This window comes from Nioella ostreopsis, from assembly GCF_004000255.1.
GTDB lineage: Bacteria > Pseudomonadota > Alphaproteobacteria > Rhodobacterales > Rhodobacteraceae > Nioella > Nioella ostreopsis.
In genome coordinates this window covers 54,619-110,685 of record NZ_RCIQ01000005.1, presented here as the reverse complement: position 1 = coordinate 110,685, position 56,067 = coordinate 54,619, and the positions used below count along the sequence as shown (strand labels likewise).

Genomic DNA, 56,067 nt, shown 5'->3' with positions numbered 1-56,067 from the left:
CGCCTCGGTTGCGGCCTTGGCGAAAGCTGCCCCTGATGTGCCGCGCGGGATGACCAGCGGCAGCTATGACGATCCGGAATGGGCGCCACTGGGCAGGGAAAGACTGGACCGGTTTCGCGCCCTGGACGGGTTTGACGAGAGCGGTTGCTGTTTCATCAGCCATTATCACAAGGATCTTTCCGACCCGGCGGTCACAGCGCTGAAGGCGCGTGGCGTCCCGGTTCTGTGCTGGACGATCCGCTCGCCAGAGGCCGAGGCGGAGGCACGACGGATCGCGGATAATGTGACATTTGAGGGGTATCTTCCATGACCATCCTGCGCACGACCCACAGCCTTGTTGCGGTGCTGACCTTTGTGTTGCTGCTGTCGGCGTTCCGGGGGGAGTTGCGGGTGGCTCTGAATGCCGTGGATGGACCCTCCCTCGCGCTTGTGATCCCGGTGCTGGCCTTCGCGGCGCTTGTCACGGCGCTGACGTCTGCGGCGACCGCCCTGACGCTGGATATGGCGGCGCTGATCCTGCTTGGCCTTTACATGGCGGAGGACGGTATCAGCGCCTTGCCATTGGCCGGGGCCATTGGTCTGCTGATCATGGCAGGGCTGTGCCTTGGCCTGATCCGGCTGTCCCCCGATCCGGATGATTGATCTTCGCGCGCCCAGGCCCATCTTCTGAAGGGACATATGACAGGGCAATCATGGACGGCCACACTGCAATCGAGATCACGGCCTTTGCCAGCCTGTCGGATATTCCGGCAGAGGAGTGGGATGCCTGTGCCTGCCCGGAAGCTGCCGATGGTGGCTTTCCAGTGGACCCGTTCACGACGCACCGGTTCCTGAAGGCACTGGAAGACAGTGGCTCGGTCGGGCCGGGAACTGGCTGGCAGCCGCGCTATTTGCTGGCGCGGGCAGCGGGGCAGGTGATCGCCGCCGCGCCGCTTTATGCCAAGGGGCACAGCCAGGGTGAATACATCTTCGATCACAACTGGGCCCATGCCTATGAACGGGCTGGCGGGCGCTATTACCCCAAGCTGCAGATGGCGGTGCCCTTCACCCCCGCCACCGGGCGGCGCTTTCTGACCCGGCCGGGGTGGGAGGATATGGGCCGTGCTGCCTTGGTGCAGGGGGCGGTGCAGGTGGCCGAGGATAACGGGCTGTCCTCGCTGCACATCACCTTTTGTACGGAGGAGGAGGCAGAGGCGGGTGCGCGGATCGGCCTTCTTCGGCGGACCACACAGCAGTTCCACTGGGAAAACGCGGGCTATGGCAGCTTCGATGATTTCCTGGCCAGCCTGTCCTCTCGCAAGCGCAAGACGATCCGCAAGGAACGCGCGCAGGCGCAGGGGTTCGGGGGGGATATCGTCTCTCTGACCGGGGATGATCTGCGGCCGGAGCATTGGGATGCGTTCTGGCGCTTCTATCAGGACACCGGCGCGCGTAAATGGGGCAGCCCTTATCTGACGCGCAGCTTCTTCGACCTCGTGCAGGAAACCATGCGCGACGACATTCTGTTGGTGCTGGCGGTTCGGGAGGGCGTGCCCGTGGCGGGCGCGCTGAACTTCATCGGGCGCGACGTGCTGTTCGGGCGCTACTGGGGCTGCACCGAACACCACCCCTGCCTGCATTTCGAACTGTGCTATTATCAAGCCATAGACGCCGCCATCGCGCGGGGTCTTGCCCGTGTCGAGGCCGGCGCGCAGGGCGAACACAAACTGGCGCGTGGCTATCTGCCGGTGCCCACCCATTCCCTGCATTGGATCGCCGATCCCGGCTTTTCCGAGGCGGTGGAGAATTATCTGGAGGCGGAACGCGCCGCGGTGGAGGAGGATATCGAGATCCTCACCGCCTATGGGCCGTTCCGCAAAGCGCAGGTGGAGGAACAAGAATGACCGACAAGCTGACCGAAGAGGACCGGGAGGCAGCCCTTGCGCCGCTGCTGGACAGCGGCTGGCACATGGTCGATGGCCGGGATGCCATCGCCAAGACCTATGTCTTTCGCAATTTCATCGAGGCCTTCGGCTTCATGACACGCGCCGCCCTTTGGGCCGAGAAATGGAATCACCACCCGGAATGGTCCAACGTCTACAAGACGGTCGATGTCACCCTGACCAGCCATGACGTGGATGGGCTGAGCGACCGGGATGTAAAGCTGGCAAAGAAGATGGATGCTTTGGCGGGGTAGGGAAACTGCGGCGGCACCGATCAAGACTTCGGCGCGCCGCGGATTTCAGGACATCGGGGCATGATTTCCGCCCCTCATGTCTGGTCATCAGGCCATGTCGGCGGCCTGTTGTGCAATGTGCGGGATCTCGCTGCGGTGAAAGCCGAGATCCGCCAGATCGCGATCGTTGAGGACCTGAAGTTCGGCCATCGTTCTGTTGTAGACAGCGCGGCGCGCGGCGCGTTTCGCCAGCGTGTCACGAAGATCCTGAATGCGCGCTGTCAGGCCGATACGGTCAAGAAGCGTGGAGTTGCTGAGTGCATAGGCCATGAAAAGCCTCCTTTCATATGTCGACACCGGATTGCGTCGACACAGTGAAAGATAGGCCAATGCTGCACGTGCACAATCAACAAGCTTGAATTGCCGCTATGCAGCAATGTCAACGCTAACAGGTGGAAGAGGCGCCATGCCGAGCAGGGTTAGTCCGGCCTGTGGCAGGTCGGCCGGACGCGGGTCTGGAACACCGGGGCGCCATAAGGCAACCCCGATGCAATCAGATCTTTTCCAGCAGTTCCTCGCCCACGGTCAGCTTGCAGGCGCCCGCTTCCTCTTCGAGGTTCAACACCTTGACCACCCCATCCTCGGCCATCAAGGCGAAGCGCTGGCAGCGGTTGTAGAGCCCCACGACAGGGGCCGAGAACTCCAGCCCGATGGCGCGGGTGAAGTCGGCTGCGGAATCGGCCAGCATGGTGATCCCTGCCTCGGTCGCGCCGGTATGCTGGCCCCAGGCGGTCATGGCGAAGGGGTCGTTGACGGCGATGCAGATGACTTCGTCCACGCCTTTTTCCGCGAACGCTTCGCGAGTGCGCATAAAGCTGGGCAGGTGCGTCGCGGAACAGCCACGGGTAAATGCGCCCGGCAGACCGAAGATCACCACCTTGCGGCCCTGGAGCTTGGGGGCCAGAGGCACCTCTTGCGGGCCGTTCTCGTCAAAGATCAGAAAGGTGGTTTCCGGCAGTTTGTCACCGACACTAATCGCCATGGTTTTCCTCGTGGGCTGATTGGTTTACGCAAGCGATATAGATCAATGGCTGGCTGCTGCCAGAGTGCGGGAGGAAATTCATGTCACATGTCGTCGTGATCGGGGCCGGTCAGGCCGGATCGTCGCTGGTGGCGAAACTGCGGTCCTCGGGGTTCGAGGGTCAAATCACCCTGATCGGCGAGGAAAACGCCCCACCCTATCAGCGCCCGCCGCTGTCCAAGGCCTACCTTCTGGGCGAGATGGAGAAAGAGCGCCTGTTCCTGCGGCCCGAGGCCTTTTACGCCGACAATGGCATTGCGCTGAAGCTCGGCCAGCCGGTGACGGCAATCGATGCGGCGGCCAAAACCGTGACCGTGGGGGGCGAAACGATCGGCTATGATCAGCTGGCGCTGACCACCGGCTCGATCCCGCGCCGCCTGCCCGCCAGCATTGGCGGCGATCTGGGGGGCGTCTTTACCGTGCGCGATCTGAAGGACGTGGACGCCATGGCCCCCGAAGTGACCGAAGGCCGACGGGTTCTGATCGTGGGCGGCGGCTATATCGGGCTGGAGGCGGCCGCGGTCTGTTCCAAGAAGGGGATGCAGGTGACGCTGGTCGAAATGGCTGACCGCATCCTGCAGCGCGTGGCCTCGCCTCAGACCTCCAACTATTTCCGCGACCTTCACAAATCCCATGGCGTCGACATCCGCGAGGGCGTGGGGCTTTCGCACCTGACCGGCGAGGGTCGTGTCTCTGGTGCTGTGCTGTCCGATGGCTCCGACCTGGCGCTCGATATGGTGATCGTCGGCGTCGGCATCCTGCCCGCGACCGGCCCCGCCGAAATGGCGGGAGTGGAGCTGGAAAACGGCATCAGGACCGATGCCCATGGCCGCACCTCCAACCCGTCGATCTGGGCGGCGGGCGATTGCGCGTCTTTCCCCTACAAGGGCGGCCGCATCCGGCTGGAAAGCGTGCAGAATGCCATCGACCAGGCCGAATGCGTGGCGCTGAACATCATGGGCGAAGGCAAGCACTACGTGCCAGAGCCGTGGTTCTGGTCCGACCAGTATGACACCAAGCTGCAGATCGCGGGGCTGAACATCGGCTACGACGAGATCGTGACGCGAGAGGCCGAGGGCACCCTGTCTTTCTGGTACTACAAGGGCGACCAGTTCCTCGCCGTCGATGCCATCAACGACCCGCGCGGCTACATGGTGGGCAAGCGGCTGCTGTCCATGGGCAAGTCCCCCGACAAGGCTGCAGTGGCCGACCCCGCCACCGAACTGAAGGCCTTGCTGAAAGCGTGAGGATCATCGCAGGGAACCATAGGGGTAAGCGGCTTGCCTCGGTCGGCAAGGGCGATGCGGGCGCGCATCTGCGGCCCACGTCCGACCGGGTGCGCGAGAGCCTCTTCAACCTGCTGGTCAATGGCGGCTATGGCGAACCGCTGACCGGCGCCCGCGTGCTGGACCTTTTCGCAGGGACCGGCGCGCTCGGGCTGGAGGCGCTGTCGCGCGGCGCGGCCTTCTGCTGTTTCGTCGATGACGGCACCACGGCGCGGGCATTGCTGCGCGAGAATATCGGGCTGTGTTCGGCGCAGGGCACGTCCAAGGTCTTCCGCCGCGATGCGACGAAACTGGGCGAGGCGCAGCAACCGCCCTTTGACCTGATCTTCCTCGATCCGCCCTATGGCAAGGGCCTTGGCGAAAAAGCGCTGGCTGCGGCGATCGCGGGCGGCTGGCTGGCCCCCGACGCGTTGATCGTGTGGGAGGAAAACACCGCCCCTACCCCGCCAAAAGGCTGCGACCAACTGGATCAGCGACGCTATGGCGACACGCTGATCACCATTCTGCGGTATGAAGGAGCCCCCGAATGACCCGACCCGACCTGGTGATCTTCGACTGCGACGGGGTGCTGGTGGACAGCGAGACCGTGTCGAACCGGGTGCTGGCCGAGAACCTGACCCGGCACGGGCTGCCGATGACGCTGGAACGCAGCATGCAGCTCTTCGTCGGCGGCACCATGCGCGGGGTGGGGGAACAGGCGCGCCGGATGGGGGCGGATCTGCCCGCCGACTGGGTCGATGAAATCTATGCCGAAACCTATGAGGCCTTGCGTGCAGGGGTTGACGTGATCGCGGGCATTCCAGAGCTGCTGGACCGGCTCGACGCCGAGCGTATTCCCTATGCTGTCGGATCGAACGGCAGTGAGGACAAGATGCAGATCACGCTTGGCCAGAACGGTCTGCTCGACCGCTTCAAGGGGGCGATCTTCTCTGCGCACACGCTGAAAACCGCCAAGCCGGACCCCGACCTTTATCTCGCCGCTGCCGCGCATTTTGGCGTGGATCCCTCCCGCGCCGTGGTGATCGAGGACAGCGCCACCGGGGCGACGGCAGCGGCCCGCGCCGGGATGCGCTGTCTGGGCTATGCCGCCCATGACGATGGCGCGCGGCTGGCCTCTGCGGGGGCGGAAATCTTCGACAGCATGTTCGCGGTGCCCTTGCTGATTGGCCTCGCAGAGGCGGCCGAATGATCCTGCCAGACCACCACTGTCCCGGCTGCGGTGCAGCGCAAAAGGCCTTTCCCCGATACCCATGGCATTTCTGTCAGGGCTGCCTGCGACTGGCCCGGACCGGCAAGGGGCAGGCGCTGGACTTCGCCAATGCCTCGCTTGGCGGCGGGCTGATCTGGCGCATCAGCGGGCAGGAGGATTGGCAAGACGCAACCCGCGTTCTGTGCCTGATCCATGACCGCCCCGTTCTGGTGCATGAGGCACGGTTTGGCGGTTTGGTGGCCGAACCCGTGCCAGAACTGCCACTGACCCACCTGCATGGCCTCGTCGATCTGCGCAAAGCTTAGGAATCTACCCCTAGCGGTGCTTGTCCCCGTGACCACAATATGCGACCGTCCCAGCCAATCAGAACACAACAGAGCAGCCCGACCGTCCCCCATGCCGGCCCCTTCCGATTTGCTATCTTCCGTCTTCGGTTTCTCCGCGTTCCGTCCGGGACAGGAGGAGATCGTGGATGCCGTCACCGCGGGCCGCGACGTGCTGGCGATCATGCCGACGGGCGGCGGCAAGTCGCTCTGTTTCCAGCTGCCCGCCTTGTGCCGCGAAGGGCTGACGGTGGTCATTTCCCCCCTTATCGCTCTGATGCGCGACCAGGTGCGGGGGCTGAAAGAGGCGGGGGTCGAGGCGGGGGCGCTGACCTCTGGCAATACCGAGGAGGAAACCGATGCGGTCTGGCGCGGGTTGGAGGATGGCTCGCTCAAGCTGCTTTATATCGCGCCGGAACGGCTGGCCTCTGGCGGCACCGAACGGATGCTGGCGCGTGCGGGCGTCAGCCTGATTGCGGTGGACGAGGCGCATTGCGTCAGCCAGTGGGGGCATGATTTCCGTCCCGACTACCTGCGCATCGGCGATCTGCGCCGGTCGCTCGACGTGCCGCTGGCCGCCTTCACCGCCACGGCGGATACCGAAACGCGGGCCGAGATCGTCACGCGGCTATTCAGCGAAGCCAACCCGCCTGAGACCTTCCTGCGCGGCTTTGATCGGCCCAACCTCAGCCTTGCCTTCGACGTCAAGAACCAGCCACGCCAGCAGATCCTTGCCTTCGCCGCCGCCCGCAAGGGGCAATCCGGCATCGTCTATTGCGGCACGCGGGCCAAGACCGAGACGCTGGCGCAGGCGCTGCGCGAGGCCGGGCACACGGCCTGCCACTACCATGGCGGCATGGAGGCCGGGGACCGTCGCCACGTCGAAACCCGCTTCGCGCAGGAGGACGGGCTGATCGTGGTGGCCACCATCGCCTTCGGCATGGGCGTGGACAAACCCGATATCCGATGGGTGGCCCATGCGGACCTGCCCAAATCCATCGAAGCCTATTATCAGGAAATCGGCCGCGCGGGCCGTGACGGCGCGCCCGCCGACACGCTGACGCTCTTCGGCCCCGACGACATCCGCTTTCGCCGCCAGCAGATCGACGAAGGGCTCGCGCCGCCAGATCGAAAATCCGCCGATCATGCCCGGCTCAATGCGCTGCTTGGATTGGCCGAGGCCACGGGTTGCCGCCGTCAGGTGCTGCTCGGTTATTTCGGCGAAGACCCGGAGCCCTGCGGCAATTGCGATATGTGCAATGATCCGCCCGACCTGTTTGAGGGCGGTGTTGCCGTACAAAAGGCGCTCTCGGCGATGCTGCGCACTGGCGAAAGCTTCGGTGCGGGGCATCTGATCGACATCCTGATCGGTGCAGATACGGACAAGGTCCGCCAGAGGGGCCATGACGCCTTGCCCACCTACGGTGTCGGTACCGAGTTCGACCGGCGCGGCTGGCAGGCGGTGTTCCGGCAGATGGCGGCCCATGACCTGGTGCGCCCTGACCCCGACCGCCACGGCGCGCTGTTCATGACCGACAAGGCGCGGCCCATCCTGCGCGGCGAGGAAGGCATCACGCTGCGTCGCGACACGATCCGCAAGGCCGCGCGCCGCCCGGCGGTGAAGATGCTGGTCAGCGAGGAGGACGCACCCCTGCTGTCGGCCCTCAAGGCCAAGCGTCGGGCGCTGGCGGAGGAGGCCGGGGTTCCGGCTTACGTGATCTTCACCGACAAGACGCTGATCGAGATGGCTGAAACCCGGCCCGCGACACTCGACCAGATGGCAAAGGTTGGCGGCGTCGGGGCCACCAAGCTGGATCGCTACGGCGCGACCTTTCTGGAAGTGATCACCGGCGAAACGCCGCAGGCGGCCCATCCGCAGCGCCGCAAACTGGCCGGGCGCGACGCGGGCGCTATATTCGACCAATTGATGCAGGCGCAGGTGGGTCTGGCACGGGGTGAGATGGGGACGGAGAAATACCTCTCCTGCACCCATTCCACGATCCGCCAGATCGCCGAGCGCCGCCCGGATACGCTGGAAGACCTCGCGCGGATCCAGGGCATGGGGGATTTGAAGGTGGAACGCTTCGGACCGGCGTTCCTCGACGTGATAAGGGGAAGCGAATGCTGATCGTGATTTCACCGGCGAAGAAGCTGGACTGGACCGCGCGGGAGATCGAGATGACCGCGCCCATGTTTCAGGAGGATGCCGACAGGCTGGCCGAGGTCGCACAGGGCCTGTCCGTGGCCGAGTTGCAAAAGCTCATGCATATCAGCGAAAGCCTTGGCAAACTGAACCGCGACCGCTTTGCCCGGTTCCACGATCACGCTGAAAAGCGACCCGCCGTTCTGGCCTTCGCGGGCGATACCTATACGGGGCTGGAGGCAGGTAGCCTCGACGCCGAGGAACTGGCGTTTGCTCAGGATCATCTACGGATTCTGTCCGGCCTGTATGGCCTGTTGCGCCCTCTCGACGCCATGCAGGAATACCGGCTGGAAATGGGCAGCCGACTGAAGACGGAACGTGGCAAGTCCCTGTATGATTACTGGGGTGGTCAAATCGCCGAGGCGCTGAATGCTGAGGCGGACCGCCTGAACACCGAGACGCTGATCAACTGCGCCTCGGTGGAATACTTCACCGCCGTGCAGCCGGATGTTCTGCGCCCCCGCGTGATCACGCCCCAGTTCCTGGAGGAAAAGCCCGGCGGCCCCAAGGTGGTCAGCTTCTTTGCCAAGAAAGCGCGCGGCGCAATGGCCCGCTTCATCATCCAGAACCGCCTGCGAGACCCCGAGGCGATCCTCGACTTCGACACTGGTGGGTACCGGTACGCACCGGATCTGAGCGCGCCCGACAAGCCTGCCTTCTACCGCCCCGCGATGGCGGAAGTGTAGGGCGACAAAGCGGTTTGCAAACCGCTTGCAAGGGCCTTGCAAGGCCCTTTAGCGCGCTTCAAGCGCGTTGGCGCGCTCAACAGACGGTACAGCCCATATCACGGGTCGGGGCCACGGGGCTGTAGCCCTCTGCCAGCACCCGCACCATGCCGCCCGCCACGTCGATCACCGGCATGTCCAGCTGCCCGGCGATCTGCCGCGTGGCGCGAGAGGTGCGGTTCCCCGTCCGGCAGATGAGCGCCAGGCTCTGCCCGTCCTGCAGATGCGGACGCACGGCGGCGAGGAAACTGTCGCGATCTGCATAGGTGACCAGCAGCGCGCCGTCGATCACGCCGGTCTGCTGCCATTCCTCGGGGCGGCGGATATCGACCAGCAGCAGCGACGGATTATCCGCCAACGCCTCGCCCGACAGGGCCGCCAAGGTCAGATTTCCCGGCTCTCCTCCGCGGCCGAAGAGAAAGCCCGCGGCAGCAATGGCCAAGGCGGCGGCGGAACCGAATGAAAGAAAAAGGCGTCTGTCCATGGCGGGTCTCATGCAATGAGGTCTGACAATGCGGCGCATGTAGTCCTGAAGGACCATGCCTTCAACCGCACGGATCAGGTGGCATTGTCGCAGCGCCTGTGATCTGCTCCGCTCAAGTGAGGTTCGCGAGAGAAACGCAATGATATTGCTCCCATTTGGCCCGGGCCTCTGGCTGGCTGACGGACCGGACATCCGGGCAGCTGCAGGGTTTCACTATCCCACGCGCATGGCCGTCGCACGGCTTGCGGATGGCGGGCTGTTGCTCTGGTCACCCGTGCGCCTGACACCTGCGCTGCTGGAGGAACTGGAGGCGCTCGGGCCCGTCCGCCACATCGTCGCGCCGAACCGGCTGCATCACATGGCGCTGGCGGATTGGGTGCATTTCTGTCCCGGGGTCCGGCTGCACGCCGCGCCGGGGTTGCGGGCGAAGAGGGGTGATCTGCACTTCTCCAGCGATCTCGGAGATCATTCGCATCCCGACTGGTCAGGCCAGATTGATCAGGTGATCTTTCCCAATGCCATCACCGATGAGGTCGTGTTCTTCCACCGCGACAGCGCCACGGTCCTCTTTACCGATCTTCTTCAGCAGATGCCGAAGGGCTGGTATCGCGGCTGGCGGCGGCTTGTGGCGTGGCTGGACCTTATGACCGGGGCAGAGCCGCAGGTGCCACGCAAGTTCCGCATGGCCACGCGCGACAAACCCGCCGCGCGTGCTGCGGTAGCCACCATCAAGGCGTGGCAGCCGACACAGGTGGTTGTGGCCCATGGCACGCCCGTCACGGACAAGGCCGATGCGTTCCTGACCCGCGCCTTTTCGTGGCTTGGCTAACGGTCAGTCCTTTTTGCCTACGTTCTCGGCAAAGGCCTTTTCGAAGGCCGCCTGCTTTTCGGGGTTGGCCTCGGTCTGGTTCTGCGCCTTCCAGTCGTCATAGGGCATGCCGTAATAGGCCTCGCGCCCCTCGTCCTTGGTCATCTCGATGCCACGCTCGTTGGCGGCTTCCTGATACCAGCGAGACAGGCAGTTGCGGCAGAACCCGGCCAGGTTCATCAGGTCGATATTCTGCACATCGGGCCGGTCATTCATCAGGTGCTGGCGCAGGCGGCGGAAGGCGGCGGCCTCGATCTCGATACGGGTCTGGTCGTCCATCTCTGGTCTCCTTCTCACAAGACGCGCTTGGTATAGGCGGCGCTCAGGTCCTTCACGTCGACCGACAGCGAACCGACCTTGGGCAGGTGCGACTCCAGCACGGCCAGCACACATTGCGCAAGGGCGGCCTTGGTCGGATCATCCCGGCCCGGCAGCAGCGACAGCTCGGCATGGGCAAAGCTCTGTGGCTCGGTCCCGATGCGCCAATGGGGGCAGGGCAGGGTGCGGATTTTCAGGCTGTCGGGATGCGGAATTGCGGCATGGGCGGCCAGCGCATCAAAGAGCGCGGCGCACAGCGCGTCACCCGCATCGACATTCGTCGAGTGTTGAAGGGTCAGATGGGGCATGGCGTGGTCCTTTCAGCAACCGGCGTCAGACAGGGCACCTTCAAGAATGGGGGCAAGGCGTAGCCCCCAATGAGCCTGCTGTTCGGGCGTTTCGATCAGGTCATTGCGCAGTTCGATCAGCACATGCGGACGGCCGGGCACGGTCCCGTGTCGGTCCATGCTGTCGCCGGGCAGATGGCCGGAATAGGGCTCGTTGTCGCCCACATAGATATCGGCCTCGGCGCGCAGGCGCGCCAGCAGCGGCGCGGCCAGCCGGTCATCCTCAGCATAGAGCACACCTACATGCCAGGGCCGCATCTCGCGCCCTTTGAACTGGGGGGTGAAGCTGTGCACGGCACAGACAACCGTATCGTCGCGCCGCGCCGCCAGCCCGGCCAGCGCATCGTGATAAGGCCGGTGAAAGGCATCGAGCCGCCGTTCCCGTTCCGTTGCATCGGCCCCCCGGTTCGCGGGGATGATCGAGCCGTCATAGAGCTTCATCAGCACCGTCGGGTCATGTTCCCCCCGATTGGGGTCGATCACCAGCCGCGAAAAATCTGACAGGATCACCGGCGCACCCATCTCGCGCGCCAGAACACGGGCGAGCCCTGCCGCGCCAATGTCATAGGCGATATGGCGGTTCATATCCGCATCAGGCAGGCCAAGGTCGCCGCCATTCACGCAGTCCGGCACCCGGTTCGAGGCATGATCGCAAGTGATCAGCCAGCGGGAGTCGCGATCCTGCCCTTCGATGTGGAAAGGGGCTGTCATTTCCGTGTTATCCTTCATAGACAAAAGGGACATATGACAGGTCAGACGCGAGTGCCAGTTGTCTTGTTCCGCGATTTGGGACATAAGGGCGGCAACTGGAGTGCTAGCGCTAACATAAGCCGTAGAGAAACGAGAGTCAGACCATGAAAAGCCAGCGTAACGTCAAGATCGTGGCGACCCTCGGGCCCGCATCGAATGACTATCAGATGATCCGCGCCCTGTTCGAGGCCGGGGCCAATGTGTTCCGCCTGAACATGAGCCATGGCGACCATGAGGAAATCCGGGCACGCCATGCAATCATCCGGCAGGTTGAGAAAGACACAGGCCGCCCGATCTCGATCCTTGCTGATCTTCAGGGTCCGAAACTGCGCTGCGGTGTCTTTGCCAATGGCCCGTATGAGCTGGAAGACGGCGCTGCATTCCGCTTTGATCTGGACGATGCCGAGGGCGACCATACCCGCGTGCAACTGCCTCATCCCGAGATTTTTGCGGCGCTGGAGCCGGGTTCGACCCTTCTGGTCAATGACGGAAAGATCAAGCTTCAGGTGGAAGATTGCGGCACGGATTACGCCAATTGCACCGTGATCGCGGGCGGGTCCATTTCCAACCGCAAGGGCGTGAACGTGCCTGACGTGGTGCTGCCGCTCGCTGCGCTGTCGGAAAAGGACCGCAAGGATCTGGAATTCGTCTGCCAGCTTGGCGTCGACTGGCTGGCGCTGTCCTTCGTGCAGCGCGCCGATGACGTGGAAGAGGCGAGGGGGCTGGCCAAGGGGCGCGCGGCGATCCTGTCCAAGATCGAAAAGCCCGCCGCCGTGAAGGCCTTCGACGAAATTCTTGCGGCCTCCGACGGAATCATGGTGGCGCGCGGCGATCTCGGGGTGGAACTGCCGGTTCATGCAGTGCCGCCGATCCAGAAACGCCTGGTGCGCAAATGCCGTGCCGCCGCCAAGCCGGTGATCGTGGCGACCCAGATGCTCGAATCGATGATCGAAAGCCCGGTACCCACCCGTGCCGAGGTGTCGGACGTGGCCACTGCCATCTATGAAGGTGCGGATGCCGTGATGCTGAGCGCCGAGAGCGCCGCCGGCGGCTATCCGATCGAGGCCGTGACGACCATGCACAACGTCGCGCTGGAGGTCGAATCGGACAGTACCTATCGGGATATCATGGACTCCACCCGGAGCGTGAAACGGTCCACTGTCGCGGACGGCATCGTGTCTTCGGCCCGCGAGATCGCGGAAACCACCGACATCAAGGCGATCTGCTGCTTTACTCAATCCGGCAGCACCGCCGCGCTTGTCGCCCGCGAACGGCCGCGCGTTCCGATTATCGCGATGACGCCGCTGGTCGACGTGGCGCGCCGCATGTGCCTGACCTGGGGGATGAACTGCTATCTGACCGGCGAGCTGACGCGCTTCAAGATGGCGGTCGTGTCGGCGGCGCGGGCGGCACGGGATGCAGGCTTTGCCACCGAGACCGATTTTATCGTCGTCACTGCCGGTGTCCCCTTCAATGTTCAGGGCACAACGAATATCATCCGCGTCGCCCCCTGTGACGAGCGTCTGATTATGTCGACCGATATGGAATGATCCTGAGCCCCGATATCCTTCTTGCCCTGTCCACTCTGGTGGTTCTCTTTTCCATCGCCTCGGCGCTGTCGGTCTGGGCGGATGGAGACTTTCCGACCGTAGCCCTAGGGGCACTGGCTGCGGGGGTGGGCGTGTTCGTCTATGCCTACTGGTCGCTCGATGACCCGCAAGGCTGGCGCGAGGTGCCCGATGCCTTCATCTCGGTCCTGTCACGGGTGATGAACTGACCCCCTTGCCTTGCCCCCGGATTGCCGGTAACAGACGCGCTCCAACCGGTGCGACCGGCCCGAGTGGCATGCCGAGTCGCGCCAGAACGTAGCCAATGAACTGGAGACGAAAATGCCCAAGATGAAGACCAAGTCGAGCGCCAAGAAGCGCTTCAAGGTCACGGCTTCCGGCCGTGTCAAAGCAGGCCAGGCGGGTAAGCGCCACGGTATGATCAAACGGACCACCAAGTTCATCCGCACCGCGCGGGGAACCACGATCCTGTCCGCCCCTGACGAGAAGATCGTCAAGGGTTACATGCCCTACGCTCGCTAAGGAGGCCTTGAAAGATGTCCCGAGTCAAAGGTGGTGTCAAAACCCACGCCCGTCACCGCAAGATCGTCAAGGCCGCCAAGGGCTACTACGGTGCCCGCAGCCGCAACTTCCGCACCGCGACGCAGGCCGTCGACAAGGCGAACCAGTACGCGACCCGCGACCGCAAGGCTCGCAAGCGTCAGTTCCGCGCCCTGTGGATCCAGCGGATCAACGCCGCCGTCCGCGCCCATGACGAATCGCTGACCTATTCGCGCTTCATCAACGGCCTGTCGCTGGCCGGTATCGAAGTGGACCGCAAGGTTCTGGCCGATCTCGCCGTGCACGAGCCCGAAGCCTTCGGCGCAATCGTCGATCAGGCGAAAGGCGCGCTGGCCTAAGCGTCGGCCCGCAACCGAGATACAGAAAACCCCGGCAGGTTCGATCCCGCCGGGGTTTTTCTTTGCCATGCACTCTGTCCCACGCCTAGACTTGCCACCCAAGGTTGAACGGGAAGGGGCGTATCATGGGCAAGATTCTGGTGACGGGGGCGAATGGCCATGTCGGCTACAATCTGACGGCAGAGCTTGTGCGGCGCGGGGCGGACCTGCGGGTCTCGGTGCGCGATGCGAATGACCCCGCCAAGACAGGCCCGCTCCGGGCGCTTGGGGTGGAGGATATCGTGTCGCTCGACGTGCAGGACGCCGATGCGTTCCGCGCAGCGACCGAAGGGATCGACCTGCTCTACCATGTCGCTGCGACCTATCGCTATGTCACCTCCGGCGCAGATGCGGATGAGCAGATGGTGCGCGACGCGGTCGAGGGCGCAACAGCCGCGATCCGGGCTGCTGCTGCCAGCGGCGTGCGCAAGGTTGTGCTGACCTCATCCACCGTCACCCTGCCGCTCGGCACCACGCCCGACGACAAGAAGACCGAAGCCGACTGGACCGAGGATCTGAGCGTTTCCTATATCCGCGCCAAAACCCTGGCCGAGAAACGCGCCTGGGATTTGGCGGCGGAGCTTGGCGTGAACATGGTCGCCGTCCTGCCTGCGGGCATCTTCGGGGGCACTTTCCACAAACCCACGCAATCCACCGATTTCATCGAGGCCATCGCAAAGGGGGCGCTGCGCATGGGGTCGTTCAAGGGCGTCATGCCCTTTGTCGATGTGCGTGACGTGGTGGACGGGCATATCCGGGCGGCGGAACAGGATGTGTCGGGCCGGTTCATCCTCTGCAATGACCGGTTCCCGAGCTTCGACGAAATCATCGACATCCTGCGGGCCCAGGGGATGCGCGTTGGCCGCCCGTTGATGATGGTGCCCCTGTTCATGTACCCGGTCGCCCCGCTGATGAACCGCATGACCAGCCGCCTGATCGGGGCGCCGCCATTGATCACGACGGATTTTGCGGCGCTGAACCGTGGACGCTATTTTGCCTCGTCCAACCAGCGGGCGAAGGATGTGCTCGGCTGGCAGCCGAGCGTCAGCACCGAGACCAGCATCCGTGACACGGTCGAGGAACTCCGGCGCATCGGGCGGCTCTGAAACCTGTCACCAGACCCCCGATCAGCGCGCCTTCCTCCGCCCCTTCCGAGGCGGCAAAGCTGTCCGTGAACAGCGCCACAATGGTGTCCGCGCTGAACGCACTTCCGTCCGACAGGTTCATGTCAGCCCACTTTCCTGATGCTAGTCATGGCGCATGTATTTGCGCCGCGCTTCCTGTTCGATGTCGAGCCTCAGTTGAACGTCGGCCAATTCCCGCACGATCGCTTCGCGCTCCGCGCCCTCCGGTGTTTCCCTCAGCTTCGCTGTCAGCGCCTCCACCTGCTTGCGCAGTTCGATCTCTCGCGGGACAACACCGGCCTCATGCATGATCCGAAAGCCCGCCGCATCGGCGCTCTCGCCTGTCTCCGCCTTCAACGGCTTGCCCGCGCCCTTGAGGTTGTCGAGCTGCCCTTCGGCCTCGGCCTTGCGGATCTGCTGTTCGGCCAGCTTGTCCCATCTCATGACGGGCTGTCTTTCGGGGTCGCCGCTTCAGCGGTAATCAGCGTCGGGTTGCATTCCTGCGCATGGGCGGCGCGCAGCCGGTCGCGATCGACGCCGTAACGTCGTTCCAGCTCCGCGCCGAGCACCCGGTCGAAATAGTCCACATCCTTGGCAAAGCGCGGGAAGGAGAGCGTCACAACCGGCACCTCTGCGGCAACCAGCGGTTCCAGCGTGCGATAGAATTGCTCGGCCAGAACCCAATGCTGGTTCTCGGCCTGATCGGTCTTCCAGAGGCCGCCCGGTGCCATGTCCGGGTTTTCGCCCGCCGCGATTGCCCGCTCGCGCACCTGTCGGCGGCTGTTGGCGGCAGAGCCAAGCTCTCGCATCGGGATGATGGCCAGTCCGATCGGAAACCAGCTTTCGGCCAGAAGCTGCGGCAGGACATCCACGATCTGCGGCGATTTCACCACCAGCGGCAGCTTGTCCACGTTGTGCCGCCGCACCGGCTTTTCAAGCCCGGCGCGGCCGAGATTCTCTTCCACGCCCTTGAATCGGCGGGGTTTGAATCCGGTATCCAGCCCCGCCACGGTCAGGATGCGCACCAGCAGGGTCGTGCCCGCGCGGCCAGTGCCACAGATGATGATCTTGGGGTCCATACCATGCCCTTCTGCCTGTCGGGGCCAATGGTGCGAAATTCCGTGCGCCCCTGCAATCGCCAAACCTGTCGCAACGCCGGGGATTTGCGCAATGGGCACAGCCGGGCGCACCATCATGGCTTGCAGCCAGAGCGCGGACCACAGTCATCGTCACCCCCGATGCAGCCTTCCCCTCAGAAAGCTGAGCTGATTGTTGACAAATTGCATTCGGTATTCCTATGAAAATCCCGCAAACATACGTAAAATGACTTGATCATGACGGCGTCGTTTGCAATCCGCTGTCGCCAGATACAGGACCCAAGACATGAACCTGCGCCAACTGGAGGCATTTCGGGCCACCATCCGTTGCGGATCCATCACCGGAGCCGCCGAGATGATGCATGTCTCGCAACCAAGCGTCAGCCGGCTGATCGCTGATCTGGAACGGTCCGTCGGCTTTGCCCTCTTCCAGAGAAACGGACGAGGGCTGATCCCGACGGTAGAGGCACGGACGTTCTATCAGGCCGTGGAAGGCATGTTCGTGGGCGTCGACCGGCTTCAGGATCTGGCCGACAGCATCCGCACGACAAGCGGGGGCGTCGTTTCGGTTGGCACGATTCAATCGATTTCTACAATCGAACTGCCGCGCGCCGTCAACAGCCTGATCCAGAGATATCCAGACATCCGTGTGATGATCCACGCCCGCAATACCCCGGCCATTCTGGACGCGGTGCAGCTGCATCAGTTCGATCTGGGCGTGGTCGGTCGGCAACCGCCCTATGACGGTGTGGAAACCCTTTTCCAGACGGCCGCACCATATGTTTGCCTCATGCCCGAAGATCACCCATTGGTGGGTCTGGCTGGTCCTGTCGACCTGGAAATCCTGGCCGAGCAGGAAGATTTCGTAACCTTCGGCGGCGCCTTTCCCGATGCCATGATGTCGATGGACAGCACCCTGTCGCAGAAGCTGCAATCCCGATCCCGACTGTCTTCGACCAACATGCCCGTAGCGGCGGCGCTGGTGCGCGAAACCGGCGTTCTTGCGATTGCCGATCCCTTTTCGGCGGAACAGGCGGTGCGGATGGGCGGGGTGGCCTTCCGCCCGATCCTGCAGAACCTGACCTATTACGTCTCGATCGTCTGCGGCGGCCGCGCAAGGCTGTCCCGTCAGGCCGCCGAGTTCTCCGAGATCCTGGCCGAGCAACTGGATCAGCGCGTCAAGCTGGCCAACAGCTTTTCAAGCTGATCCTAGATCATCGGCAGCGGAACGATCTCGCCTTCCCGTTCCACACCGTCAGATGTGTGCACGCGCACCGGCTGGCCGATGTCCCAAAAGCCTCTGTCAATCAGGGACAGGCCCACGTTCTGGCAAAAGCGCGGCGACCAGATGCCCGACGTGATCTGCCCGACCTGCCTGTCGCCCACCATCACCGGCCACGGGGTGGAACAGGTGGGAACCGGCCCGCCATCAAAGCGCAGCCCGCGGATTTCCCGTGAAACGCCCTTGTGCGCAAGGTCTTGCAATGCCGCCAAGCCGAGGCAATTCACGGACCCGTCCAGCTTGCAGAACTTGGCCAGCCCCAGTTCCAGCGGAGAATTTTCGCGCGTCATCTCGTTGCCGTAGGAAAACAGCCCGCCCTCGATCCGCTCGATCAGATTGGGGCAGCCGGGGGTGATGTTGAACGCCTGACCCGCCTGCCAGATCCGATCCCACAGGGCCGGGCCAAGATGACCACCTTCAAGGTAGATCTCGAAGCCGCCCTGCCGGGAATAACCGGACCGGGCAATGATCTGTGCGGTGCCGTCAACGTCGAACCGGGCGAATTTGAAGAACCCGACCTCGCGGATGCTGTCCCCGAAAATACGTGCCATCAGGTCTTCGGCCTTGGGTCCCTGAACGGCCAACGGCGATACGTCGGGTTCCTCGATCTCCACCTGCATCCCTGCACCTAACGCCAGCCCGAGCGCGTAAAGCAGCACATCGCTGTCGGCGATGGACAGCCAGAACCGGTCCTCAGCCAGTTTCAGAAGCACTGGGTCATTGACCAGCCCGCCCTTGTGATCGACCAGCGGCACATAGAGGCAATCTCCGACCTTCGCCTGCGAGATATCGCGCGGGGTCATCCACTGCACCAGCCGTGCGGCATCCGGGCCGGTGATCTGCACCTGCCGCTGGCAGGACACATCCCAGATCTGCACGTGCTCTCGCAGGTGCCAGTAATCTTCCTCGACGCTCGGTTGGAACGCCTTGGGCAACAGCATGTGGTTGACCACGGAAAAGCCGCGAACCCCGGCGGCTTCTACGCGATCCGTATAGGGGGTGCGCCGGATGCGGCGCGACATGTTCAGACCGTCGGACATGGCATTGGCCTTGTTGATCAGCGCGACCACCAGTGGGCGCTGCTGTTGGGGGACAGGATGACCGGAAGGTGATAGCGCCCGTCCGGGTCGGGCATATGAAGGCGCAGGGCAATCTGTTGTACAAGCGGCGATGCGCCTTTCCTGGCCCAGTAGGGGCCGGTTGCGAAGCTGAGTTCATAGAGGTCGCCGGGATCGGCACCGGTCAGATCAACCTGCTGGCTCAGCCGCCCGCCCTCGTCGGTATCGACGCTGAACAGCTGTTTGGGCGTGCCGGTGATCCGGGTCAGTGTGACTAGCACGCCACCGGCATGGGTGCCGTCCAGACCGCTGAGCGTATGGGTGGACACCGTCGCGCTCATTCGATCGACGCCTTGTCGCGCTTGTCGGATGTGGCGGCCACAATCGGGCTGATCACGCCCCTGCATTTCACGTTTATGCAGGCCGTCTTGCCGCTGGCGATGGCGCGTCTCAGGGCCGGGGCCAGCTCTTCGCGCCGCGTGACCAGTTCGCCATGCCCGCCCAACCCTTCGAACATCGCATGGAACGGAATATCGCGGAAATCGGTGGCGAAATGGCGGCCTTTCGCGAAAAGACGCTCCTGCTGCTGCGAAATGCAGTCCAGCCCGCCATTGTTGTCGATCACCACCACGATGGGGCGGTTCTCCTGAAAACAGGCCTCGATGGACAGGCCGCCCGACAGAAACGCACCATCGCCAGAGACCAGAACCACCGTCTTGTCGGGATGCACGCTCTTGGCCGACATCGCGAAGGACACGCCGACCCCGAGCAGGCTGTAATTGCCCGGATGCAGGATGCCACCCAGTTTCCGGCCACGCTTGGCGGCGATGTTGGTCGCGATCTCGTTCCAGAAATGCGTGTTGCCGCCATCGAAGACCAACCAGTCGCCATCCTCCATTTCGGCCTGAACATCGACGGCCAGTTGCAGAGGGTGCATCTTGCGGCCCTCGGCGATGTCGCGGGCGTGTTCTTCGTCCAGATGGTCGGTCCATTCCTGCACCCATTCGGCGCGGCGCCGCTGTTGCAGGTCAAACCAGCTGTCCCAGCTGTGATCAATCCCAGCCAAAGCGTCGAGAAACGCGCCGGGATCGGAGAGCAGCGGCATGTCGGCGCCGTGGTTGTAATCCAGTTCCTCATGGCTGCCATTCACGCAGATCAGCGTGGTTCCCGCCGGAATGAACGGTGGATTGCCGAAATTCATCTGGTTGTCCAACCGGCAGCCGACCATGACCACCACATCCGCCTCATGGATCGCGGGTTTTGACGGGTGAAACTGGTGGAAATCGGCCAACCCGATATAGCACTCGGTTTCCTCACCCAGGTTCTTGGTGTGATAAGGCACGTTGTAGACCGGAATGCGCAGCTTGTTGCCCGCTGCGGCCAGGTTGGGCTCTGATTTCGACCACCAGACGCCATGGCCCGCGATGATCACCGGGCGTTCGGCGCGCCTGATCGTGTCCAGCACCGGCGCAAGCGCCTCGGGGTCGGGCCAGGCACGTGGCACCGGCTGTGCGGTGCGATTGAAAGGGCGTTCGGCGCGGCCCGCGTCCTCGTCGAAGGACGAGAACATGATATCGACCGGTAGGCTCAGATGCACCGGGCCGGGATAGCCTGTGGTTGCGGCCTTCCAGGCCCGGTCGACGAATTCACTGATGCGGTTGCCGTCGACGATCTGTTCGGAATACTTGGTCAGCGGCGCGGCAATCGCCACATCGTCGATCTCCTTGAACCCGCCGGCGCCCTGCCGCTTCAGCGTCGAGGACCCGGTGACGAAGATGACCGGGGATCGCTCGCCCCATGCCTCCAACATCGCCGGAACCGCGTTGGCAAAGCCTTCCGGCCCCACAAGGCAGAGCGTCGGCTTGCGAGTGATCCGCGCGTGCCCGTCCGCCAGATGACCGGCGATCTGTTCATGCGGGCAGTTGATCACCGGCATCTGGCATTCCATGAAGCCTTCCAGCGCCGGGTTGCAGAACCCGCCCGCAAGGGTAAAGGCATGCTCCACCCCCTTTTCCTTGAATGCCCGGGCCAGCAACGCGCCGCCCCTGATCTGATGCTTGGCTGTCATGTTCTGTTCCATGTCTTTCAATAGGCTTTCAGGGCGGTCCGCGTCGCCGGTTCTGGCTTGGGCATGTCCGAAGCGTCGGCAAGGATCTCGGCACCGACCGCACTGATATCGGTCAGTCCCACTTGCGCCAGCGTCAGGCTGGTTTCCTCGGCCAGTATGCGGATCAGGGCATTGAGGCCGCGCGCGCCCTCAGCCCCGAGCGCGTAGAGCAGCGGGCGACCCAGCATCACGAAATCCGCCCCACGCGCCAAAGCCTTGACGATGTCTTCGCCGTGGCGCAGGCCGCTGTCGAAGATCAGCGGATAATCGGGGCCGACTGCGGCGCGAATGTGGGGCAGAAGGTCGATGGCGGCAGGCACGCTGTCCAATTGCCGCCCGCCATGGTTCGAGACCTGGATCGCATCAACCCCCGCCGCCTGTATGCGCCGCGCATCCGGGGGAGAACTGACGCCCTTGACGATCAGCCGTCCCGGCCAGAGATCGCGCAAACGGTCCAGAAACGCCCAATCCGCCCCGGCGCGGCTGGCGCTGCGGTCAAACCTGGTGGCCGTCGCGCTTGTCGAGAAATTGCGCGGCTCTGGCGCGCCGTTCCACAGCATCGAGAGGGACCAACTCGGATGGCTGGCAAAATCCCACAAGAGCCGGGGCGTCATGCGAAACGGCATCTGGAACCCGTTGCGCAGGTCGCGGGTGCGGCGTGCCACCTGCGGGACATCCACGGTCAGGATCAGCGTGTCATAGCCCGCGGCCTTCGCACGATGGACCATATCAAGCGATTGCTCCATCGACGCGCCGACATAAAGCTGAAACCACGCATGATCCTCGGCCCAGTCCCGCATCTCCTCGATAGAGCTTGATGCCGCAGAAGACAGGCAGAGCGGAATGTCGAAGCGGCTTGCCGCGCGGGCCAGTGCCCGGTCGGCGTCGGGATGGGTCAGGTTGCACATGCCCATGGGCGCGATCCCAAAGGGCAGACCATGCGTCCGCCCCAGAAAACGGGTTTCCAGACGACGCGCGCCGACGTTTTCAAGGACACGCGGTTGCAGGGTGATCTCGTCAAACCGGGTCTGGTTGCGGGCGGTCGCCACCTCGCGCCCCGCCGCGCCTTCGATGAAATCGAAGATGACGCGCGGCAGGCGTTTTTGCGCGATCCTGCGGGCATCTTCGGTGCAGAAGATGCGAGATCGGTCGGTGTCGGTCGGACGGGCGATGGTGGCCCCCTGTCAGCTCTGCGGTTTCATGCCAACACCTTAGACCGGCTGCAAAAATCCGGGCCAATCGAAATTGATCCGGCACCTATGCAGGCAGGCTATGAATCGGCCTGTTGCTGCCGGTGCAAGTCGTCCAGCGGGATGTGGCAGCGGATTGCGTGGCCGTCGTCGCGGGTCTGCCACGGGGGTGTGTCGGTGTCGCATTTTGCGCCGATCTTGCGCGGGCAGCGGCGCTGGAAGGGGCAGCCTTTCGCGGGCGGCGACAGCTCGATCACGTCATCGGCGGTCAGCTTGGGCGCGGTGTCCGGGTCAGGCTCCAGCACGGCGCCAAGCAGCACCTCGGTATAGGGATGCGAGGGCAGCGCGTAGACCTCGGCTGATGGCCCGATCTCGCACAGCCGTCCCTGGTAGAGCACGGCAACCCGGTCCGACAGCGCCCGCACCACCGCCAGATCATGAGACACGAACACATAAGTCGTGCCCTGCGCGGCCTTGAGGTCGTTCAGAAGCTCCAGCACCGCCGCCTGAACCGACACGTCGAGCGCCGATGTCACCTCGTCGCACAGCACCAGATCGGGGTTGGCCGCAAAGGCGCGGGCGACAGCGACCCGCTGCTTCTCGCCTCCGGACAGCTGGCTCGGCAGCCGGTCAAGGTAATGGCCGCCAAGGCGGACCCGTTCGAGGATCTCGACGCAACGATCCTGCAAGGCGGTACCAGACAGGCCGAAATAGAGCTTCAGCGGCTGTTCGAGGATTTCCGCGATGGTGTGGCGTGGGTTGAGGCTGTCGTCAGGGTTCTGGAAGATCAGCTGGATGCGGCGCAGGTGATCGGGGCCGCGCTGTTCGACGGATCGCGGCAACGGCGCGTCGCCGTCGAAGCGGATCTCGCCACCCGCAGGCGGCAGCAGACCGGCGATGGTCTTCAGGATCGTCGACTTGCCACTGCCAGATTCCCCCACCAGCCCAAGTGTCTCGCCCTTTGCAATGGTGATCGTGATGTCATCGACGGTGGCAGGCCGTGTGTCTTGCAGGCCCCGCAAGCGGTCCAGAATGCCCGGCTTGGAATAGCGGATTTCCAGATCCTGAAGGGACAGCACAGGGGCAGTACCCACCTCGGCCCGCGCGGCATGATCGCCCGTTGATGTCATCGGCAGGGTGTCTGCCCGGTCGGCGTGGTGGCAGCGCACCGGCGCGCCTCCCGGTCCGGGGGCAAGCATCGGTCGGGAGGTGCGGCAGAGGTCGCTGGCCAGCGCGCAACGGTCGACGAAAGCGCAGCCATCGCCCGCGCCGCCCGGGGCCGGGGGACGGCCGCCAAGCGCCATGGGCAGGTGCGGGTCGCTGAGTTTCGGGATCGAGGCCAGAAGGCCGCGGGCATAGGGATGCGTGGGCGCGGTAAGCACCTGCCGGGCGCTGCCCTCCATCACCACCTCGCCCGCATACATGACCACCACCCGGTCACAGACCCGCGCAATCGCGCCAAGGTCGTGGCTGACATAGACCATCGCCATGCCGGTTTCACGCGCCAGATCGCGCAGAAGTTCGAGGATATGGGCCTGCGTGGTGACGTCCAATCCCGTGGTCGGCTCATCGAGCAGAAGGGCGCGCGGCTCGCCCGCCAGGGCCATGGCGATGGCGACGCGCTGCTGTTGCCCGCCTGACAGCTCATGCGGATAGCGGCGGGTGATCGCCTGCGGATCGGGCAGGCGCACCTGGCCCAACAGTTCCAGCACACGGGCGGAAAACTGCGACGGGTCAAGGCGGCTGTGCAGGCGCAACGCCTCGGTCAGCTGTGCGCCGATGCGCAGGGTGGGCGTCAGCGACTGGCCCGAATTCTGCGGGATCAGCGCCAGATGCCCGCCGCGCAGGCTTTCCAGCTCTTTACGATTCAGGGCGAACATGTCGTGGCCTTCGAACGTGGCCCTGCCGTTCAGCACCCGAAGCCCGCGCTTGAGATAGCCCATGGCCGCCAGTGCCACGGTGCTTTTGCCTGACCCGCTTTCACCGACGAGGCCGATGCTTTCGCCGGGGCGCACCGTCAGGTCGATGTTGCGCAGCACCGGCAACGTGTACCCGGCGCGGCCGGTGAAGCCGATGGACAGGTCGGACAATTGAATGACGGGAGTATCGGTCATGTCACACCGGGGCCTTCTGTGCGCGGTCGATGCCAAGCGCCTTGGCCAGCGCGTCAGCCGTCAGGTTGATGCCGATGATCAGCGTCGACAGCGCGATAACTGGCCCCAGCACGCCCCAGGGCGCGAAGGACATGAAGCCGCGCGCATCGGCGATCATCAGTCCCCAGTCGGGTGTCGGCGGCGAAACCCCGAAACCCAGGAAGGACAGCGACGAAAAGGCCAGCAGCATCCACGACCAGCGCATTGCGCCTTCCACCATCAGCGCATCCAGCACATTGGGCAGCAGTTCCTTGCGCATGATCGTCATGCGGCTGTGACCGCGCGCGCGGGCGGCGGCGACGAAATCGCGCGCCACCACGTCATGGGTCGCGGCGCGGGCAATGCGGATCACGGGGATGCCGTAGAAGAAGGCAAGCGTCGGGATCAGCACCTCGATGCCAGTACCGAAGGTCACGATCAGGACCAGCATCTTCAGGATCCAAGGCAGCGACAGGAAGGCATCGACGAAGCGCATCATCACCTCGTCCACCCGGCCACCGATGAGGCCGAAAAAAATGCCCACCAAGCCGCCCCAGGCCACGGCAATCGGGGTGGCAATGCCGGTGACCAGAATGGCCTCACGCCCGCCTTGAATGGTGCGGCTGAACACGTCGCGGCCCAGGTGGTCGGTGCCCAGAAAATGCACACCGTCCGGCCCGGTCAGCATCATCGCAGCATTCATCGTGCGATAGTCGAAGGGTGCGATATAGGGGCTGATCACCGCCAGGATCAGGTGAAACACCACGAGGCAAAGACCGACTGCGCCAGAGGGGCGGGACATGACATCGCGCAGCACCGACAGGGTGCGGCCAAGGCGCGAATTCTGCGGGATTGAGGCAAGGCTCATGTCCGTCATTTCCTCGTGTAAAGGGTGCGCAGGCGCGGGTTGGCGACCATGGTCAGCAAGTCGGCGGTCAGGTTCACGCCCACATAGACCGTGGCCACGATCAGCGCGATGGCCTGCACCACCGGCAGGTCACGGTCGGAAATCGCGTCGATCATCATCCGGCCAAGGCCCGGATAGTTGAACACCACCTCGATCACCACGACACCGCCCAGAAGCCAGGCGATGGTCAGCGCCACAACGTTGATCGCGGGCAGCAGCGCATTGGGCAGCGCGTGGCGGAACACGATGCGCCAGTAGGGCACGCCCTTCAGCGTCGCCATCTGCACGTAATCGCTGTTCATCACCTCGATGACCGAGGAGCGGACGGTGCGCAGGATATGCGCGGTCATCACCATGGCCAGCACCACCACGGGCAGTATGATCTCGGGGAAAAACTCGGATGCGGGCGCATTGGCCGAGGTCAGCACGATGCCCGGCAGCCAGCCAAGCCAGACCGAGAAGACGAGGATCAGCACCGTGGCAGAGACGAATTCGGGGATGGTCATGGCGAAGATCGCGCCGGTCGACAGGATCAGGTCGACGGGCCGGTCGCGCCAGAGGCCCGACACGACGCCAAGGAAGATGGCGGTCGGCACGCCCACGATCAGCGCACAGGCAGCCAGCAGCAGCGAATTCTGCAACCGCGCGCCAACCATCTCGGCGATGGATCGCTGGCCATTGGCGGACACGCCCAGATCGCCGCGCAACGCATCGGACGCCCAATCGAGGTAGCGCACGACAGCGGGACGGTTGAGGTCCAGTTCTTCGCGGCAGTTTTCCAGCACCCGCCCCTGCGCTTCGCGTTCCAGGAAAGCGGTGCAGGCGTCGCCGGGCAGAATCTCTACGCCTGCGAAGATGATCATGGACACGATGGCCACTGTGATCGCACCCAGAAACAGGCGCCGAAGAAACATCTGCAGCATCGTTGTGCCACCCGCCCTTTAAAGAAAGAAGCTCCTCCGCCCCGGTCTTGCGGGGCGGAGGGCATGGTTTCAGCCGATCACTCGTCGACGGTGATCAGGTGCCAGCGCACGGCGTCGTTCTTGACCGCATCGAGGTTGTGCACGCGCGAGGACACGCCGACCAGGCGGGTCACGTGATAGGGGATCAGCGTGCCGGCGGTTTCCTGAAGATGCTCCTGTGCCTGCACATAGAGCGCGCGGCGGGCTTCGAAATCCAGCTCGCGGCGGGCAGCGGCCAGCAAGGCGTCGAAAGCTTCATCCTGATAGAAGGACTCGTTCCAGCGCGCCGTAGACAGGTAGATTTCATGCAGGGCCTGATCCGCGGGGCGTTCGTTCCAGCGGGTGGCCGACACATCTTCATGCATCCAGACCTCGGACCAGTAGCCATCGGTCGGGGCCTGAACCACGTTCACGCGGATACCGGCAGCGGCAGCCTGTTGCTGATAGGCGACGGCCAATGTCGGCCATGTCGGCTCCAGCGTGGCCACATGCACGTCGATGTCGATGCCGTCGGGATAGCCCGCCTCGGCCAGCAACGCGCGCGCGCCCTCGATGTCCTGCGGGCAGGACAGGTCGGCACGATACTGGTCGTTGGGTTCCACCGGCGTGTCACAGGCGACGATGCCGCCCCCGCCAAGCACCAGATCCACCAGTTCCTGACGATCCGCAACCATCCGCACCGCCTGACGCACGCGCAGGTCGTTGAAGGGTTCCACATCGGTGCGGAACACCAGACCGCGCCAGTTGCCGGTCGGGATTTCCTGAATGGTAAACCGGTCCGAGCCCTGGAACATCACGCTTTGCTGCGCGGTGATCCCGCGTTCCATGTCGATCTGGCCGCCAAGCAGCGCCTGCAGGCGGGCCTGACCGTCGGGAATGCCGATGATCTCCATCCGGGCAACGCCGGGCGCACCTTCCCAGTAGTCGGGGTTGGCAACAAGAACGGTTGTGCCTTCCGCGTCGAAGGTTTCGACCATGAAGGGGCCGGTGCCGATGCCGGTGGTGGCGATCGTATCGCCCGAATCTTCGGGGATCATCCGCAGCCGGTAATCCATCAGCTGCAAGGGCAGGTCCGCGAAGGGCGTGTCCAGCGTGATCTGAACGGTCATGTCGTCCAGCGCCTCGACCGCTTCGATCATCGCGATGGCGGACCGGGCGGGGCTGTCCATCTCGGGGTCCAGCACGCGGTTCAGCGAATAGAGAACATCGGCGGCTTCAAAGGTGGTGCCGTCATGGAACGTCACGCCTTCACGCAGGCTGAGCGTCCAGACCGTGGCGTCCTCGTTCGCGGACCATTCGGTCGCGAGGTCCGGGCTTGGACGGCCATCAAGGCCGGGGCGCACCAGACGGCTCATGATCTTTTCGGTGATCTGGAAAATCCGCCCGTTCGAGATCGGGTCGAGGCTGGATTGTGCGCCGAAGCCATATTCATGCGCCTGACGGAAGGTTCCGCTTTGCGCCATGGCCATGGGGCTGGCCAGCAGCACGGCCGCCGTCGCTAGTGCAATTATTCGTTTCATGTCTTCCTCCCTTGTGCGGCATTTGATCGGGTCCGGCGCCGCCAGGCCGAATAAGCGATTGTTCTTGTCAGTGCCGTTTTCCGTCAAACCGAAAGAAAGGCGGTCATGGATACAGAAAACTTCATCTATCGTCGAAGCCATCGCCGGTGGTCCCGACCGAAAGTGTCAAAGGCCGCGCGGGATCAGACAAATTCGTTTTTCTCGGGAACGTATGTGTCAAACGAATACATGCGTTGACCAAGCCGTGCTAAACCGACGCTGGCAACCGAAAAGGGGCAACATGCACGGCGGCTATCATGTCATAGCAATAGGCGGTGGAGGCTTCACCCATGGCGAGGATCCAGAGCTCGATCTGTTCTGCCTGAAGGGTCTGCCGGACCGGCCACGGCTCGGCTTCATCGGGGCCGCATCACTGGACGACCCGGGCAAGATTGCCCGGTTCCACGCGCGGTTTGCGGATCTGGCGGGGTCTCTGTCGCATCTGCCCCTTGGCGCCGGCTCCGACGAGGCTGCGGAATGGGCCGCTTCTCTGGACCTGATCTATGTCGGCGGAGGAAACACCGCCCGTCTTGTCAGCCATCTTCGGGAAACGGGTATTGCTGATGTGCTGGCGGAGGCCACGGCGACGGGCACGGTGCTGGCCGGGGTCAGCGCAGGGGCGGCCTGCTGGTTCGACAAGGTGCTGACGGACTCGCTTGGAAACGGATTGCGCCCAATGGACGGTTTGGGGATCGTGCCGGGCTCCTGCTGTCCGCACTATTCCACGGAACCCCTTCGACAAACCGCGTTTCCCGAGGCAATAGCGCGGGGCGAATTGCCCGCGGGATATGCCATTGACGACGGTGCAGCCATCCGCCTGACCTCGACAGGGGAAGCGGAGGTCTTCTCCGCACGCATGAATGCCAGCGCAAGGCAGCTGACCCCGTAGGCACCAATGGAGTGCCGCCTTGGGGGATGCCCCTGCACTCCCACAGAAACGGCGTCGTGCTCAGCGACAAAAGCCAGGCAATCATTGCACTGGGTCAACCAGATGTTAGCCGCCGTAAATTGGCTGAACCGCAACGCCGTCCCGCGCCGATTGCGCACAGGCCAGCGCGATGGCAAGCGCGGCGCGCCCGTCCTCGGCAGTGCTGGAGGGTTCGCGCCCCTCGGTTACTGCTGCATGGAACTCGTCCAGCGCGTTGTAGAAGGACTGATCGTAGCGTTCGAGAAAGAAGTGCTTCAGCGGCTTCCTCGCTTCGGTCGCGGTGCCGTCCCACCGGACAAGCGTGTCGTCGCGGTGATTGCGGGTCTGCACCATGCCCTTTTCGCCGAACGCCTCCAGCCGCTGATCGAACCCGTAGGAACAGGCGCGCGAGTTGTTGATATGGACCAATGCGCCGGAGGGCATGGTCATGGTCGTCATGGTCAGGTCGAAATCGCCTTCCGCCCCGATCTGGGGGTCGAATTTGCAGCTACCGGCGGCATAGACCTGAACGGGCCTCTCGCCCGCGATCCAGCACAGCAAGTCGATGTCGTGGATCGTGGCATCGACGAAGTAGCCGCCCGAGGCACGGACATAGTCGATCGGCGGGGGGCTTGGCTCGCGGCTCCAGCTCATCAGCATGTTGAGCGGGCCGACCTCACCCGAGCGCACGGCCTGTTGCAGCATCGCGTTGTCGGGGTCGAACCGGCGGTTGAAGCCGAGCATGAAGGGCACGGGATGCGTTTGCAGTGCCTGCATGGCACGGTCCACCCGTTCCAGCGACTGGTCGAGAGGCTTTTCGCAATAGATCGGTTTGCCCGCCGCCGCCGCCTGCTCGATATAGTCCACATGAGTATCGGTGGGGGTGGCGATCACCACCGCATCGACGCCCGGATCGGCCAGAACGGCATCCAGATCGTCCATCGGACGCCCGCCATAAAGCGCGGCGGCCTTTTGGGCGGATGACATGCGCGGGTTATAGATCACCTCCAGCCGCAGGCCGGGATGGGCATTGATCTTGGGGCCATAGACATGCGCCATCCGGCCCGTGCCCATCAGGGCAATCCCAAGCGTCTGTGTCATGCGCGCCCCCTGAGGTCTTCCAGAATGATCGCCGCGGCCTTTTCCCCGATCATGATCGCGGCCGCGTTGGTGTTGCCGGTCACGATACGCGGCATGATCGAGGCATCGGCCACGCGCAGCCCCTCGATCCCATGCACTTTCAAGCGTGGATCAACCACGGCCGTGTCGTCCACCCCCATCTTGCAGGTGCCCACGGGGTGCAGCAGGGACAGGCCGTTCTGACGGCAATAGGCCAGCAGATCCTCGTCCGACTGCACATCCTTGCCGGGTGACAGTTCGTATTCGACACAGTCCGACATCGGCGCGGTCTGCGCAATCTTGCGCCCGAACTTGAGCCCCGCCAGCGCGGCGCGGTGGTCGGCCTCGTCCGCGAAGAAGTTGAACTGGATTTCCGGCGCTTTCGCGGGGTCCGGCGCGGTCAGCCGCACATGCCCGCGTGAATTGGGGCGCATATGTTCGGCCAGGATCGTGAAGCCGGGAAACGGGTGGGGCTTCAACTGCTCATCCGTGCACCAGGCCATGAAGGTCACCATCATGTCGGGGCGGTCGATCTCTGGCCCTGAGCAAATGAAGGTATTGGAATAATTGCCATTATCGGCGAAGGGCCCGGAGCGGAAAAGCAGCCAGCGCAGCAGTTGCAGCCCGCCTTTCAGCTTGTTGTTGTACAGATCGTTCACCGTCATCCGCACGGTAGACCGATACTCAGCCCCGATCCCGAAATGGTCCTGCAAGTTTTCGCCCACGCCTTGCAGGTCGTGCTGCGTCTCAACGCCATGCGCCTGCAACAGCGCCCCGGGTCCAATGCCCGAGAGTTGCAGGAGTTGCGGGGAATTGAAGGTTCCGCCCGACAGGATGATCTCGTGCCGGGCCTTGGCTGTATGTGTCCCCGACTTGTCCGTCCACGTCACGCCGGTCGCGCGCTTGCCGTCCAAGTCCACCCGCTGCACCAGCGCATGCAGGCGCAGGTCGATATTGCGTTTGGCCTGCCCGCGCAGATAGCCCGCCGCCGTGCTCCACCGCTTGCCGTTCCTTGTCGTGGTCTGGACGTAGCCGGTGCCTTCCTGCTGCGCGCCGTTGAAATCATCGTTGCGGGGTACGCCCAAAGCCTCTGACGCCGCGTGGAACGCTTCGCCAAGCGCATGTTCGGTACGGATATCTGAGACGGATACGGGCCCGCCAGCGCCGTGGAAATCGTCCGCGCCGCGTTCCTGGTCCTCGCAGGATTTGAAATAGGGCAACACCCCGTCCCAGCCCCAACCGGTGCAGCCCGCCTCTTCCCATCCGTCGAAATCCTGTGGCTGTCCGCGCATGTAGATCATGCCGTTGATCGCACCGGTTCCGCCCAGGACCTTGCCGCGCGGCTGAAATAGCTGCCGCCCGTTCAAATGCGGCTCCGGCGCGCTGGTGTAGCACCAGTTCACGGACGGGTTCGCATAAAGCAAAGAATAGCCAAGCGGGATGTGAATGAAGGGATTGCGATCCTTGCCGCCAGCTTCCAGCAGCAACACGCTATGCCCCGCCTCTGCCAGTCGCCCGGCCACGGCACACCCGGCAGAGCCAGCGCCCACAATAATGAAATCATAGCTCTCAGCGGTCATTCGGTCCTCCCCGACCGCGCATTTGACGGCCCTTGGTCCAACTGTGTCACAGGGGCCGGTCGGGCCGGAACGTCGCAAATGTCAGGATTGGACAAAACTCCTGTGCCGCGAGAGGGCGGAGTGTGTTTTGTCAGAATTGGATATTTCGCAAGGAGGGGCCTGGCGTGACCCGGCAGGAGATGCTGCGCATTCTGTCCTTCATGGACGAAACCCGCGCGATCACGGAAAAACGGACAGAGCTTTCGGCGACGGACGCGCGCTGGAACATCATCGCCTATGCCATGCGGCGGCATCTGGAAGGCAAGCTGCTGACCATCACCTCGGCCGCGATGGCTGCCGATGTGCCATATGGTACGGCGATGCGTCGGGTGAACGAGTTGCTGGACACCGGCTTTCTGCTCAAGCGGCCACGGTCGAAGACTGGCAAATCCTTCTCGCTTCACCCCACTCGCAAGCTGATCGAGGAATTCGAAAGCTTCGCCATGCAGCTCAAGGCAATGGTGGGCAACACCTTTGGCTTTGCCAATGGCGATGGCGCGATGGAGGATTTCTATTTCGGAGGCTACTACATGGCCTCTCGCATCCTGCCCTATCCGAACGCGATGCGCGAAGGGGTGGGCTATGATCGCACGATCCGGCTGGCGGTGCCCGTCGATCCCACATTCGAGACCATCCGCCAACGCGCGCAGGAGCTTGGCGGCTTTCTGGGCACCAAGCTGGAAGTGGTTAATCTCACGCTCGACGACCTCCACACCGAGATCATGGCCAATGCGGGCCGCGAGACCTCGGATTACGACGTGGTGGCCGTGGATCTGCCCTGGATCGGGCAACTCGCGGAAGAACGCGTGATTCAGCCGCTTGACGAGATCATCGCCCGCAACCGGTTCAACCCGTCCGATTTCCATCCGGCGGCCTATAAGGGGTCGTCCTGGGCGGGCAGCCAATATGCCTTGCCGATCCAACCCACGGCAGAGCTTCTGTTCTGCCGGTCGGATCTGTTTGCCGATGCCGGCCTGTCGATCCCCGAGACGACGGAGGAGGTTCTGTTCGCTGCGAAACTTCTGCACCGGTCGCGGATGAACCTGTCGGGCATCGTGATGAATTTCAAACGCGGCACGCCGGTCGCGCATACCTTCATTCAGACCCTGGCCAGCTACGGCCAGCCCGTGATTGACTTGCCACGGGTGGGGGAGGATTTCGACTTCGGGACGATGTCAGGTGAAAACTACCGCCCACTTCTTACAAGCGACGCGGCACGCGCAACGGCGGAATTCCTTTTGGAACTGCGCAGTTACGCACATCCCGACAGCCTGAAATGCGATTGGGACCGACGGATTCGAATCTTTACCGAAGGGCACGCGGCCATGTGCTATGGCTGGAGCGTCCGGGCCCGCGCCTTCGAACTGGACGAAACCTCGCCCGCGCATCAGAACGTGGCCTTCGCACCGCATCCCCACGGACCGGGCGCGCGCACCGTGTCACCGATCGGGGGGTTCTCGCTGGCGTTGCCACAAGGTTTGCCTCCTGCACGGGAACGGGCAGCTTGGCGGGTCATGGAATACCTGACCCGACCCGAGGTGTTGAAATGGTATGTCCAGCACGGCAACCTCAGCAGCCCGCGGTTTTCCACCAGTGCCGATCCCGAGGTGCAGGCGAAAAGCAGCCTTCTGGGCCGGGTCGACGCGATGGAGCGGCGCGGTGAGTTGCAGACCTGGCCGCGCCCGCCGATCCCGGAATTCAGCGACATGCTGACTGTTCTGGGGGACGAGATCTATAGGATGCTGCACGGAGACAGCGGCGTAGAGGAAACGCTGGCCCGCGCGCAGAACCGGGTGGACGCGATCATGCGGGAAAACGGACGCTACTGAGGCGCATCAAAAAGGGCGCGCGGCCTGATCGCCGCGCGCCCCTTGTTTCATTTCTGTCAGATTACCAGGTCGGGCGTTCGAACTCGGTCACGTTTTCGGGCGTCACCATTGGGGTCTCGATCCCCTGAAGCTCTGGAACCTCGATACCATTGGCCACGCGGATCGCCGTCTGAATGGCAAGGATCGCATCATCAATGGGCGACTGCTTGTTCGACCCCTGATGCCAGCCTTCCTGCATCGCGTCCCAGCCTTCGCCGAACTGATTACAGGTCACGACCGCAACTTCGCCCGGTTCAAGGCCCGCGCCTTGCAGCGCGCTGATTACGCCAAGGCCCATGCCATCATCGAAGGCATAGACGCCGTCGATCTGGTCGCCATACTGGGTCAGGAAGGTTTCCATCACGGTCTGGGCGCGTTCGCGGTTCCATTCCGCAGTCTGGCTGTCCAGCACGGTGATGCCCGGGTATTCATCGGCGATCCGGTCGAGGAAGCAGTTGCCGCGCAGGATCGACACCGTGTAGCCCGGCGTGCCTTCGACGACCACGATATTGCCCTCGCCGCCAAGTGCTTCGGCCAGCATGTCTGCGGACTGTTCGGCTTGCAGGCAGTCATCGGGGCCAGTGTGACCGACGATATAGCGCCGCCCCGCTTCACCAATGGGCGAGTTCGAGGTGACCACCGGGATACCCGCACGATAGGCCGAGCGGATCGCCGGGATCAGCGCGTTCTGCGAGGTGGGCCAGACCACGATCGCGTCGGGGTTCTGGGAAATCATGTCCTGGATCTGGTCGAACTGCACCGCCGGGTCGCCCTGCGGGTCCATCACGGTGGCCTGAATGCCAAGCTCTGCCGCGTATTCCTCGGCCGCCTGTGCATACATCGCCTGATAGGCGTTGGACCCCGGATACAGAACGGTGATGCCGATCCGCGTTTCTGAAAGCGGCTGCTGAAGGTCGCCTCCCAGCCAGTCCGGTGCATCCTGCGCCATCGCCATGCCCGCGGTCATCGCCGCTGCCACCGCAAGGCCAAAGCCCCCTGTCATCAGTCTTGTCATCTCTTTCCTCCCATTTCGCGCCGCATCTCGGTTTGCCCTTTGGCAACGGGGCGTCGCGGCTTGCGCCCTTTCAACACCCCTGATCATGAGCCGCGGGCGCAACCGTTCAACGCGCGACATGTCCAAATCTGATTTTCTTGACCGCCCCTTCGGGGACTTCATCGCGCGGCAGACTAGGGCGGAATAACCAGATTGGATTTATTGGCGCTGTCTGCGAGCCGAGCCCTTCGCCTACCGTTCGAAACAGGGAGGAATCGTGACAATGCAGACAGAGATGAAGGCGTTCCTGCGTCGGCATGGGCTTTTGGCGGGGTTCGGGCTGTTCCTGATCTCGGTCGCCCTCAGCGCCGATGCGTTCCTGACGCCGGGCAACATTTTCGACGTCCTGCGGCAGGTGTCGATCACGGGCGTCATGGCGGTCGGCGTCACCTTCGTGGTGATCACCGGGCGGCTGGATCTGTCTGTCGGATCGCTTCTGACCCTGCTGACGGTGATCGTGGTCGACCAACACAACACGTCCGGCCCGGCCATGGCCATTCTGATCACGCTTGCGGCGGGGATCGGGGTTGGCATGTTCAACGGCGTTCTTGTCGGCCTTGTCGGGCTGAACGCCCTGATCGTGACGCTGGCGATGCTGTCCTTCCTGCAGGGGCTGGTGCTGTTCTATTCCGGCGGCTCGAACGTCAATGTCCAGAATGCGCAGACCACGTGGTTCGCTGTGTTCGGGCGGCACGACCTGTTCGGCGTTCCGGTGCCTGCGCTGATCTTCCTCGTCACGGCAGTGATCGCGGCCTTCGTCCTGAACCGCACGATTTTCGGCCGTCAGGTCTTTGCCGTGGGCGGCAATGAAACCGCCAGCCGCTTTTCCGGCATCGCGTCGCGCTGGACGGTGTTCTGGGCCTACGCCCTGTCGGGGCTGACCACGGCCATTGCCGCAGTCATCATGGGCAGCCGCGTAATGGGCGCGCAGAACACCATCGGTCAGGGCTATGAGCTGACCGTTCTGGCGGGCGTGATCCTTGGCGGCACGTCGCTGCTTGGCGGGTCAGGCAGTATCTGGCGCACGGTTCTGGGCATCACCATGCTCGGATTTATCCAGAACGGACTGCTTCTGCTCGGCTTTCCCTATTACGTGCAATGGCTCGTCACCTGGGCGGTCATCATCCTGGCGGTCTGGATCGACCTTGGCGCCAAACGCGGGAGGATCCTGGCATGAGCGCGACCAATTCCATCACCAAGGCCGGCGGTCACAGCAGCGTCACCCGCCTTTTGATGCGCAACCACATCTGGGTGTTCCTGGCCCTGACCATCGTCGTGTTTTCCACCGCGAGCCCCTATTTCCTGACCATCAACAACCTTGGCAACGTGCTGACGCAGGCGGCCTTTATCGGCATCCTTGCCATCGGCATGACACTGGTGATGATCGACGGCGAAATCGACCTGTCGGTCGGCGCGATCCTGGCGCTCGCGTCGGCGCTGGCCATCGGCTTACAGGATCATATCGGCATCTGGCCCGCCGTTTTCGTGGGGTTCCTGTCGGGTGCCGCGCTCGGGTTCCTGAACGGCACGCTGGTGGCCCTGTCGGGGATGCATTCCTTCATCGTCACGCTGGGCGGGCTGATCGGGATTCGGGGGCTGGTCTTCATCTATACCGGCGAAGACGCGCTGATGGTGGGCGATTTCAGCTATACCGAGTACCCCGAAATCTACCTTGGACCCATATCGCTGACCGCGATGATCTTCATCGCCCTGGCGCTGTTCTTCCAGTGGATCCTGTCCAGCACCCGCCACGGGCGCGAGACCTACGCCATCGGCGACAATATCGACGCGGCCCATGACGCAGGCATCAATATCAAGCGTCACAAGATCATCAACTTCACCCTCTGCGGCGCGCTGGCGGCCATTGCCGGGATATTGCTGTCGATGCGGCTTGGCACCGCTGAACCCAATGCTGGCAAGGTGTGGGAGCTTTGGACGATCATCGCCGTGGTGCTTGGTGGCACCCGGTTGCAGGGCGGCTATGGCAGCATGTGGATGACCATCGGCGGTGTCCTGACGCTGGCGGTGCTGCGCAACGGGCTGCGGCTGCTCAACACCCCCAACTACGTGGAGCTGATGGTGATGGGCACCGTCCTTGTGCTTGCGCTGCTGATCGACAAGCTGCTCAGCCGGCAGGAGGCATGACCATGGCAGATCCCATCCTGACCCTGTCCGGCATCACCAAGACCTTCCCCGGCGTCGTCGCGCTGGACAAGGTCAGCTTCGATGTGCGCCCCGGTGAAGTCCACGCGCTTGTGGGCGAAAACGGCGCGGGCAAGTCAACGCTGATGAAGGTGCTGGCCGGGCTCTACCATCCCGACGCGGGCGAGATCATCTATCAGGGCCAGCCCGTCCAGATCGACAACCCTTTGGCCGCGCGGGAAAAGGGCATCCTGCTCATTCACCAGGAACTGTCGCTGTCGCCGGAACTGTCGGTGGCCGAGAACATCTATCTGGGTGCCTGGCCCACCAACGCGCTCGGCGTGCTGAACAAGCGCAAACTGCGCCGCGATGCACAGGCGGCGCTCGATGCCATGGGATGCAGCTTCGGCCCCGATGACCGGGTCGGCACGCTGTCGGTCGCCATGCAGCAGATGGTGGAAATCGCCCGGTCGCAGGCGTTCAGCGCCAATGTGGTGATCTTTGACGAACCCACGGCCTCGTTGACGGACACGGAGAAGGACCAGCTTTTCACCACCATCCGGGGGCTTCAGCGCCAAGGGGTGGGGATCGTCTATATCTCTCACAAGATGGATGAAATTTTCGAGCTGACCGACCGCATCACCGTGCTGCGCGACGGCCAGGTTCAGGGCACCGTGACCACGCGGGAGACCGACGCCACCGCCGTCACCCGCATGATGATCGGCCGCACGCTGGAAGCCTATTTTCACAAGGCCGACAGCACGTTCGGCGAGGAGGTTCTGCGCGTTGACGGGTTGAGCCTCCAAGGCCAGTTCGAGGATGTCAGCTTCTCGGTTCGGCAGGGCGAGGTGCTTGGCTTTTACGGGCTTGTCGGCGCGGGTCGATCCGAGGTGGTGGAAACGCTCTTTGGTGTCCGCAAGGCCGACCGGGGCACGCTGCAATGGCAAGGCGCGGAAATCCCGCTGCCCACGCCCCGGCAGGCCATCGACCTTGGCATGGCGCTTGTCCCTGAAAGTCGCAAGGAACAGGGGCTCGTATTGATGATGGGGGGGATGGAAAACACCACCCTGCCGCATCTGGCCAGCTACGCCCGCAGCACCGTCATGGACCGGGGCAAGGAACGCGCCACGTTCGACGAATACAAGGACGCCCTGTCGATCAAGACGACCGGGCCGGATCAGCCGGTATCCACATTGTCGGGCGGCAACCAGCAGAAATTCGTGCTCGCCAAATGGCTGTGCGCCGGGCCCAAGCTGATCATCCTCGATGAACCCACGCGCGGCATCGACGTGGGCTCTAAATCGGCCATCCACACGCTGATCGCCAAACTGGCGGAACAGGGACTGGCGGTGATCGTGATCTCATCCGAGATGCCAGAGGTTCTGGGCGTCAGCCACCGGGTGCTGGCCATGGCCGAGGGGCGATTGGTCGGCGAATTCGAGGGTGACGCGATGACCGAGGAAAACCTGATCGACGCGGTGTCGCATCACCTGGCACGGCCAGCGGCGGAGTAGGAGAGCAACATGGGTAAGCAAGAGATCGGCATCGGGCTCGTCGGGTCCGGATTCATGGGGCGCTGTCACGCCAATGCCTTCCGGGCCGTGGGCGGGCTGTTCGACCTGCCGCTGGAGCCGAAGCTGAGCATTCTGGCGGACGCGACCGAAGACCTCGCGCAGCGCGGCGCGGCGGCGCTTGGGTTCGCACGGTCTACGGCCGACTGGCAGGCGCTGGTCGATGACCCCGAGGTCGGCATTGTCGCCATCACCGCGCCCAATGTCCTGCACGCGCCAATTGCGCTGGCGGCCATCGCGGCGGGCAAGACCGTTTATTGCGAGAAACCGCTGTCCACTACGGCGGCTTCAGCGCTGGAAATGACGGAAGCCGCCGAGGCCGCGGGCATCACAACGCTCGTTGGCTTCAACTTCCTGCGCAATCCGATGATCCGGCTGGCGCGCGACATCATCGCAGGCGGAGAGATCGGCGAGGTCACCGGATTTCGCGGGCGGCACGCGGAAAACTACATGGCCAGCCCCGACGCAGCCCATTCCTTCCGCACGGATCCGGCAGGGGGCGGGGCGCTGGCCGATATCGGCAGCCACATCACCTCCATGGCGCGCTACCTGATCGGTCCGATCACGCAGGTGCAGGCCGATTGCCGCACGATCTTCCCCACGCGGCCCGTCTCTCCGGGCAGCGCCGAGCGCGCGCCCGTGAAGGTCGACGACATGACCCACGCCCTTCTGCGATTCGAAAACGGCGCGGCGGGCAGCATCGAGGCGAACTGGGCCGCAACCGCCCGCACCATGGATCTGTCCTGGGAAATCACCGGCACAAAAGGCGCACTCGCCTTCAGCCAGGAAAACATGAACAAACTGCTGCTCTGGTCCGGCACGGCGGGGCGCAGCGGCTACACGCGCATCGAATCCGGCCCGGCGCACCCGCCCTATGGCGCCTTCTGTCCGGCTCCGGGCCATCACCTCGGCTTCAACGATCTCAAGGTCATCGAAGTCGCGGAACTCATCAAGGCCCATGCCGGGCAAGGCATCTGCGGCCCCGATTTCCGCGAAGCCTATGAAGTGCAGCGCACCATCGAAGCGATGCAGGAAAGCGACCGGACGCGGGGTTGGGTCAGTCTCTGACAGCCTGACCCTGCACCATCGTCCTTTCACATCTGGCCTGCGCATCGCGCAACGCGGCACCCGGCTTCTTGTTGCGCAGCAGCATCGTGTGAATCTCTTCGCCAAGAATACGCACCAGCGTGTTGAGCTGCGGAACCGCAGGCCGGGGCCATGTCTGCAACTGACCCGCACGGGCCAGCTTGTCCACCGTGGCAATGACCGGGCGGTCATGGGCGACGGCGGGATCGTTGCAGACGCTGAAGCGGGAACTGACAAGGCTGCCATTCTCGATATACAGCTTGGTCGCGGCGGCTGACGTCAGGGTCTGCGCCGCCTGCTTGACCGCCGCGAACCGGCTGTCCTTGAGGTTCGCGGGCAGGCAGATATTCCACCCCCCAAGCGGCGCAATCGGGCGCTGGCCGGGGCCGGAGGGATGCGGCAGATACCCGGTCCGCCCACAGGCGGGTGAGGTCGGGTCGTTCTCGATGATCGGCAGAATCTGGGTGTAGCAATAGCCCATGGCCGCCTGTCCCTGCGCATAGCATTTCGCACGTTCATACCATGACATCTGCAACACATTCGGGGGCGAATAGGTCAACAGCTCCACCAGAAACTCCGCAGCCTCCAGCGCCTTGGGCGCGGTCAGCATCGGGACGAGGTGTTCCGGCCCCAGATCCTGTCCGCGGAACCCGTCCCCTATCGGGGGCAGGTTCAGCACCGGCTGGCCGAAATCGGCCATCAGCATCATGAAGGTGGTGCCCACGGGCGTCCCCCGCGCGCCGTTCCAGCAAATGCCGCTGCGATCAATCTCGGGGCGGTGAAGGGTGCGGGCACAATCGAGCATTTCAGCCAGCGTCGCCGGTGGGGTCAGATCGGCCTCTGCAAACAGGTCGCTGCGATAGATGAACAGCTCTGGCGTGGTCTGCACCGGAAGACCGTAGAGCGTTTCGCCACGCAGCGCGGTGGACAGCGCCTCGGGATGGAAATCCATGTATTCGAGGGAACTTCCCGGTCCCATCTGGTCTATCGGCCGGATTGCCTCGGCGCGGATCAGCTCTTCCATCCAGCACAGGTCGCAGGTGACGATGTCATAGCGCGATACAGGCCGCGTCATGTCTTCGAGGATTTCCTCGTGCAGCCGGTCGATGGACAACGCCCGCACCGAAAGCTCCACCCCGAAATGCAGCTCGAACTGACGTTTGAGCTTTTGCATCGCCATGAAGGTGGCATCGGCATGCAGCAGCACCCGCAACCCGCCGGGAAGGTCCAGCTTTTCCGACAGAACCGGCAACGGGGCAACAGCGGCAGAGGACAGGTAGGAGGCACCGAAGAAGTAGTCGGTATCCTCTTCCAGCCCGAACACGGTGCCAAGCAGGGCCTTCATCCGGCGCACATAGTTCAGCCACGCGTCGATCAGCATGGGCGTGGGATGCAGCGAAAAGGTCTTGCCGCTTTTCGTGCGTGGACGTTTCGCGATCAGGCCACGGTCGACCATGTCCTCGATCAGCCGATGCGCGGTGCCGCGCGCCAGCCCGGAACTGTCGATCAGCGACGAGGGCGTTTCCATGCGCCCACGCAGATGCGACCGGACAAGCTGCACCATGATCGGGACTTCCCGGGCGGGCATGTCGAGCCCGAGGCAGTCCTGTGTTTCATCAAGAAAACGGCTGACGAAATCGAGAAAGCGGTCCAGTTCGTGGCCCGACATGTCGCTGAAGAACCCGCCTTCGCGGACCCCGTGCCGTTCCGTGAGTTCCATTTTCGTCACTTTGCTGGCCCTCCCGTACTGGACCCTGTGCGATCATGGTACAGTACAGGTCGGATCAGCGCCGGTCACGCGGTGGAAATTCCAGATTGGACAAATTGTGCCTGCGCGTGCGGCGCACCACCAATGCCGTCCGACCCCCGCATGGGGGGCGGACGGGAAACTCTGGTCAAGGTTGGGGACTGTCCGGCCATTGGCCGGACGTCTGGTCACTCCGCCGGAACGGCCTTTTCCTCGATCCCAAGGGGATGGGAGATCTTGTTCAGCATCTCTTTCGGGCAGACCTGAAGGAAGTTCGCCTTCTCCTCCTCCCAGTGCTGCAGGATATCCGACGCCTTGCGCGATCCGGTCTCAGCCGCATGGCGCGCCACCAGGCCGTGCAGCTGATCCTCCCAGTGATCCACCGTGACCGGGCAGGTCACCAGCGTTTCCAGGTTCATATTGGTCATCGCCGCGCCCTCGGGGTCATAGAGATAGGCCATTCCACCTGTCATCCCGGCCCCGAAATTGGCCCCGATGGACCCGAGGATCACCGCAACTCCACCGGTCATGTATTCACAGCCGTTGGACCCGCAGCCCTCGATCACCACCTTCGCGCCAGAGTTCCGCACCCCGAACCGTTCGCCAGCCCGGCCCGCGGCGAACAGGTAGCCGTCGGTTGCGCCATAGAGCACCGTGTTGCCGATGATCACGTTCTCATCCGCCTTCAGCGGGCTGACCTGAGCGGGCCGCACAACAATGGTGCCCCCAGACAGGCCCTTGCCCACATAGTCATTGGCATCGCCCGACACTTCCAGCTTCAGCCCCGGCGCCGCAAAGGCCCCGAGAGACTGCCCGGCAGACCCTTCCAGCTTCACCGTCAGATGGTCGGGCTGCAACGCGTTGCGCATCCCGAAATTCTTGACGATATGGCTCGACGTCCGCGTACCGATGGTCCGCAGAGTGTTCTGTACCGCGTAAGACAGCTGCATTTTCTCGCCATCCTCAAGGAAGCGATGCGCATCCTTGACGATCTGCGCGTCCAGCGTGTCGGGCACCGCGTTGCGCGGCTTGTGCCGGTCATAGACGATGTTCTGCGACCCATCGACGGTGATCAGCAGCGGGTTCAGGTCAAGATCGTCCAGATGGGCGGACCCACGGCTGACCTGGCTCAGCAGATCGGCCCGACCGATGACCTCATCCAGCGACCGCGCGCCGATGCTGGCCAGCAATTCCCGCACTTCCTGCGCGTAGAAGGTGATCAGGTTCACCACCTTGTCGGCATTGCCGGTGAACTTGGCGCGCAGGCTTTCGTCCTGCGTGCAGACGCCGACCGGGCAGGTGTTCGATTGGCACTGGCGCACCATGATGCATCCCATGGCAATCAGCGCAGCGGTGCCGATGCCGTATTCCTCGGCCCCCATCATCGCCGCCATGACGATATCGCGGCCGGTGCGCAGGCCCCCGTCGGTGCGCAGCGTCACGCGGCCCCGCAGGTTGTTCATCGCCAGCACCTGATGCGCCTCGGTCAGACCCATTTCCCAGGGCAGACCCGCGAACTTGATCGAGGTGGCAGGCGATGCGCCGGTGCCGCCGTTATGACCCGAGATCAGGATCACATCGGCCTTGGCCTTGGCCACACCGGCGGCAATGGTGCCAACGCCCGAGGAGGCCACCAGCTTCACCGTCACCTTGCAGCGCGGGTTGATCTGCTTGAGGTCATAGATCAGCTGCGCCAGGTCCTCGATGGAATAGATATCGTGGTGCGGCGGCGGGCTGATCAGGGTCACGCCCTTGGTCGAATGGCGCAGCCGCGCAATCAGGTCGGTGACCTTCATGCCGGGCAGCTGGCCACCCTCGCCGGGCTTGGCACCCTGCGCGACCTTGATCTCCAGTTCCTCGCAGTGGTTGAGGTATTCGGCGGTCACGCCGAAGCGGCCCGAGGCAACCTGCTTGATCTTGGCAGACGGGTTGTCACCATTGGGCTCCGGCACGAAATGCGCCGGATCTTCGCCGCCTTCACCGGAATCCGACTTCGCGCCGATCCGGTTCATCGCCACGTTCAGCGTCTTGTGCGCCTCGGGCGACAGCGCGCCCAGGGACATGCCCGGCGTGACGAAGCGCTTGCGGATCGAGGTGATGCTTTCCACCTCTTCAATCGGGATCGCCTTGCCAAGCGGCTTGATGTCCAGAAGGTCGCGCAGATGAATGGGCGGGTTCGCCTTCATCTTGGCCGAATACTGCTTCCACATCTCGTAGGACGCGGTGTTGCAGGCCATCTGCATCATGTGCATCGTCTGCGCTTCCCAGGCGTGCTTCTCGCCCGACCGGCGCGCCTTGTAGAAGCCGCCAATGGGCAGAATGTCGGTCTGCGACAGCCAGCCCTTGGCGTGCACTTCCTCGGCCTTGCGCTGCAACCCGCTGACCCCGATCCCCGAAATGCGGGAAATCATGCCGGGGAAGTATTCCGCCACCATGGCGCGGGAAAGGCCCACGGCCTCGAAGTTCAGGCCACCGCGATAGGAGGAGATCACCGAGATACCCATCTTCGCCATGATCTTCAGCAGGCCCTGATCGATCGCATTGCGATAACGCGCCATGGCTTCGGTCAGGCTGCAATCCAGCAACCCCCGGTCGATCCGATCGGCCAGACTGTCCTGCGCCAGATAGGCGTTCACGGTGGTGGCACCCGCGCCGATCAGAACGGCGAAGTAATGCGGGTCGATACATTCCGCCGAGCGCACATTGATCGAACAGAAGGTGCGCAGCCCCTGCTTGGTCAGCCAGCTATGAACGGCGCTGGTCGCCAGAATCATCGGCATGGCGATGCGGTTTTCGCTCTGGCCCCGGTCGGTCAGCACCAGATGGCCCGCGCCAGAGCGCACGGCATCTTCCGCCTCGCGCCGGATCCGCGCCAGTTCCTCACGCAGCAGGCCCTGCCCGCCACCGGCGGGGAAGGTGCAGTCGATATTCACCACGCTGTCGCCGAACTGGGTCAACAACTCCTCGAACTGGGCATTTGTCACGAAGGGGCTTTCCAGAACCAGAATCTCGGTCTGGCTGCTATCCTCGTCCAGCACGTTCTTGAGGTTGCCGAAGCGGGTCTTCAGGCTCATCACCCGGTATTCGCGCAAGCTGTCAATCGGCGGGTTCGTCACCTGGCTGAAGTTCTGGCGGAAGAAGTGGCTCAGCGGCCGGTACTGCTTTGACAGCACGGCAGAGGGCGTGTCATCGCCCATCGAGGCCAGCGTTTCCTTCCCATCCTCGGCCATTGGCGCAAGGATCTGTTCCAGCTCTTCGATGCTGTAGCCCGCCGCGATCTGGCGCTGACGCAACTCACCGCCGCTGAACGCCGCCGATTCCGTCAGACCCTCGGTCTGCTCGCCAAGGTCCACGACCTTTTCCACCCAGTCCCCGAAGGGACGGCTGGCGGCCAGCGCATCTTTCATCTCGGTGTCGTGGTAGAGCTTTGCCTCTGCCATATCGACGGCAATCATCTGCCCCGGCCCAAGCGCGCCTTTCTCGACCAGCCCGGCCTCGTTTACCGGCACCATCCCGGCCTCGGAACCCGCGATCAGCAGACCCTCACCGGTTACCACATAGCGCATCGGGCGCAGCCCGTTCCGGTCGAGCCCGGCGCAGACCCAACGGCCATCGGTCATGGCCAGCGCTGCGGGGCCGTCCCAGGGCTCCATCACGCTGTTGCAATAGGCATACATATCGCGCCACGCCTCGGGCAGTTCGGTCGAAGTCTTGGACCAGGCCTCTGGCACCAGCATCGTCTTGGCCATCGGCGCGTTGCGGCCCGCGCGGACCAGCACTTCGAAGACGGAATCGAGCGCCGCCGAGTCCGACGACCCGCCCGCCACGATCGGTTTGATATCCTCGGCAAGCTCCCCGAAATAGGACGACGCCATGCGGATCTCGTGGCTCTTCATCCAGTTCAGGTTGCCCTTCAGCGTGTTGATCTCGCCGTTATGGGCCAGCATGCGGAAGGGCTGCGCCAGCCACCATTGCGGAAAGGTGTTGGTGGAATAGCGCTGGTGATAGATGGCAAAGGCGCTTTCGAACCGGTCATCTTGAAGGTCGGGATAAAACTCGCTGACCTGCTCGGCCAGCATCATGCCCTTGTAGATGATCGACCGGCAGGACAGCGAACACAGGTAGAGCCCGTTGATCCCGGCGGCAGACGCCGCCTTCTCGATCCGGCGGCGGATGACGTAAAGCTCGCGCTCAAACGTTTCCTCATCCACACCCTTGGAATTCGAAATCAGAATCTGTTCGATCTCCGGCCGCGTCGCGTTGGCCTTTTCTCCCAGACAGGTCACATCCACCGGCACATGACGCCAGCCATAGATGTAATACCCCATCCGCAATACTTCGCTTTCCACGATGGTCCGGCAGGTTTCCTGCGCCCCGAAATCGCTGCGCGGCAGGAAGACCTGACCGACCGCCATCAGCGCATCCATATCCGGTTCATGGCCCGTGCGGCGGATCTGGTCATAGAAGAACGAGGCCGGGATCTGCACATGGATGCCTGCGCCATCGCCGGTCTTGCCGTCTGCATCGACCGCGCCCCGGTGCCAGATCGCCTTCAGCGCGGTGATCCCTGCCTCGACCACCTGACGGGTCGGTTTCCCATCCAGCGACACGACAAGGCCAACCCCGCAGGAGGAATGCTCCTCCTCCTCGATATACATGCCGTTCTCGGCCATCCACTTGCGCTTGGCCTCTTCGGCGGCGACCCAAGATGCATCGTATTTGGTCATTGAGGCTCTCCTTCTACGGGGGATCGGGTCGCGGCCCGTCCAATCATCTGCTGTGCGCGGGTGGTCATGACATCATGTCCCCGCAATCATAGAGCGGCGTCGCGCTCAGGAATCCGGGCTCGCCCGGTTCGGCGAACTCCATGGGGGAACTGTCGCTTTCTCTCTGTTCGCCATTGGGCAGGGTCGTCACCTCGACTCCGCCGAAGAACATCCGCCAGTCTTCGCTGACGAACTGGCCGCCCTCGACGCGGCGGGGGCCTTCGCCCAGATCGTATTCATAGGAAAACTGGGTGCGGTTCAGAATACGACCGTCGATTTCCACCGTTTCGCCGGTCAGCCGGTCGAATCCGGTATAGTCGCGCTGAATGCGCTGACCCGACCCGGTTTCGTGGATGGTCGAGAAGGACATGGAATCGGTGCCGGTCGCAAAAAGATCGGTGATCGAGGCCGGATCGTCCTCTGGCTCGATCAGCGTGTTCTGCGCGCCGCTGCGCAGTTCATAGGACAGCAGCCAGCGGAACTCGGCATCGGTGAAGGACAGGTAGAACGGCCCGTCCTCATCCATCGACAGCCGCCAATGGGTGCCTTCGGGGTCGCCCTCGCAGGTCCAGTTATGGGACACCACGCAGCCGCGCGATTGGGTCGTCAGAAAGGCGGTGCAACCGGGCGGCGGCGTCACTGTCGGGCCCTGTTGTGCGTGGACCGGGGTGGGTGCCAGAACGCTCGTGCCCACAGCGACCGAAACGGTAAACGCGGTGGTGAGGAGGTAACGATTGATCAAGCATACCATGTCAGCAGTCCTTCCCTAATTCCGTTCGGCCCCGAGCCGTATGTCTTCAAATTCCGTATCCTGTCTGCACAGGGGGTGCATGGGGGGTGTACAGGGGGTGTACGGGTGGCACCCCCCTGTTTTCGGCCTATTCCGCCGCGACACCCGTGCTTGCGGCGAGTTTCGACAGGATGTCCTCTGCCGCCTCGCGCCCGTCCCGAATGGCCCAGACCACAAGGCTCGCCCCGCGCTGGATATCGCCCACAGCATAGACGCCCGGCAGATTGGTTTCATGGGTGCGGAAGTCCGCCTTGACGGTGCCCCAACGGGTCACGTCCAGCTCGGGCGTGTTCCAAAGCGCAGGCAGAGCTTCCGGCTCGAACCCGAGCGCCTTGATCACCAGATCGGCCTCTTCCACATAGTCAGCGCCGTCCACCACTTCGGGGCTGCGGCGCCCGGATGCGTCGGGCTGGCCAAGGCGCATCTGCTGCACCATGACGCCGGTCACAGGATCCCCGGCGAAGCCCTTGGGCGCGGTCAGCCAGACAAACTCGACGCCCTCTTCCTCGGCATTCTGCACTTCTCGCTGAGAGCCGGGCATATTGGCGCGGTCACGGCGATAGAGGCACTTCACGCTTTCGGCGCCCTGCCGGATCGCGGTGCGCACACAGTCCATCGCGGTATCGCCGCCGCCGATTACGACGACCTTCTTGCCTTCTGCGTTCAACTCGCCCGACTCGAATTCCGGCACGCTGTCGCCGAAGCTCAGGCGGTTCGAGGCGGTCAGGTAGTCAATCGCATTGACGATCCCGGCGGCACCCGATCCGGGGCCGGCCAGATCGCGGGTCTTGTAGACTCCGGTGGCGATGACCACGAAATCATGCTTCTCGCGGATCTCGGCAAAGCTGATGTCGTCGCCTACGGTGCAGTTCATTACAAAGGTGATGCCGCCCGCCTCCAGCTGCTGGTTGCGGCGCATGACCACGTCTTTTTCCAGCTTGAAGCCGGGGATGCCATAGGTCAGCAGCCCGCCCGCGCGGTCATAGCGGTCATAGACTGTGACCTGCAGTCCGGCGCGGCGCAGCATGTCGGCGGCGGCAAGGCCACCCGGGCCCGCGCCGATGATGCCCACGCTTTCGGGACGTTCCTGAGAGGGGCTGATCGGCTTGACCCAACCCTGTTCCCACGCGGTATCGGTGATGTATTTCTCGACCGAGCCGATGGTCACGGTGCCGTGGCCCGACTGCTCGATCACGCAGTTGCCTTCGCACAGACGGTCTTGCGGGCAGATGCGGCCGCAAATCTCGGGGAAAGTGTTGGTCGCCTGGCTGATCTCATAGGCTTCCTGCAACCGGCCCGTCGCGGTCAGGCGCAGCCAGTCGGGGATGTTGTTGTGCAGCGGGCAATGGGACTGGCAATAGGGCACGCCACACTGGCTGCAGCGGCTGGCCTGTTCCTCGGCCTTGGCGGCCACGTATTCGCCGTAGATTTCATTGAAATCATGCGCGCGCTCTGTCGCGGAGCGCTTTTCGGGCATGGACTTGCCCACGGTCACGAATTTCAGCATCTTCTCAACAGCCATGGCGTGCCTTTCCGGTTCCTTTGGGATCAGCTAGGAAAGTCCCTATAACTCTGCTCTCAGGACATGAAAAGACAGCAATGCTGACCTATTATCCAGAAAAAAGCGCCGTGCGCGGCCACCTGCAAGCATTGCATCACGCAAATATGTCATACTTGCTGACTCATAATTCAGTATCTGCCTTATTTTCAAACTCTTACACGATCTCCAATCCGCAGGTTGATGGACCCCGACTATGACACTCTTCCATTTATTTATCGTTGCCGTGATCCAGGGACTGACCGAGTTCCTGCCGATCTCCTCTTCCGGGCACCTGATTCTCCTGCCTCAACTCACCGGCATGGCCGATCAGGGACAGGTGATCGACGTCGCCGTTCACGTCGGAACACTCGGCGCTGTGGTGCTCTATTTCTGGCGCGATGTGCGGGCAGCCATCATCGGAACAGGTCATCTGGTAACGGGTCGCAACGGCAGCGCAGAGTCTCGTCTGGCCCTCGGCCTGATCCTCGCGACGATCCCGGTCATCCTCTTCGGGCTGGCGCTGAAACTGACCGGACTGGACGACTCGCTGCGGTCGATGACCGTGATCGGCTGGACCATGCTGATCTTTGGCATTGTGCTCTATTGGGCAGATCAGAACGGCGCTGAGACGCTTGAAGCGCGGGATTGGAACCTGAAGCACGCGCTGATCATGGGGCTGTGGCAGGCGATCGCGCTGATCCCCGGCACCTCCCGGTCGGGCATCACTATCACCGCGGCACGGTATCTGGGCTTTGAACGCCACGACGCGGCCCGTCTGTCGATGCTGATGTCGATCCCGACGATCCTGGCCTCTGGCGTGCTGCTCGGGGCGGAGGTCATTGCCACGGCAGACGCAGAGGCCGCAAGGAACGGCGCCATCGCCGCCGCCATGGCCTTCGTCGCAGCCCTCGCGGCGCTGACCTTCATGATGCGGCTGCTGCGCAGCGTCAGTTTCACCCCATATGTGATCTATAGGGTGATCCTTGGGGTGATCCTGCTGGTGATCGCCTACACTTAGGTGTTGCGCAGGTTGCGGGCGCTGTCCTGAAGGGCGGAATACTGGCCACCGGGGCGATAGACCCACAGGTATTCGGCCAGAACCGCGTCCATATCCGTGGGGTCTATCCCCAGATCGGCAAAGCCCTTGGCCCCGTCAGACACCACGTTATCCCGGCGCAGCTGGCGCACCTGATCGCGGGTCAGAACACCGTTATGGATCAGCCCCACGGTCAGCGCCTGCATGGCGCCAAAGCCAAAGGCCATGACCGAGCCGACCCAGAAGGGCAGATTCACGATCAGGCGGCGGCGGCGGATCACACCCAGCATCTTGACCATCAGGTCATGCAGGGTTTCCACATCGGGACCACCAAGTTCGTAGATCCCGGCCTCGGCCTGACCCAGCACCCCGGCCACAGCCGCCTTCGCCACGTCATCGACATAGACCGGCTGGAACCGCGAATTGCCACCGACCAGCGGCAGAACAGGCCCGAGCTTGGTCATCTTGGCGAAGCGGTTGAAGAACTCGTCCTCGGTTCCGAAGATCACGGAGGGGCGCAGGATCACGGCACCGGGGAAATGCGCCTGCACGGCGGCCTCTCCCTCGGCCTTGCTGCGGGCATAGTCGCTGTCGGACTCGGCGTTCGCGCCAATCGCTGACAGGTGCACCAGCTGGCCAACACCGGCCTCAGCCGCCAACCGCGCAATCCGCGCGGCACCCTCGGTCTGGACGGCCTCGAACCCGTTCTTGCCGCGTTCGGTCAGAACACCCACGCAGTTCACCACAGCATCGGCCCCTGCAATCGCGGCGGCGACGGATGCATCGTCGCGGATATTGGCAAGGATCGGTTCGACCTGGCCGACGGCACCATAGGGGCGCACGAAAATCGCTTCGTTCGGGCGGCGCACAGCAACGCGCACGCGCCAGCCTTCCTTGGCCATGCGGCGCGCGATGTAGCGGCCCACGAATCCAGACCCGCCAAAGATGGTCACGAGTTTCGACATGCCTAGTCCCTCCGGTCTCGAGTTAGCGCCCGTGATACGCGCGCAAACCTTGCAGGACAAGGCGCAAATCGTCCCGGCAAGGGGCGGCAGAACCGCCCGCCCGGGAAGAAATCATTTTTTTGCATCGAGGCCCGTTGACAGTCCCCGACAGTGGCGATATCTGCCCCGTCACGACACCTGCCCAGGTGGCGGAATTGGTAGACGCGCTGGCTTCAGGTGCCAGTGACCGCAAGGTCGTGGAGGTTCGAGTCCTCTCCTGGGCACCATTAAATCAACACCGCTGATTGATTTAAGACCGTTTCGTCAAAGCCCCGAATTCCCCGATTCCCCTGCTCGCCCGGATAGTCGATGATGCAGCCCGGTCTCGGGCATTTCCAGCGCCTTCGCCAAATCGCGCGCGCCATGGCCCAGGGCGTCAACCGGTTTGCGAACCGCCTCCAAGTCATCGTTCCGCTTGCCGTAATTGCCATTCGCATGCGCGCAGCCCTGCCGGTCGGCGGTGGTGTCGAGATCATCGCCGGTTCACATCCGATCAACAAACATCTCCGGCGCTTGACCGCCGCGCTATCGCTTCAACAGGACATGGTCTTGTCCCTCGTCGGGGGGCAACCGCTTCTGTCTTTCGGCTATCGTACTGGTTTCACGCAAGGAATCCCTCAATCCATCCAAGTGGACAGCCGCGATCCACGGACACGGTGAGCGGCTGTCCATCGGAAATGCCTGGCGTCACCCCCGTCATGCCGCTCATGGTCCCGGTCTTTCCCCCAATCCCGAATGGCCCTAGTCTGACTCCATGTATCGTCAGCTCGTTCCCATCAGTGCCCTTCTTCTCGGCTCAGCCCTGCTGCTGTTCGCAGGCGGCATCAACAGCCTGATCCTGCCCGTGCGCGGGTCCGAGGAAGGCTTCTCGGCCGCCGCGCTTGGCTTTCTCGGCACCGGTTGGGCCATAGGCTATGTGCTTGGCTGTCTCTACATCCCGAGGCTGGTGGCCTCGGTCGGCCATATCCGCACCTTCGGCGTCATGTGCGCCTGCGCGTCGGTCGCGATTCTCAGCCAGGCGCTGGTGGTCGAGGCCTGGGCCTGGATCCCGACCCGCGCGGTGTCGGGGTTCAGCTTCGCCGGGGCGGCGATGATCGTGGAAAGCTGGCTCAACGACCGGGCCGAACCCTCGACCCGTGGCCGCATCTTCGCGATCTATTCCATGGTCAATCTCGCCGCCAGCACCGCAGGCCAGATGGTCATTGCGCTTGGCGACGCCAGCGGCTTTCTGTTCTTCGCGCTTGGCGCGATGGTCTACAGCCTCGCGCTGATCCCCACGGCGATCTCCACCACGCAAAGCCCGGTGCCGCTGACCACGGTCCGGCTTGATCTGCGGGTGCTGTGGAACAACTCGCCCGTCGCGGTGGTGGCGGTGTTCCTCGTGGGGATCTCCAACAGCGCCTTTGGCACATTGTCCGCCGTCTATGCCGATAGGGTGGGGCTGGACCTGTCGTCGATTGCGCTTTTTGCCAGCCTGCCCATCCTGGCGGGGGCGGTGGCGCAGATCCCCTTCGGGATCTTCTCGGACCGGATGGACCGGCGCAAGGTGCTGGTGGTGACCGCGATGCTGGCGCTGGCCGCTGACGTCACCTTCACGGCGCTGCAACCCGAGGGCCAGATCCTGAACCTTGTGCTGGCCAGCGTCTTTGGCGCGGCCATCTTCGCGATGTATCCGATCATCGTGGCTCATGCCAATGACCACGCGCCGCCGGGCACCTCCATCCAGGTCTCGGGCGGGCTTTTGATGGTCTATGGCATCGGCGCCATCGTCGGGCCGCTGATCGCGGGCCAGATCATGGACCCGTTCGGCCCGCGCGGCCTGTTCATGACCACAATCGCCGCGCATGTGGTAATGATCGTCTTCACGATCTGGCGGATCAGCCGCCGCGCCGCCGTGGCCGAGGCCGACAAGGGCGATTTTCACGCCAGCATGCCCGCCCGCATCGCCACCCCAGAAACCGCCGCGCTCCAGGAAGGCGAGGATGAGGCCGAGCTGCTTACAGCCCCTGCCGGGGACGAGTCGGAAAACGATCTGCCCTAGGTGTCATTCCCCGCGCAGCAGGTGATCGGGCGAGTCCCAGGGTTGCGCCATTGGCGGCCTCGCGCGGCGAATGCGGCCCCGGATCGGGTTGGCCGCCACGCCAGCCAGCCGGATGCCATCGGAATTGGCGAAGCGGGCCTGTAGTTCGGCCCGCCCCCGTGTTCCGAAGAGGGCATAAAGAGCGGCGGCGTATTTCTTGAACGTGCCCTGGCTGACCCCCATGGCCCGCGCCGCCTCGGCCATCCCCGCGCCGGTCAGCAGATGTGCCAGAGCTTCGCGCTGGCGCGTTGTCAGGCCGTGTACCGGCGACTGGCTGTCCGCCAGCCGTGTACCGACGAGCGGTGCCAGGCCGAGTGTCAGCAGTCGCATCAGTTTCCGGTCCTCTGGCGTGAAAAACGGGTCCTCGCGCCCGCGGACGCAGACATGCATGACCGAGCGCGGGGGACCTTTTCCTCCGCAGATCGGAGCAATGGCGATCAGGAAGTCCCCGATCCCGGCGTCGGCCATGTTGTCGCGATAGAAGGCCCCGCGGAAATACTCCTCGGGCGGCATGAGATCAGTGATCGAGGTTACCAGAAACTGCTTCCGCCGTGCCCGGATTGCCGCGAACAACGGATCATGGACGTGTTTTCCAGAGACCTGGTATCGGGCAAAACTGCGCGCCTGTTCAGGTGTCGGCCAATCCGTGGCGACGAAATCCAGCACCCCCGCCCGCACCGGATCGTGGATGTACGCATATTCGCCGCAATGGGCATTGATCCCGCCGAAAAGGTCGCGCAGCCCTTCGGCCAGGCTCTGCCGCCAGCCGGTCGGATCGCCGCCAAACCGCAGGCAGGCGTCCAGCAACCGGTACCCCTCGCGCAGGTTGCGCAGCGTGACATCCATGGCTTGCCCCACCCAAACCCAATAGGTCACCAAGCCAAGCGCAGTTCGCGTGAAAAGGCAATGTTGCAGGTGCGTGACCGTGTTTTTCCCCCCCTTTCGGCCCATAGAGACGCCTGCCGTCGCGCGATACTCTCGGGTCGTCTGCAAGAAACGATGGCGCGGGGCGAATCCCGTGTTGGGGGACAGAACCATGATAAGATCATCTTTCCCGGCGGCTGCGCTGGGGTGCGCGCTCTGCTGTGCCGGTATGGCTTCGGCGAACGAAACGGTTCCCACCGTCGCGCCGCCCGACGCTTTGCCGATGGGGCAACTCGTGGGGCAGGCAAGCCTGAGCTATGGTTTCAACGACAACGTGCTCTTCGTGGCCGATCAGTCCCTGTTCTTTCCCCCGGGCGGCGAACAGGCCGCCTCTTTCGCCACCCTGAGCATCGGTGCGGCCTACGAGTGGCCCGGCAGCGGCACGCTGTCGTTCGGGGTGATCGGCGGGCTCAGCGCAACTCGTTATTTCGGTGAGCAGCCCGCTGGAATGCCCCCCGGTACGGACGACCCGAGCGCCTATTCCAACGCGGCGGTCTCGGCCACGGTCTTTGCCCGTATCCGCCCCGGCGGGGCCGGTGGCCGGCTGGAGATCCTGCCAAGCTACACCTTCCGCCATGAAAGCGATGCCGATGTCGAGGCTCTTGGGCTGACCAGCCACCAACTGCGTCTGGATGCACGCTATCAGGCGTCACCTCAGCTGCGTGTGGACGGGCACCTGCTCTATCAGAACAATGATTTCAGTGTCGTCTTCCCTCAGCCCACCCGCGACCGCGATGCCGACTACACCGAGGCGGGGCTCGGCCTTGTCTACCAGACCGCACCCGGCGGGGTGGCCTTCCGCGCAGGGATCGCGCTGGAACACAACGATGCCAATGGCTCGGACTGGTCCTATGACGGGCTCCGCCTCAGCGCCGGGATCAGTGGCCCGCTGGCGGCAAACCTCTTTGGGGCGCTCGATGCCAGCATATCCGACCGCGACACCGGCATGGGCTTCACCGATCTGGTGGCGGGCGGGCGCACGGACCAGACCATCACCACACTCACCGGCCGGCTGATCTACCGCCTGAGCGACACCGGCAGCATCACCGCGACCGTCACCTACCACGACGTCAGCGCCAACAACCCCGCCTTTTCCGGCGACAGCCTGACAGGAGCGATCGGCTATGCCTTCCAATTCTGACACCGCGCCCCGTCGGCGCATCGCGCTTATCGCCGTGGCCGCGGCCGCCCTGCTGCTGACAGGCTGTGACTGCTACGACCGGGACGAGTACGGCAACTGCGCGACCCCGACCGTGAGCTATGATCTGCCCATATTCCTGTTGCTGTTCAGCTCCACCACCTGGGCCATCTCGTCGGACTGATCCAAAGCTCGCCGCTTGCATTCCGGGCCTGCGCTGGCTAGCAGTCTTGCCAACACGACAAGAGGCAAGCCCATGGACGATCTGCGCGAAAAATACCTGAAAGCCATCGCTGACGTGGCCGATGAGGCCGGTCTTGAGGATCTGCGCGTGCAGGCCCTTGGCAAGAAGGGCGAGATCAGCCTGCAGATGCGCGAGTTGGGCAAGATGACGCCCGAGCAGCGCCAGGTCGCGGGCCCGGCGCTCAATGCGCTCAAGAACGAGGTCAATTCGGCATTGGCCGCGCGCAAGGCCGCACTTGGCGATGCCGCGCTGGAAGAACGGCTGCGCGGCGAATGGCTCGACGTGACGCTGCCCGCCCGCCACCGCCGTCAGGGCACCATCCACCCGGTCAGCCAGGTCACCGAAGAGGTCACCGCGATCTTCGCCGATATGGGCTTCGCCGTCGCGGAAGGCCCGCAGATCGAAACCGACTGGTACAATTTCGACGCGCTGAACATCCCCGGTCATCACCCCGCCCGGGCCGAGATGGACACGTTCTATACGCACCGCAAGGAGGGCGACAATCGCCCGCCCCACGTGCTGCGCACCCACACCTCGCCGGTGCAGATCCGCTACATGGAACAGCACGGCACCCCCTGCCGCGTGATCGCGCCGGGCCGCGTCTACCGCGCCGATTATGACCAGACCCATACGCCGATGTTCCACCAGGTCGAGGGGCTGGCCATCGACAAGGACATCTCCATGGCGAACCTGAAATGGGTGCTGGAGGAATTCTTCTCGGCCTATTTCGGCGCCAAGGTGCGCACCCGCTTCCGCGCGTCCCACTTCCCCTTCACCGAACCCTCGGCAGAGGTCGACATCCAGTGTTCCTGGGAAGGCGGCACCGTGAAGGTGGGCGAGGGCGACGACTGGCTGGAGGTGCTGGGGTCGGGCATGGTCCACCCCCATGTGCTGCGCTCCGCCGGGGTCGATCCGGACCAGTGGCAGGGCTTTGCGTTTGGGATGGGCATCGACCGGATCGCCATGCTGAAATACGGCATCCCGGATCTGCGCGCGTTCTTCGATAGCGATCTACGGTGGCTGAGGCACTACGGGTTCAGCGCGCTCGACGTACCGGCGGTGCATTCGGGGGTGTGAGTGGGTGAAGCGGGACCAGGAATTGTTGCGCCAACTTCTGTTTGAGTTTGAAGCACAAGATGATTGGTTGATCTTGGCATCTTCTACTGACGGCATGACAGCAGAAGATCGAAGACGTTTGGGCCACCTGAAGATTCTTTGCGATGCAGGATTCGTAACGCCTGTAGCTAGCGGTACTTATCGCCTCACGAATGCTGGACACGACTATCTCGATGCTGTTCGGGATGCGGGCATTTGGAAGAAGACAAGTGACGCCGTCGCGCAGACAGGTGGATCTGTCACTCTTGAAGTGCTCAAGGCGTTGGCTGTTGGATTCACAAAAAAGCAGATTTCTGAAAGAACGGGGATCGAGCTGTAACCGCCGAGAAATAGCTCAGTCGTTCTCTCAGTTCCTGAAATGTGGCCCCCGCGCGGAACAAAGGCCGTAAGGCCGCCGCGCATCGCCGGGCCGCCCCCCGGCACGGCGATTTGGCTGCCACCTGCGCCCCCCTCACCCTTCGCACGGATGCGGCACCATAAAGCGCCCCACACGACCCTGGGATCGCCGCACCGCGGCCCGGCGATGCGCGGCGCCCGATCCCTCGTGACCGATCTCCTCCCGCGCGGGGAAAGGGCCTTCGAAGGCCCTTGGCAAGAGGTTTCGAAACCTCTTGTCCCGCGCCCGGCACCGACCGGACCGCT

Annotated in this window: 55 protein-coding genes and 1 tRNA gene (1 of these 56 only partly in view); 31 read left to right on the top strand and 25 right to left on the bottom strand. The window is 63.6% G+C overall.

Features of this window, described 5'->3' with window-relative positions:
- The 4 genes in view from EP237_RS07320 to EP237_RS07305 are tightly spaced (at most 50 nt apart) and all read left to right on the top strand, a layout consistent with a single transcriptional unit that may run on beyond the window.
- Positions 1 to 310 carry the final stretch of a glycerophosphodiester phosphodiesterase family protein gene (locus EP237_RS07320; protein ID WP_127559643.1) on the top strand. 443 nt of this gene lie to the left of the window's left edge, so only the last 310 of its 753 coding nucleotides appear in the window; the start codon falls outside the window, past its left edge; its stop codon occupies positions 308 to 310.
- Positions 307 to 642 carry a hypothetical protein gene (locus EP237_RS07315; protein WP_127559641.1) on the top strand — a complete coding sequence of 112 codons (336 nt, stop codon included), beginning with the start codon at positions 307 to 309 and terminating at the stop codon, positions 640 to 642. The genes EP237_RS07320 and EP237_RS07315 overlap by 4 nt, the downstream gene beginning before the upstream one ends.
- 50 nt (positions 643 to 692) lie before the next feature.
- Entirely contained in the window at positions 693 to 1,883 is a 1,191-nt protein-coding gene (locus EP237_RS07310; RefSeq protein WP_127559639.1) for a GNAT family N-acetyltransferase, read from the top strand.
- A complete protein-coding gene (locus EP237_RS07305; RefSeq protein ID WP_127559637.1) occupies positions 1,880 to 2,176 on the top strand; it encodes a 4a-hydroxytetrahydrobiopterin dehydratase in 297 nt (98 codons plus the stop codon). Before EP237_RS07310 ends, EP237_RS07305 begins: the two co-directional genes overlap by 4 nt.
- Before the next feature lie 87 nt (positions 2,177 to 2,263).
- On the opposite strand, the gene EP237_RS07300 is transcribed toward EP237_RS07305, so the two are convergent.
- Both EP237_RS07300 and EP237_RS07295 read right to left on the bottom strand, forming a co-directional pair.
- A complete protein-coding gene (locus EP237_RS07300) occupies positions 2,264 to 2,485 on the bottom strand; it encodes a DUF1127 domain-containing protein (RefSeq protein WP_071689431.1) in 222 nt (73 codons plus the stop codon).
- 223 nt (positions 2,486 to 2,708) lie between these two features.
- Positions 2,709 to 3,197 carry a peroxiredoxin gene (locus EP237_RS07295; RefSeq protein ID WP_127559635.1) on the bottom strand — a complete coding sequence of 163 codons (489 nt, stop codon included), beginning with the start codon at positions 3,195 to 3,197 and terminating at the stop codon, positions 2,709 to 2,711.
- Between the two features lie 80 nt (positions 3,198 to 3,277).
- On the opposite strand from EP237_RS07295, the gene EP237_RS07290 reads away from it, so the two are divergent.
- From EP237_RS07290 to yaaA, 6 genes are all read left to right on the top strand, one after another.
- On the top strand, positions 3,278 to 4,483 hold the full coding sequence (locus EP237_RS07290) for an NAD(P)/FAD-dependent oxidoreductase (protein WP_127559633.1): 1,206 nt from the start codon (positions 3,278 to 3,280) through the stop codon (positions 4,481 to 4,483).
- Positions 4,480 to 5,052, top strand: a complete 573-nt coding sequence (rsmD, locus tag EP237_RS07285; RefSeq protein ID WP_127559631.1) for a 16S rRNA (guanine(966)-N(2))-methyltransferase RsmD — start codon at positions 4,480 to 4,482, stop codon at positions 5,050 to 5,052. Before EP237_RS07290 ends, rsmD begins: the two co-directional genes overlap by 4 nt.
- Positions 5,049 to 5,711 (top strand): HAD family hydrolase, encoded by a 663-nt coding sequence (locus tag EP237_RS07280; RefSeq protein WP_127559629.1) that lies wholly within the window; start codon positions 5,049 to 5,051, stop codon positions 5,709 to 5,711. Before rsmD ends, EP237_RS07280 begins: the two co-directional genes overlap by 4 nt.
- Positions 5,708 to 6,037, top strand: coding sequence for an ADP-ribosylglycohydrolase (locus EP237_RS07275; protein ID WP_127559627.1), 330 nt, complete (start codon positions 5,708 to 5,710; stop codon positions 6,035 to 6,037). The genes EP237_RS07280 and EP237_RS07275 overlap by 4 nt, the downstream gene beginning before the upstream one ends.
- Before the next feature lie 91 nt (positions 6,038 to 6,128).
- Positions 6,129 to 8,183 (top strand): DNA helicase RecQ, encoded by a 2,055-nt coding sequence (gene recQ / locus EP237_RS07270; RefSeq protein WP_127559625.1) that lies wholly within the window; start codon positions 6,129 to 6,131, stop codon positions 8,181 to 8,183.
- On the top strand, positions 8,177 to 8,944 hold the full coding sequence (yaaA, locus tag EP237_RS07265; RefSeq protein ID WP_127559623.1) for a peroxide stress protein YaaA: 768 nt from the start codon (positions 8,177 to 8,179) through the stop codon (positions 8,942 to 8,944). Before recQ ends, yaaA begins: the two co-directional genes overlap by 7 nt.
- Positions 8,945 to 9,020: 76 nt before the next feature.
- Here the strand turns inward: yaaA and EP237_RS07260 are convergent, their stop codons facing one another.
- Positions 9,021 to 9,467 carry a rhodanese-like domain-containing protein gene (locus tag EP237_RS07260; RefSeq protein ID WP_127559621.1) on the bottom strand — a complete coding sequence of 149 codons (447 nt, stop codon included), beginning with the start codon at positions 9,465 to 9,467 and terminating at the stop codon, positions 9,021 to 9,023.
- A gap of 139 nt (positions 9,468 to 9,606) precedes the next feature.
- Here EP237_RS07260 and EP237_RS07255 point away from each other — a divergent pair, with 139 nt between their 5' ends.
- On the top strand, positions 9,607 to 10,296 hold the full coding sequence (locus EP237_RS07255) for a DUF4336 domain-containing protein (RefSeq protein WP_127559619.1): 690 nt from the start codon (positions 9,607 to 9,609) through the stop codon (positions 10,294 to 10,296).
- Between the two features lie 3 nt (positions 10,297 to 10,299).
- Here EP237_RS07255 and EP237_RS07250 read toward each other — a convergent pair whose 3' ends face one another.
- The 3 genes from EP237_RS07250 to EP237_RS07240 are packed head-to-tail and all read right to left on the bottom strand — an operon-like array spanning position 10,300 to position 11,711.
- Positions 10,300 to 10,614 (bottom strand): DUF1244 domain-containing protein, encoded by a 315-nt coding sequence (locus tag EP237_RS07250; protein ID WP_127559617.1) that lies wholly within the window; start codon positions 10,612 to 10,614, stop codon positions 10,300 to 10,302.
- A gap of 14 nt (positions 10,615 to 10,628) precedes the next feature.
- Positions 10,629 to 10,961, bottom strand: coding sequence for a 5-carboxymethyl-2-hydroxymuconate Delta-isomerase (locus tag EP237_RS07245; protein ID WP_127559615.1), 333 nt, complete (start codon positions 10,959 to 10,961; stop codon positions 10,629 to 10,631).
- A 12-nt stretch (positions 10,962 to 10,973) separates the two neighbouring features.
- Positions 10,974 to 11,711, bottom strand: a complete 738-nt coding sequence (locus EP237_RS07240) for an N-formylglutamate amidohydrolase (RefSeq protein WP_127559613.1) — start codon at positions 11,709 to 11,711, stop codon at positions 10,974 to 10,976.
- A gap of 143 nt (positions 11,712 to 11,854) precedes the next feature.
- Here EP237_RS07240 and pyk point away from each other — a divergent pair, with 143 nt between their 5' ends.
- From pyk to EP237_RS07215, 5 genes are all read left to right on the top strand, one after another.
- Positions 11,855 to 13,300: a pyruvate kinase gene (pyk, locus tag EP237_RS07235; RefSeq protein WP_127559611.1), complete on the top strand. Its 1,446-nt coding sequence runs from the start codon at positions 11,855 to 11,857 to the stop codon at positions 13,298 to 13,300.
- On the top strand, positions 13,297 to 13,527 hold the full coding sequence (locus tag EP237_RS07230; RefSeq protein WP_127559609.1) for a hypothetical protein: 231 nt from the start codon (positions 13,297 to 13,299) through the stop codon (positions 13,525 to 13,527). The genes pyk and EP237_RS07230 overlap by 4 nt, the downstream gene beginning before the upstream one ends.
- Positions 13,528 to 13,639: 112 nt before the next feature.
- Positions 13,640 to 13,840 (top strand): 50S ribosomal protein L35, encoded by a 201-nt coding sequence (rpmI, locus tag EP237_RS07225; RefSeq protein ID WP_071689548.1) that lies wholly within the window; start codon positions 13,640 to 13,642, stop codon positions 13,838 to 13,840.
- 14 nt (positions 13,841 to 13,854) lie between these two features.
- A complete protein-coding gene (rplT, locus tag EP237_RS07220) occupies positions 13,855 to 14,217 on the top strand; it encodes a 50S ribosomal protein L20 (RefSeq protein WP_127559607.1) in 363 nt (120 codons plus the stop codon).
- Between the two features lie 125 nt (positions 14,218 to 14,342).
- A complete protein-coding gene (locus EP237_RS07215) occupies positions 14,343 to 15,362 on the top strand; it encodes an NAD-dependent epimerase/dehydratase family protein (protein ID WP_127559605.1) in 1,020 nt (339 codons plus the stop codon).
- Between the two features lie 141 nt (positions 15,363 to 15,503).
- On the opposite strand, the gene EP237_RS07210 is transcribed toward EP237_RS07215, so the two are convergent.
- Together EP237_RS07210 and EP237_RS07205 are read right to left on the bottom strand one after the other, a co-directional pair.
- On the bottom strand, positions 15,504 to 15,824 hold the full coding sequence (locus EP237_RS07210; RefSeq protein ID WP_127559603.1) for a DnaJ family domain-containing protein: 321 nt from the start codon (positions 15,822 to 15,824) through the stop codon (positions 15,504 to 15,506).
- Positions 15,821 to 16,459, bottom strand: a complete 639-nt coding sequence (locus EP237_RS07205; protein WP_127559601.1) for a hypothetical protein — start codon at positions 16,457 to 16,459, stop codon at positions 15,821 to 15,823. Before EP237_RS07205 ends, EP237_RS07210 begins: the two co-directional genes overlap by 4 nt.
- Before the next feature lie 304 nt (positions 16,460 to 16,763).
- On the opposite strand from EP237_RS07205, the gene EP237_RS07200 reads away from it, so the two are divergent.
- The gene (locus EP237_RS07200) at positions 16,764 to 17,684 is read left to right on the top strand and encodes a LysR family transcriptional regulator (RefSeq protein WP_127559599.1); all 921 of its coding nucleotides are present in this window, start codon (positions 16,764 to 16,766) and stop codon (positions 17,682 to 17,684) included.
- A 2-nt stretch (positions 17,685 to 17,686) separates the two neighbouring features.
- Here the strand turns inward: EP237_RS07200 and EP237_RS07195 are convergent, their stop codons facing one another.
- From EP237_RS07195 to EP237_RS07160, 8 genes are all read right to left on the bottom strand, one after another.
- Positions 17,687 to 18,799, bottom strand: coding sequence for a dimethylsulfoniopropionate demethylase (locus EP237_RS07195; protein WP_127559932.1), 1,113 nt, complete (start codon positions 18,797 to 18,799; stop codon positions 17,687 to 17,689).
- Between the two features lie 17 nt (positions 18,800 to 18,816).
- Entirely contained in the window at positions 18,817 to 19,158 is a 342-nt protein-coding gene (locus EP237_RS07190) for a hydroxyisourate hydrolase (protein ID WP_164744647.1), read from the bottom strand.
- The gene (locus tag EP237_RS07185) at positions 19,155 to 20,885 is read right to left on the bottom strand and encodes a thiamine pyrophosphate-binding protein (protein ID WP_127559595.1); all 1,731 of its coding nucleotides are present in this window, start codon (positions 20,883 to 20,885) and stop codon (positions 19,155 to 19,157) included. The genes EP237_RS07190 and EP237_RS07185 overlap by 4 nt, the downstream gene beginning before the upstream one ends.
- A gap of 17 nt (positions 20,886 to 20,902) precedes the next feature.
- The gene (locus EP237_RS07180) at positions 20,903 to 22,021 is read right to left on the bottom strand and encodes an alpha-hydroxy acid oxidase (RefSeq protein ID WP_338068158.1); all 1,119 of its coding nucleotides are present in this window, start codon (positions 22,019 to 22,021) and stop codon (positions 20,903 to 20,905) included.
- A 173-nt stretch (positions 22,022 to 22,194) separates the two neighbouring features.
- Positions 22,195 to 24,228 carry a dipeptide ABC transporter ATP-binding protein gene (locus tag EP237_RS07175; RefSeq protein ID WP_127559590.1) on the bottom strand — a complete coding sequence of 678 codons (2,034 nt, stop codon included), beginning with the start codon at positions 24,226 to 24,228 and terminating at the stop codon, positions 22,195 to 22,197.
- 1 nt (position 24,229) lies between these two features.
- Positions 24,230 to 25,114, bottom strand: coding sequence for an ABC transporter permease (locus EP237_RS07170; protein WP_127559587.1), 885 nt, complete (start codon positions 25,112 to 25,114; stop codon positions 24,230 to 24,232).
- A gap of 5 nt (positions 25,115 to 25,119) precedes the next feature.
- On the bottom strand, positions 25,120 to 26,067 hold the full coding sequence (locus EP237_RS07165) for an ABC transporter permease (protein ID WP_240661563.1): 948 nt from the start codon (positions 26,065 to 26,067) through the stop codon (positions 25,120 to 25,122).
- Positions 26,068 to 26,153: 86 nt separating this feature from the next.
- Positions 26,154 to 27,635: an ABC transporter substrate-binding protein gene (locus tag EP237_RS07160; RefSeq protein ID WP_127559583.1), complete on the bottom strand. Its 1,482-nt coding sequence runs from the start codon at positions 27,633 to 27,635 to the stop codon at positions 26,154 to 26,156.
- A 280-nt stretch (positions 27,636 to 27,915) separates the two neighbouring features.
- Between EP237_RS07160 and EP237_RS07155 the strand changes: the two genes are divergently transcribed.
- Positions 27,916 to 28,563, top strand: coding sequence for a Type 1 glutamine amidotransferase-like domain-containing protein (locus EP237_RS07155; protein ID WP_164744646.1), 648 nt, complete (start codon positions 27,916 to 27,918; stop codon positions 28,561 to 28,563).
- Positions 28,564 to 28,668: 105 nt separating this feature from the next.
- Here EP237_RS07155 and iolG read toward each other — a convergent pair whose 3' ends face one another.
- Both iolG and EP237_RS07145 read right to left on the bottom strand, forming a co-directional pair.
- Positions 28,669 to 29,682: an inositol 2-dehydrogenase gene (gene iolG / locus EP237_RS07150; RefSeq protein WP_127559579.1), complete on the bottom strand. Its 1,014-nt coding sequence runs from the start codon at positions 29,680 to 29,682 to the stop codon at positions 28,669 to 28,671.
- Positions 29,679 to 31,280, bottom strand: a complete 1,602-nt coding sequence (locus tag EP237_RS07145) for a GMC family oxidoreductase (RefSeq protein ID WP_127559577.1) — start codon at positions 31,278 to 31,280, stop codon at positions 29,679 to 29,681. Before EP237_RS07145 ends, iolG begins: the two co-directional genes overlap by 4 nt.
- Before the next feature lie 164 nt (positions 31,281 to 31,444).
- Between EP237_RS07145 and EP237_RS07140 the strand changes: the two genes are divergently transcribed.
- Positions 31,445 to 33,148: an extracellular solute-binding protein gene (locus EP237_RS07140; protein ID WP_127559575.1), complete on the top strand. Its 1,704-nt coding sequence runs from the start codon at positions 31,445 to 31,447 to the stop codon at positions 33,146 to 33,148.
- Between the two features lie 61 nt (positions 33,149 to 33,209).
- Here the strand turns inward: EP237_RS07140 and EP237_RS07135 are convergent, their stop codons facing one another.
- A complete protein-coding gene (locus EP237_RS07135; RefSeq protein WP_240661561.1) occupies positions 33,210 to 34,202 on the bottom strand; it encodes a sugar ABC transporter substrate-binding protein in 993 nt (330 codons plus the stop codon).
- A 262-nt stretch (positions 34,203 to 34,464) separates the two neighbouring features.
- Between EP237_RS07135 and EP237_RS07130 the strand changes: the two genes are divergently transcribed.
- Genes EP237_RS07130 through EP237_RS07115 form a run of 4 tightly spaced genes read left to right on the top strand, consistent with a single transcriptional unit; the run spans position 34,465 to position 39,022 of the window.
- On the top strand, positions 34,465 to 35,418 hold the full coding sequence (locus EP237_RS07130) for an ABC transporter permease (RefSeq protein WP_127559573.1): 954 nt from the start codon (positions 34,465 to 34,467) through the stop codon (positions 35,416 to 35,418).
- Complete coding sequence (locus EP237_RS07125; RefSeq protein ID WP_127559571.1) at positions 35,415 to 36,386, top strand: ABC transporter permease; 972 nt, start codon at positions 35,415 to 35,417, stop codon at positions 36,384 to 36,386. Before EP237_RS07130 ends, EP237_RS07125 begins: the two co-directional genes overlap by 4 nt.
- Before the next feature lie 2 nt (positions 36,387 to 36,388).
- Positions 36,389 to 37,897, top strand: a complete 1,509-nt coding sequence (locus EP237_RS07120; RefSeq protein ID WP_206052265.1) for a sugar ABC transporter ATP-binding protein — start codon at positions 36,389 to 36,391, stop codon at positions 37,895 to 37,897.
- Positions 37,898 to 37,906: 9 nt separating this feature from the next.
- Positions 37,907 to 39,022 carry a Gfo/Idh/MocA family protein gene (locus EP237_RS07115; RefSeq protein WP_127559567.1) on the top strand — a complete coding sequence of 372 codons (1,116 nt, stop codon included), beginning with the start codon at positions 37,907 to 37,909 and terminating at the stop codon, positions 39,020 to 39,022.
- Here the strand turns inward: EP237_RS07115 and EP237_RS07110 are convergent.
- From EP237_RS07110 to EP237_RS07095, 4 genes are all read right to left on the bottom strand, one after another.
- Complete coding sequence (locus EP237_RS07110; protein ID WP_127559565.1) at positions 39,012 to 40,760, bottom strand: ABC transporter substrate-binding protein; 1,749 nt, start codon at positions 40,758 to 40,760, stop codon at positions 39,012 to 39,014. The two genes, EP237_RS07115 and EP237_RS07110, sit on opposite strands and share 11 nt — an antisense overlap.
- Positions 40,761 to 40,975: 215 nt before the next feature.
- Positions 40,976 to 45,514, bottom strand: coding sequence for a glutamate synthase large subunit (gltB, locus tag EP237_RS07105; protein ID WP_127559563.1), 4,539 nt, complete (start codon positions 45,512 to 45,514; stop codon positions 40,976 to 40,978).
- A gap of 64 nt (positions 45,515 to 45,578) precedes the next feature.
- Entirely contained in the window at positions 45,579 to 46,304 is a 726-nt protein-coding gene (locus EP237_RS07100; RefSeq protein ID WP_127559560.1) for a hypothetical protein, read from the bottom strand.
- Between the two features lie 127 nt (positions 46,305 to 46,431).
- On the bottom strand, positions 46,432 to 47,865 hold the full coding sequence (locus tag EP237_RS07095) for an NAD(P)-dependent oxidoreductase (protein WP_127559558.1): 1,434 nt from the start codon (positions 47,863 to 47,865) through the stop codon (positions 46,432 to 46,434).
- Positions 47,866 to 48,097: 232 nt separating this feature from the next.
- On the opposite strand from EP237_RS07095, the gene EP237_RS07090 reads away from it, so the two are divergent.
- Positions 48,098 to 48,901, top strand: coding sequence for an undecaprenyl-diphosphate phosphatase (locus tag EP237_RS07090; RefSeq protein WP_127559556.1), 804 nt, complete (start codon positions 48,098 to 48,100; stop codon positions 48,899 to 48,901).
- Here EP237_RS07090 and EP237_RS07085 read toward each other — a convergent pair.
- A complete protein-coding gene (locus tag EP237_RS07085; RefSeq protein WP_127559553.1) occupies positions 48,898 to 49,884 on the bottom strand; it encodes a complex I NDUFA9 subunit family protein in 987 nt (328 codons plus the stop codon). The two genes, EP237_RS07090 and EP237_RS07085, sit on opposite strands and share 4 nt — an antisense overlap.
- A gap of 179 nt (positions 49,885 to 50,063) precedes the next feature.
- Between EP237_RS07085 and EP237_RS07080 the strand changes: the two genes are divergently transcribed.
- The 3 genes from EP237_RS07080 (at position 50,064) to EP237_RS07070 (ending at position 51,964) form a co-directional block, all read left to right on the top strand.
- Positions 50,064 to 50,150: transfer RNA gene (locus tag EP237_RS07080), tRNA-Leu, on the top strand.
- 82 nt (positions 50,151 to 50,232) lie between these two features.
- Positions 50,233 to 50,583, top strand: a complete 351-nt coding sequence (locus tag EP237_RS07075) for a hypothetical protein (RefSeq protein WP_164744645.1) — start codon at positions 50,233 to 50,235, stop codon at positions 50,581 to 50,583.
- A gap of 94 nt (positions 50,584 to 50,677) precedes the next feature.
- Positions 50,678 to 51,964: an MFS transporter gene (locus EP237_RS07070; protein ID WP_127559549.1), complete on the top strand. Its 1,287-nt coding sequence runs from the start codon at positions 50,678 to 50,680 to the stop codon at positions 51,962 to 51,964.
- A gap of 3 nt (positions 51,965 to 51,967) precedes the next feature.
- On the opposite strand, the gene EP237_RS07065 is transcribed toward EP237_RS07070, so the two are convergent.
- Positions 51,968 to 52,879, bottom strand: coding sequence for a helix-turn-helix transcriptional regulator (locus EP237_RS07065; protein ID WP_127559547.1), 912 nt, complete (start codon positions 52,877 to 52,879; stop codon positions 51,968 to 51,970).
- Positions 52,880 to 53,039: 160 nt separating this feature from the next.
- Here EP237_RS07065 and EP237_RS07060 point away from each other — a divergent pair, with 160 nt between their 5' ends.
- The 4 genes from EP237_RS07060 to EP237_RS07045 all read left to right on the top strand — a co-directional run bounded on the left by EP237_RS07060 (position 53,040) and on the right by EP237_RS07045 (position 55,744).
- Entirely contained in the window at positions 53,040 to 54,068 is a 1,029-nt protein-coding gene (locus EP237_RS07060; protein WP_127559545.1) for a hypothetical protein, read from the top strand.
- Positions 54,052 to 54,249, top strand: coding sequence for a hypothetical protein (locus tag EP237_RS07055; RefSeq protein ID WP_127559542.1), 198 nt, complete (start codon positions 54,052 to 54,054; stop codon positions 54,247 to 54,249). Before EP237_RS07060 ends, EP237_RS07055 begins: the two co-directional genes overlap by 17 nt.
- A gap of 72 nt (positions 54,250 to 54,321) precedes the next feature.
- Positions 54,322 to 55,386, top strand: coding sequence for a phenylalanine--tRNA ligase subunit alpha (gene pheS, locus EP237_RS07050; protein WP_127559540.1), 1,065 nt, complete (start codon positions 54,322 to 54,324; stop codon positions 55,384 to 55,386).
- A 4-nt stretch (positions 55,387 to 55,390) separates the two neighbouring features.
- Entirely contained in the window at positions 55,391 to 55,744 is a 354-nt protein-coding gene (locus EP237_RS07045; protein WP_127559538.1) for a DUF2513 domain-containing protein, read from the top strand.
- The last annotated feature ends 323 nt before the right edge of the window (positions 55,745 to 56,067 follow it).

Coding starts and splice junctions, on each gene's coding strand:
- EP237_RS07315 (WP_127559641.1), top strand. CDS start 307: ATGACCATCCTGCGCACGACCCACAGCCTTGTTGCGGTGCTGACCTTT.
- EP237_RS07310 (WP_127559639.1), top strand. CDS start 693: ATGGACGGCCACACTGCAATCGAGATCACGGCCTTTGCCAGCCTGTCG.
- EP237_RS07305 (WP_127559637.1), top strand. CDS start 1,880: ATGACCGACAAGCTGACCGAAGAGGACCGGGAGGCAGCCCTTGCGCCG.
- EP237_RS07300 (WP_071689431.1), bottom strand. CDS start 2,485: ATGGCCTATGCACTCAGCAACTCCACGCTTCTTGACCGTATCGGCCTG.
- EP237_RS07295 (WP_127559635.1), bottom strand. CDS start 3,197: ATGGCGATTAGTGTCGGTGACAAACTGCCGGAAACCACCTTTCTGATC.
- EP237_RS07290 (WP_127559633.1), top strand. CDS start 3,278: ATGTCACATGTCGTCGTGATCGGGGCCGGTCAGGCCGGATCGTCGCTG.
- EP237_RS07280 (WP_127559629.1), top strand. CDS start 5,049: ATGACCCGACCCGACCTGGTGATCTTCGACTGCGACGGGGTGCTGGTG.
- EP237_RS07275 (WP_127559627.1), top strand. CDS start 5,708: ATGATCCTGCCAGACCACCACTGTCCCGGCTGCGGTGCAGCGCAAAAG.
- recQ (WP_127559625.1), top strand. CDS start 6,129: ATGCCGGCCCCTTCCGATTTGCTATCTTCCGTCTTCGGTTTCTCCGCG.
- yaaA (WP_127559623.1), top strand. CDS start 8,177: ATGCTGATCGTGATTTCACCGGCGAAGAAGCTGGACTGGACCGCGCGG.
- EP237_RS07260 (WP_127559621.1), bottom strand. CDS start 9,467: ATGGACAGACGCCTTTTTCTTTCATTCGGTTCCGCCGCCGCCTTGGCC.
- EP237_RS07255 (WP_127559619.1), top strand. CDS start 9,607: ATGATATTGCTCCCATTTGGCCCGGGCCTCTGGCTGGCTGACGGACCG.
- EP237_RS07250 (WP_127559617.1), bottom strand. CDS start 10,614: ATGGACGACCAGACCCGTATCGAGATCGAGGCCGCCGCCTTCCGCCGC.
- EP237_RS07245 (WP_127559615.1), bottom strand. CDS start 10,961: ATGCCCCATCTGACCCTTCAACACTCGACGAATGTCGATGCGGGTGAC.
- EP237_RS07240 (WP_127559613.1), bottom strand. CDS start 11,711: ATGACAGCCCCTTTCCACATCGAAGGGCAGGATCGCGACTCCCGCTGG.
- pyk (WP_127559611.1), top strand. CDS start 11,855: ATGAAAAGCCAGCGTAACGTCAAGATCGTGGCGACCCTCGGGCCCGCA.
- EP237_RS07230 (WP_127559609.1), top strand. CDS start 13,297: ATGATCCTGAGCCCCGATATCCTTCTTGCCCTGTCCACTCTGGTGGTT.
- rpmI (WP_071689548.1), top strand. CDS start 13,640: ATGCCCAAGATGAAGACCAAGTCGAGCGCCAAGAAGCGCTTCAAGGTC.
- rplT (WP_127559607.1), top strand. CDS start 13,855: ATGTCCCGAGTCAAAGGTGGTGTCAAAACCCACGCCCGTCACCGCAAG.
- EP237_RS07215 (WP_127559605.1), top strand. CDS start 14,343: ATGGGCAAGATTCTGGTGACGGGGGCGAATGGCCATGTCGGCTACAAT.
- EP237_RS07210 (WP_127559603.1), bottom strand. CDS start 15,824: ATGAGATGGGACAAGCTGGCCGAACAGCAGATCCGCAAGGCCGAGGCC.
- EP237_RS07205 (WP_127559601.1), bottom strand. CDS start 16,459: ATGGACCCCAAGATCATCATCTGTGGCACTGGCCGCGCGGGCACGACC.
- EP237_RS07200 (WP_127559599.1), top strand. CDS start 16,764: ATGAACCTGCGCCAACTGGAGGCATTTCGGGCCACCATCCGTTGCGGA.
- EP237_RS07195 (WP_127559932.1), bottom strand. CDS start 18,799: ATGTCCGACGGTCTGAACATGTCGCGCCGCATCCGGCGCACCCCCTAT.
- EP237_RS07190 (WP_164744647.1), bottom strand. CDS start 19,158: ATGAGCGCGACGGTGTCCACCCATACGCTCAGCGGTCTGGACGGCACC.
- EP237_RS07185 (WP_127559595.1), bottom strand. CDS start 20,885: ATGACAGCCAAGCATCAGATCAGGGGCGGCGCGTTGCTGGCCCGGGCA.
- EP237_RS07175 (WP_127559590.1), bottom strand. CDS start 24,228: ATGACCGATACTCCCGTCATTCAATTGTCCGACCTGTCCATCGGCTTC.
- EP237_RS07170 (WP_127559587.1), bottom strand. CDS start 25,114: ATGAGCCTTGCCTCAATCCCGCAGAATTCGCGCCTTGGCCGCACCCTG.
- EP237_RS07165 (WP_240661563.1), bottom strand. CDS start 26,067: ATGTTTCTTCGGCGCCTGTTTCTGGGTGCGATCACAGTGGCCATCGTG.
- EP237_RS07160 (WP_127559583.1), bottom strand. CDS start 27,635: ATGAAACGAATAATTGCACTAGCGACGGCGGCCGTGCTGCTGGCCAGC.
- EP237_RS07155 (WP_164744646.1), top strand. CDS start 27,916: ATGCACGGCGGCTATCATGTCATAGCAATAGGCGGTGGAGGCTTCACC.
- iolG (WP_127559579.1), bottom strand. CDS start 29,682: ATGACACAGACGCTTGGGATTGCCCTGATGGGCACGGGCCGGATGGCG.
- EP237_RS07145 (WP_127559577.1), bottom strand. CDS start 31,280: ATGACCGCTGAGAGCTATGATTTCATTATTGTGGGCGCTGGCTCTGCC.
- EP237_RS07135 (WP_240661561.1), bottom strand. CDS start 34,202: ATGACAAGACTGATGACAGGGGGCTTTGGCCTTGCGGTGGCAGCGGCG.
- EP237_RS07130 (WP_127559573.1), top strand. CDS start 34,465: ATGCAGACAGAGATGAAGGCGTTCCTGCGTCGGCATGGGCTTTTGGCG.
- EP237_RS07125 (WP_127559571.1), top strand. CDS start 35,415: ATGAGCGCGACCAATTCCATCACCAAGGCCGGCGGTCACAGCAGCGTC.
- EP237_RS07120 (WP_206052265.1), top strand. CDS start 36,389: ATGGCAGATCCCATCCTGACCCTGTCCGGCATCACCAAGACCTTCCCC.
- EP237_RS07115 (WP_127559567.1), top strand. CDS start 37,907: ATGGGTAAGCAAGAGATCGGCATCGGGCTCGTCGGGTCCGGATTCATG.
- EP237_RS07110 (WP_127559565.1), bottom strand. CDS start 40,760: ATGGAACTCACGGAACGGCACGGGGTCCGCGAAGGCGGGTTCTTCAGC.
- gltB (WP_127559563.1), bottom strand. CDS start 45,514: ATGACCAAATACGATGCATCTTGGGTCGCCGCCGAAGAGGCCAAGCGC.
- EP237_RS07100 (WP_127559560.1), bottom strand. CDS start 46,304: ATGGTATGCTTGATCAATCGTTACCTCCTCACCACCGCGTTTACCGTT.
- EP237_RS07095 (WP_127559558.1), bottom strand. CDS start 47,865: ATGGCTGTTGAGAAGATGCTGAAATTCGTGACCGTGGGCAAGTCCATG.
- EP237_RS07090 (WP_127559556.1), top strand. CDS start 48,098: ATGACACTCTTCCATTTATTTATCGTTGCCGTGATCCAGGGACTGACC.
- EP237_RS07085 (WP_127559553.1), bottom strand. CDS start 49,884: ATGTCGAAACTCGTGACCATCTTTGGCGGGTCTGGATTCGTGGGCCGC.
- EP237_RS07075 (WP_164744645.1), top strand. CDS start 50,233: ATGATGCAGCCCGGTCTCGGGCATTTCCAGCGCCTTCGCCAAATCGCG.
- EP237_RS07070 (WP_127559549.1), top strand. CDS start 50,678: ATGTATCGTCAGCTCGTTCCCATCAGTGCCCTTCTTCTCGGCTCAGCC.
- EP237_RS07060 (WP_127559545.1), top strand. CDS start 53,040: ATGATAAGATCATCTTTCCCGGCGGCTGCGCTGGGGTGCGCGCTCTGC.
- EP237_RS07055 (WP_127559542.1), top strand. CDS start 54,052: ATGCCTTCCAATTCTGACACCGCGCCCCGTCGGCGCATCGCGCTTATC.
- pheS (WP_127559540.1), top strand. CDS start 54,322: ATGGACGATCTGCGCGAAAAATACCTGAAAGCCATCGCTGACGTGGCC.